Origin of the sequence: Parapedobacter sp. ISTM3 (genome assembly GCF_016533505.1) — a bacterium.
Lineage (GTDB): Bacteria > Bacteroidota > Bacteroidia > Sphingobacteriales > Sphingobacteriaceae > Parapedobacter > Parapedobacter luteus.
Genome location: NZ_JAENGN010000004.1, coordinates 115,344 through 173,014, shown reverse-complemented (window position 1 = coordinate 173,014; position 57,671 = coordinate 115,344). Strand labels below are relative to the sequence as shown.

The 57,671-nt window shown below is 47.0% G+C and carries 54 protein-coding genes (1 of these 54 only partly in view); 37 read left to right on the top strand and 17 right to left on the bottom strand.

Annotated elements, in window-relative coordinates; genetic code table 11:
- Window positions 1-263: 263 nt before the first annotated feature.
- The 23 genes from JHJ32_RS07745 (at window position 264) to JHJ32_RS07640 (ending at window position 23,944) form a co-directional block, all read left to right on the top strand.
- Entirely contained in the window at window positions 264-794 is a 531-nt protein-coding gene (locus JHJ32_RS07745) for a restriction endonuclease (protein ID WP_200120566.1), read from the top strand.
- A gap of 1 nt (window position 795) precedes the next feature.
- Complete coding sequence (locus tag JHJ32_RS07740) at window positions 796-2,178, top strand: MBL fold metallo-hydrolase RNA specificity domain-containing protein (protein ID WP_200120565.1); 1,383 nt, start codon at window positions 796-798, stop codon at window positions 2,176-2,178.
- A gap of 8 nt (window positions 2,179-2,186) precedes the next feature.
- Window positions 2,187-3,698: a thymidine phosphorylase family protein gene (locus JHJ32_RS07735; RefSeq protein ID WP_200120564.1), complete on the top strand. Its 1,512-nt coding sequence runs from the start codon at window positions 2,187-2,189 to the stop codon at window positions 3,696-3,698.
- Entirely contained in the window at window positions 3,695-4,582 is an 888-nt protein-coding gene (locus JHJ32_RS07730) for a ribose-phosphate pyrophosphokinase (RefSeq protein ID WP_200120563.1), read from the top strand. Before JHJ32_RS07735 ends, JHJ32_RS07730 begins: the two co-directional genes overlap by 4 nt.
- 364 nt (window positions 4,583-4,946) lie before the next feature.
- Complete coding sequence (locus JHJ32_RS07725) at window positions 4,947-5,714, top strand: DNA cytosine methyltransferase (RefSeq protein WP_200120562.1); 768 nt, start codon at window positions 4,947-4,949, stop codon at window positions 5,712-5,714.
- 123 nt (window positions 5,715-5,837) lie between these two features.
- Entirely contained in the window at window positions 5,838-5,987 is a 150-nt protein-coding gene (locus JHJ32_RS07720) for a hypothetical protein (protein WP_200120561.1), read from the top strand.
- A gap of 66 nt (window positions 5,988-6,053) precedes the next feature.
- Window positions 6,054-6,680, top strand: coding sequence for a hypothetical protein (locus JHJ32_RS07715; protein ID WP_200120560.1), 627 nt, complete (start codon window positions 6,054-6,056; stop codon window positions 6,678-6,680).
- Window positions 6,681-6,758: 78 nt separating this feature from the next.
- Window positions 6,759-7,781 carry a DNA cytosine methyltransferase gene (locus JHJ32_RS07710; RefSeq protein WP_200120559.1) on the top strand — a complete coding sequence of 341 codons (1,023 nt, stop codon included), beginning with the start codon at window positions 6,759-6,761 and terminating at the stop codon, window positions 7,779-7,781.
- 1 nt (window position 7,782) lies between these two features.
- Window positions 7,783-8,409 (top strand): hypothetical protein, encoded by a 627-nt coding sequence (locus JHJ32_RS07705; RefSeq protein ID WP_200120558.1) that lies wholly within the window; start codon window positions 7,783-7,785, stop codon window positions 8,407-8,409.
- Between the two features lie 42 nt (window positions 8,410-8,451).
- A complete protein-coding gene (locus tag JHJ32_RS07700) occupies window positions 8,452-9,072 on the top strand; it encodes a hypothetical protein (protein ID WP_200120557.1) in 621 nt (206 codons plus the stop codon).
- An 86-nt stretch (window positions 9,073-9,158) separates the two neighbouring features.
- Window positions 9,159-9,599 (top strand): hypothetical protein, encoded by a 441-nt coding sequence (locus JHJ32_RS07695; RefSeq protein ID WP_200120556.1) that lies wholly within the window; start codon window positions 9,159-9,161, stop codon window positions 9,597-9,599.
- A gap of 14 nt (window positions 9,600-9,613) precedes the next feature.
- On the top strand, window positions 9,614-11,206 hold the full coding sequence (locus JHJ32_RS07690; protein WP_200120555.1) for a hypothetical protein: 1,593 nt from the start codon (window positions 9,614-9,616) through the stop codon (window positions 11,204-11,206).
- A gap of 34 nt (window positions 11,207-11,240) precedes the next feature.
- Window positions 11,241-12,833 carry a hypothetical protein gene (locus JHJ32_RS07685; RefSeq protein WP_200120554.1) on the top strand — a complete coding sequence of 531 codons (1,593 nt, stop codon included), beginning with the start codon at window positions 11,241-11,243 and terminating at the stop codon, window positions 12,831-12,833.
- 18 nt (window positions 12,834-12,851) lie between these two features.
- On the top strand, window positions 12,852-14,420 hold the full coding sequence (locus JHJ32_RS07680) for a hypothetical protein (protein ID WP_200120553.1): 1,569 nt from the start codon (window positions 12,852-12,854) through the stop codon (window positions 14,418-14,420).
- A gap of 19 nt (window positions 14,421-14,439) precedes the next feature.
- The gene (locus JHJ32_RS07675; RefSeq protein WP_200120552.1) at window positions 14,440-16,029 is read left to right on the top strand and encodes a hypothetical protein; all 1,590 of its coding nucleotides are present in this window, start codon (window positions 14,440-14,442) and stop codon (window positions 16,027-16,029) included.
- 20 nt (window positions 16,030-16,049) lie between these two features.
- Window positions 16,050-17,630: a hypothetical protein gene (locus JHJ32_RS07670; protein WP_200120551.1), complete on the top strand. Its 1,581-nt coding sequence runs from the start codon at window positions 16,050-16,052 to the stop codon at window positions 17,628-17,630.
- A gap of 66 nt (window positions 17,631-17,696) precedes the next feature.
- Window positions 17,697-18,746, top strand: coding sequence for a hypothetical protein (locus JHJ32_RS07665; protein WP_200120550.1), 1,050 nt, complete (start codon window positions 17,697-17,699; stop codon window positions 18,744-18,746).
- Between the two features lie 88 nt (window positions 18,747-18,834).
- Window positions 18,835-19,158, top strand: coding sequence for a hypothetical protein (locus JHJ32_RS07660; protein WP_200120549.1), 324 nt, complete (start codon window positions 18,835-18,837; stop codon window positions 19,156-19,158).
- 93 nt (window positions 19,159-19,251) lie between these two features.
- Entirely contained in the window at window positions 19,252-19,749 is a 498-nt protein-coding gene (mobC, locus tag JHJ32_RS07655; RefSeq protein WP_200120548.1) for a plasmid mobilization relaxosome protein MobC, read from the top strand.
- Window positions 19,731-20,987: a relaxase/mobilization nuclease domain-containing protein gene (locus JHJ32_RS07650; RefSeq protein ID WP_200120547.1), complete on the top strand. Its 1,257-nt coding sequence runs from the start codon at window positions 19,731-19,733 to the stop codon at window positions 20,985-20,987. Before mobC ends, JHJ32_RS07650 begins: the two co-directional genes overlap by 19 nt.
- A gap of 19 nt (window positions 20,988-21,006) precedes the next feature.
- Window positions 21,007-21,642, top strand: coding sequence for a YWFCY domain-containing protein (locus tag JHJ32_RS23145; protein ID WP_370584486.1), 636 nt, complete (start codon window positions 21,007-21,009; stop codon window positions 21,640-21,642).
- A complete protein-coding gene (locus JHJ32_RS07645) occupies window positions 21,639-23,027 on the top strand; it encodes a type IV secretory system conjugative DNA transfer family protein (RefSeq protein WP_370584485.1) in 1,389 nt (462 codons plus the stop codon). Before JHJ32_RS23145 ends, JHJ32_RS07645 begins: the two co-directional genes overlap by 4 nt.
- 278 nt (window positions 23,028-23,305) lie before the next feature.
- Window positions 23,306-23,944 (top strand): sulfite exporter TauE/SafE family protein, encoded by a 639-nt coding sequence (locus JHJ32_RS07640; RefSeq protein ID WP_200120701.1) that lies wholly within the window; start codon window positions 23,306-23,308, stop codon window positions 23,942-23,944.
- A 160-nt stretch (window positions 23,945-24,104) separates the two neighbouring features.
- Here JHJ32_RS07640 and JHJ32_RS07635 read toward each other — a convergent pair whose 3' ends face one another.
- From JHJ32_RS07635 to JHJ32_RS07620, 4 genes are read right to left on the bottom strand one after another with little or no spacing between them, the layout of a single operon-like run.
- Window positions 24,105-25,244 (bottom strand): serine hydrolase, encoded by a 1,140-nt coding sequence (locus JHJ32_RS07635; protein ID WP_200120546.1) that lies wholly within the window; start codon window positions 25,242-25,244, stop codon window positions 24,105-24,107.
- A 10-nt stretch (window positions 25,245-25,254) separates the two neighbouring features.
- The gene (locus JHJ32_RS07630; protein ID WP_200120545.1) at window positions 25,255-26,220 is read right to left on the bottom strand and encodes a hypothetical protein; all 966 of its coding nucleotides are present in this window, start codon (window positions 26,218-26,220) and stop codon (window positions 25,255-25,257) included.
- Window positions 26,221-26,247: 27 nt separating this feature from the next.
- A complete protein-coding gene (locus JHJ32_RS07625) occupies window positions 26,248-26,922 on the bottom strand; it encodes a hypothetical protein (RefSeq protein WP_200120544.1) in 675 nt (224 codons plus the stop codon).
- 4 nt (window positions 26,923-26,926) lie between these two features.
- A complete protein-coding gene (locus JHJ32_RS07620) occupies window positions 26,927-27,535 on the bottom strand; it encodes a TetR/AcrR family transcriptional regulator (RefSeq protein ID WP_200120543.1) in 609 nt (202 codons plus the stop codon).
- Window positions 27,536-27,715: 180 nt separating this feature from the next.
- Here JHJ32_RS07620 and JHJ32_RS07615 point away from each other — a divergent pair, with 180 nt between their 5' ends.
- The gene (locus JHJ32_RS07615) at window positions 27,716-28,228 is read left to right on the top strand and encodes a hypothetical protein (protein WP_200120542.1); all 513 of its coding nucleotides are present in this window, start codon (window positions 27,716-27,718) and stop codon (window positions 28,226-28,228) included.
- A 315-nt stretch (window positions 28,229-28,543) separates the two neighbouring features.
- Here the strand turns inward: JHJ32_RS07615 and JHJ32_RS07610 are convergent, their stop codons facing one another.
- The gene (locus JHJ32_RS07610) at window positions 28,544-28,987 is read right to left on the bottom strand and encodes a helix-turn-helix domain-containing protein (protein ID WP_200120541.1); all 444 of its coding nucleotides are present in this window, start codon (window positions 28,985-28,987) and stop codon (window positions 28,544-28,546) included.
- 156 nt (window positions 28,988-29,143) lie between these two features.
- On the opposite strand from JHJ32_RS07610, the gene JHJ32_RS07605 reads away from it, so the two are divergent.
- From JHJ32_RS07605 to JHJ32_RS07595, 3 genes are all read left to right on the top strand, one after another.
- Complete coding sequence (locus JHJ32_RS07605; RefSeq protein WP_200120540.1) at window positions 29,144-29,962, top strand: sigma factor-like helix-turn-helix DNA-binding protein; 819 nt, start codon at window positions 29,144-29,146, stop codon at window positions 29,960-29,962.
- Window positions 29,963-29,964: 2 nt separating this feature from the next.
- On the top strand, window positions 29,965-31,059 hold the full coding sequence (locus JHJ32_RS07600; RefSeq protein WP_200120539.1) for a hypothetical protein: 1,095 nt from the start codon (window positions 29,965-29,967) through the stop codon (window positions 31,057-31,059).
- 2,545 nt (window positions 31,060-33,604) lie between these two features.
- Window positions 33,605-34,258, top strand: a complete 654-nt coding sequence (locus tag JHJ32_RS07595) for a CPBP family intramembrane glutamic endopeptidase (RefSeq protein ID WP_200120538.1) — start codon at window positions 33,605-33,607, stop codon at window positions 34,256-34,258.
- 96 nt (window positions 34,259-34,354) lie between these two features.
- Here the strand turns inward: JHJ32_RS07595 and JHJ32_RS07590 are convergent, their stop codons facing one another.
- From JHJ32_RS07590 to JHJ32_RS07575, 4 genes are all read right to left on the bottom strand, one after another.
- Window positions 34,355-34,696, bottom strand: coding sequence for a hypothetical protein (locus tag JHJ32_RS07590; protein WP_200120537.1), 342 nt, complete (start codon window positions 34,694-34,696; stop codon window positions 34,355-34,357).
- 177 nt (window positions 34,697-34,873) lie between these two features.
- Window positions 34,874-35,251: a response regulator gene (locus tag JHJ32_RS07585; protein WP_200120536.1), complete on the bottom strand. Its 378-nt coding sequence runs from the start codon at window positions 35,249-35,251 to the stop codon at window positions 34,874-34,876.
- Between the two features lie 114 nt (window positions 35,252-35,365).
- Window positions 35,366-36,091 carry a class I SAM-dependent methyltransferase gene (locus tag JHJ32_RS07580; protein WP_200120535.1) on the bottom strand — a complete coding sequence of 242 codons (726 nt, stop codon included), beginning with the start codon at window positions 36,089-36,091 and terminating at the stop codon, window positions 35,366-35,368.
- Between the two features lie 26 nt (window positions 36,092-36,117).
- Window positions 36,118-37,122 carry a glycosyltransferase family 2 protein gene (locus JHJ32_RS07575; RefSeq protein WP_233632540.1) on the bottom strand — a complete coding sequence of 335 codons (1,005 nt, stop codon included), beginning with the start codon at window positions 37,120-37,122 and terminating at the stop codon, window positions 36,118-36,120.
- Between the two features lie 173 nt (window positions 37,123-37,295).
- Between JHJ32_RS07575 and JHJ32_RS07570 the strand changes: the two genes are divergently transcribed.
- The 5 genes from JHJ32_RS07570 (at window position 37,296) to JHJ32_RS07550 (ending at window position 42,037) form a co-directional block, all read left to right on the top strand.
- On the top strand, window positions 37,296-37,916 hold the full coding sequence (locus JHJ32_RS07570) for an RNA polymerase sigma factor (protein ID WP_200120534.1): 621 nt from the start codon (window positions 37,296-37,298) through the stop codon (window positions 37,914-37,916).
- Window positions 37,906-39,147 (top strand): hypothetical protein, encoded by a 1,242-nt coding sequence (locus JHJ32_RS07565; RefSeq protein WP_200120533.1) that lies wholly within the window; start codon window positions 37,906-37,908, stop codon window positions 39,145-39,147. The genes JHJ32_RS07570 and JHJ32_RS07565 overlap by 11 nt, the downstream gene beginning before the upstream one ends.
- A 258-nt stretch (window positions 39,148-39,405) precedes the next feature.
- On the top strand, window positions 39,406-39,771 hold the full coding sequence (locus JHJ32_RS07560; RefSeq protein WP_200120532.1) for a hypothetical protein: 366 nt from the start codon (window positions 39,406-39,408) through the stop codon (window positions 39,769-39,771).
- Window positions 39,772-39,991: 220 nt separating this feature from the next.
- On the top strand, window positions 39,992-41,263 hold the full coding sequence (locus JHJ32_RS07555) for an aminotransferase class I/II-fold pyridoxal phosphate-dependent enzyme (protein ID WP_200120531.1): 1,272 nt from the start codon (window positions 39,992-39,994) through the stop codon (window positions 41,261-41,263).
- A 12-nt stretch (window positions 41,264-41,275) separates the two neighbouring features.
- Window positions 41,276-42,037 (top strand): TetR/AcrR family transcriptional regulator, encoded by a 762-nt coding sequence (locus JHJ32_RS07550; protein WP_200120530.1) that lies wholly within the window; start codon window positions 41,276-41,278, stop codon window positions 42,035-42,037.
- Between the two features lie 282 nt (window positions 42,038-42,319).
- Here the strand turns inward: JHJ32_RS07550 and JHJ32_RS07545 are convergent, their stop codons facing one another.
- The gene (locus JHJ32_RS07545; protein WP_200120529.1) at window positions 42,320-43,216 is read right to left on the bottom strand and encodes a cation diffusion facilitator family transporter; all 897 of its coding nucleotides are present in this window, start codon (window positions 43,214-43,216) and stop codon (window positions 42,320-42,322) included.
- A 571-nt stretch (window positions 43,217-43,787) separates the two neighbouring features.
- Window positions 43,788-44,342: a hypothetical protein gene (locus tag JHJ32_RS07540; protein ID WP_200120528.1), complete on the bottom strand. Its 555-nt coding sequence runs from the start codon at window positions 44,340-44,342 to the stop codon at window positions 43,788-43,790.
- Between the two features lie 243 nt (window positions 44,343-44,585).
- Here JHJ32_RS07540 and JHJ32_RS07535 point away from each other — a divergent pair, with 243 nt between their 5' ends.
- A complete protein-coding gene (locus tag JHJ32_RS07535) occupies window positions 44,586-44,978 on the top strand; it encodes a hypothetical protein (protein WP_200120527.1) in 393 nt (130 codons plus the stop codon).
- A 101-nt stretch (window positions 44,979-45,079) separates the two neighbouring features.
- On the top strand, window positions 45,080-45,775 hold the full coding sequence (locus tag JHJ32_RS07530; protein ID WP_200120526.1) for a porin family protein: 696 nt from the start codon (window positions 45,080-45,082) through the stop codon (window positions 45,773-45,775).
- Between the two features lie 69 nt (window positions 45,776-45,844).
- Here the strand turns inward: JHJ32_RS07530 and JHJ32_RS07525 are convergent, their stop codons facing one another.
- The 4 genes from JHJ32_RS07525 to JHJ32_RS07510 form a co-directional block, all read right to left on the bottom strand.
- Entirely contained in the window at window positions 45,845-46,351 is a 507-nt protein-coding gene (locus tag JHJ32_RS07525; RefSeq protein ID WP_200120525.1) for a hypothetical protein, read from the bottom strand.
- Between the two features lie 409 nt (window positions 46,352-46,760).
- Entirely contained in the window at window positions 46,761-47,519 is a 759-nt protein-coding gene (locus JHJ32_RS07520) for an HNH endonuclease (protein ID WP_200120524.1), read from the bottom strand.
- 5 nt (window positions 47,520-47,524) lie between these two features.
- Entirely contained in the window at window positions 47,525-48,781 is a 1,257-nt protein-coding gene (locus JHJ32_RS07515) for an AAA family ATPase (RefSeq protein ID WP_200120523.1), read from the bottom strand.
- 20 nt (window positions 48,782-48,801) lie between these two features.
- A complete protein-coding gene (locus JHJ32_RS07510) occupies window positions 48,802-49,221 on the bottom strand; it encodes a hypothetical protein (protein WP_200120522.1) in 420 nt (139 codons plus the stop codon).
- A 1,042-nt stretch (window positions 49,222-50,263) separates the two neighbouring features.
- Here JHJ32_RS07510 and JHJ32_RS07505 point away from each other — a divergent pair.
- From JHJ32_RS07505 to JHJ32_RS07495, 3 genes are all read left to right on the top strand, one after another.
- Window positions 50,264-53,374 (top strand): SusC/RagA family TonB-linked outer membrane protein, encoded by a 3,111-nt coding sequence (locus JHJ32_RS07505; RefSeq protein WP_200120521.1) that lies wholly within the window; start codon window positions 50,264-50,266, stop codon window positions 53,372-53,374.
- On the top strand, window positions 53,374-54,780 hold the full coding sequence (locus tag JHJ32_RS07500) for a RagB/SusD family nutrient uptake outer membrane protein (RefSeq protein ID WP_200120520.1): 1,407 nt from the start codon (window positions 53,374-53,376) through the stop codon (window positions 54,778-54,780). The genes JHJ32_RS07505 and JHJ32_RS07500 overlap by 1 nt, the downstream gene beginning before the upstream one ends.
- 123 nt (window positions 54,781-54,903) lie before the next feature.
- Window positions 54,904-56,265, top strand: a complete 1,362-nt coding sequence (locus JHJ32_RS07495; protein WP_233632557.1) for a TlpA disulfide reductase family protein — start codon at window positions 54,904-54,906, stop codon at window positions 56,263-56,265.
- 58 nt (window positions 56,266-56,323) lie between these two features.
- Here the strand turns inward: JHJ32_RS07495 and JHJ32_RS07490 are convergent, their stop codons facing one another.
- On the bottom strand, window positions 56,324-56,605 hold the full coding sequence (locus tag JHJ32_RS07490; RefSeq protein WP_200120518.1) for a hypothetical protein: 282 nt from the start codon (window positions 56,603-56,605) through the stop codon (window positions 56,324-56,326).
- Window positions 56,606-56,677: 72 nt separating this feature from the next.
- Window positions 56,678-57,671, bottom strand: partial view of a MauE/DoxX family redox-associated membrane protein gene (locus JHJ32_RS07485; protein WP_200120517.1) — the 3' portion only. The gene runs 887 nt beyond the window's last position; 994 of the gene's 1,881 nt are visible here — the last part of the coding sequence; its start codon lies beyond the right edge, outside the window; it ends in the stop codon at window positions 56,678-56,680.

The window sequence follows — 57,671 nt, the reverse complement described above, 5'->3', positions numbered from 1 at the left end:
CTTTATCCGGTACTGCGTATTCCGGATTTGATTCTTTTCCTTCCACGTCAGTGCTACCGTTACGCGAATCGCGCCGGTTTTAGCCGATAATCGGCTTATGGCTGGCGTAAAGCTAAAGCATGATCAGGTAGCCAGGGGTACCCTCGCGGCTTCTGAAACAAGCCAAACTTCATTTTTGAGGATCTTAAAGGTAAATAGTCAACTGAGTAAAAAGAGCGATTTTTGTCGAAGTCCTGTTTTTGGGGATTCATACAGTTACTGCTATGAAGATAAAGTGCGAAGAAAGGTATGTCACCAAAGCTTCCGGTCTGAAGGTGCGGTTTGACGGAGAGAAGTTCAGGCGCTCCCTGCTTCGGGCGGGAGCAGACCCTGTTCAGGCAGCGGAAATCCTGTTTGAAATCTCCAGTATGCTAACTGACGAAATGTCCACGAAGAAAATCTACAGGATGGCCTTCCGCCTTCTGCGGGGCTTTTCCAGGCCCACAGCCGCCCGTTACAAATTAAAGAGAGGGATTCTCCACCTAGGGTCGTCTGGGTTTGCCTTTGAACGTTTTTCTGCGGAAATACTGGAGCAAAGCGGATACAGGATACAGGTGGGCGTCATTGTATCCGGACGCTGTGTAAGCCATGAACTGGATATCATTGCCGAGAAAGGCGACCAACATTTCATGGTCGAATGCAAATTCCACAACACGCAGGGACGTGTGAGGGTAGGCCCGTCCCGCCTAAAGGAGGTGATGGCTGAATCTTTCGAGCTATGCAAGCCATCCAGTGCATCGAATAATCAAAAATAATATGAACAGACCCACCACTTCGATACAAATCCGATTTTTGGGCGCTGCTGGCACGGTTACTGGCTCCAAGCACCTCATTTCCGCTTTCGGTAGGAACATTCTGGTGGATTGTGGCTTGTTTCAAGGGCTGAAGGAGCTGCGCCTACTCAATTGGCAACCCCTGTCCTTTCCCCCTGGAAAGATAGACGCAGTATTGCTGACCCATGGGCATTTGGACCACACGGGATATCTTCCCCGTCTGGTGAAAGAGGGATTCTCGGGAGACATCATCGGGACTTCGCCCACCCTGCAGGTCGCTGAGATCATTTTAAGAGACAGCGCAAAGATTCAGGAGGAGGATGCCCAAAGGGCCAATAAATACAATTATTCCAAGCATAGTCCGGCCCTTCCGCTGTACCGGTTACAGGATGCCGAGCGGACAATCCCACTGTTCCGGACTGCTCCACTGGACGAATGGATCCACCTTTATGAGCATATCCGTTACCGGTTCCGCTACAACGGCCATATCATAGGAGCAACGTTCATCGAGCTGGAAATAGGTGGAAAAATCCTGGTGTTCTCCGGTGATGTGGGAAGGCCTCACGATGCTTTGCTTTACCCGCCGGGAAAACCGGAAAAAGCGGATGTGCTTTTCATCGAAGCCACCTACGGCGACCGGCTCCATCCGAAGCAGCTGGCACTGGACCTGCTTGCAGATGCCGTCAACGAAGCAGCGGCCGACAATGGTACAATCCTTATACCGAGTTTTGCCGTGGAGCGCACCCAATTGCTGATGTACCTGCTTTGGAAGCTGAAGCAAGGCCGGAGGATACCCAATATCCCAGTTTATATGGACAGCCCGATGGGAAGACACGTACTGGATGTGTTCCAGCGGAACACGGGGTGGCACAAACTTCCGATGGATGAATGCGAACGGATGTGCCGGGCCATCGAATTGGTCAAAACGTTGGAAGAGACCTACGCAGTTGCGAAGAAGAGGCATCCAAAAATCATCATTGCAGGGAGTGGCATGGCTGGTGGCGGCAGGATGCTGGTGTACTTCGCCGAATACCTAGGCAAAAGCGATGCAACCATTCTGCTCGCTGGGTACCAAGCTGAGGGTACACGCGGCAGGGCACTCCTCGACGGCGCAACGCAGCTGAAGCTTTATGGTAAATATTTCCGGGTGAGGGCACAGGTAAGGAGTATCGGGGGCTTATCCGGCCATGCCGACCAACGCGAACTGATTGGCTGGCTGGATGACCTGAAACAGCCTCCTGGAAAGATCTTCATCGTCCATGCCGAGACGCGGGCGGCGGCGGCGCTCCAGGCCGAAATTAAAAACACCTATGGATGGAAATCCAAAATTCCAAGACTGAATGAACACGTCAGCATAAATTTATGAATAAGGAAATGGAAAATCTTCACGCACACAATACATTGAGATCAAAATACCTGGGCATAGACACTTATCGGGAAAATATTGTTTACCTGCGGGCCGATAGCCCAGTGTGCCGGTGCGAAGGCTTCACAGCGCTTACACGCATTGTAGTCCACCATGGCGAAAGTAGCATTGTCGCGACGCTCAATGTGGTCCATTCGGAGCTGCTGGATACCGACGAAGCCGGGTTGTCCATGGAAGCGATGAAAAGGCTGTCAGTGGGGGATAGTGATCCCGTTACGGTTTCCCATCTTGAACCGATCGGTTCCCTGAGCCATATACGGGCAAAAATGCACCGTTACACACTCACTGAACAGCAACTCTGTGAAATCATAGAGGATATTGTAGCTGGTAAATACTCGAATGTTGAACTGGCTGCTTTCCTTTCTGTTTCTTCGGGCAACAACCTGACCACCGACGAAATAGTCGGACTGACTAAAGCCATGGTGGCCACCGGACAGGAGATCCGATGGAGGGCACCCATGGTAATGGATAAGCATTGCATCGGTGGCCTGCCGGGAAACCGGACGACCCCCATCGTGATCAGTATCATTGCTGCAGCCGGCCTGACCATCCCCAAGACATCATCCCGCTCCATCACATCCCCGGCGGGGACAGCGGACACAATGGAGGTAATGACCAACGTGGAGCTGGATATCGAGCGAATGAAGGAGGTGGTCAGCCGGGAGAATGCCTGTCTGGTGTGGGGCGGAGCGGTGAGCCTAAGTCCGGCGGACGATGTCCTCATTACAGTATCCAAAGCACTGGACATTGACAGCGAGGGCCAAATGATCGCCTCCGTACTCTCGAAAAAGAAAGCGGCGGGCGCTACCCATGTAGTCATTGACATCCCGGTGGGAAGGACAGCAAAGGTACGGGACAGGGAACACGCTCGCAGCCTGATCTCAAAATTTGAAAAAGTAGGACATGAAATAGATATCATTGTGAAATGCCTGATCACCGATGGTTCCCAGCCGGTGGGCAGGGGAATAGGCCCCGCACTGGAAGCGATGGACGTTCTGGGTGTGCTGAGGAATGAAGGCGGCGCGCCGACCGATCTGAAAAACAGGGCGTTGCTGATCGCTGGGGTTTTGCTGGAACTGTCGGGAAAGGTGGAGAAAGGAAGTGGTGCGAATACTGCTGCCGGGCTGCTGGAAGATGGCAGCGCCTATTCCAAATTCATGGCCATATGTGAGGCCCAAGGCCGATTCATGGAACCGGGTTTTGCCGCGTTTCGCCGGGACGTCATTGCACTGAAAAGCGGGACGGTGATCAGCATAGACTGCCGGAGGCTGGCCAAGCTTGCCAAATTGGCCGGGGCACCTACGTCTCCGAATGCCGGGATCCTGTTTGTCTCCCCGCTGGGCCGTAAGATTACCGGAGGCGACGTATTGTTCACCGTCTATGCAGAATCACAGGGTGAACTGGAATACGCCCTTCATTATTACTATAAGAATCAAAGCAACCTGATCCAGATCTTATGAAAAAGCAAGAGATAATAATTTTTGCATTGCCTGGAAATGAACCTCTGGCCGATGCAATGGCTTTACGCTATCACGCCAGAAGGGGTGAACTCTTAATCCGGAATTTTCCGGATGGGGAAACTTACATCCGTATCCTTTCGGATGTCAGGGACAAAAAGGTGGTCCTGGTCTGTTCCCTCGACCGTCCGGATGCAAAGCTGCTGCCACTTTATTTCCTGTCGCGAACCGCCCGGGAACTCGGAGCCAGCAGTACCAGCCTTGTGGCACCCTATCTGGCTTACATGCGGCAAGACAAGCGATTCCGTGAGGGAGAGGGCATTACGTCGGAGTATTTTGCCTCACTTATCTCTGGCTTCGCCGAGACGATCACGACGGTGGATCCGCACCTGCACCGGTATGGTTCCTTGTCGGAGATCTATACGATTTCTGCCAACGTAGTCAGTGCAGCCGGTCATATCTCCACCTGGATCAAAAGCCATGTCGACAACCCGATTCTGGTGGGTCCCGACAGCGAGAGCGAACAATGGGTTTCCGAAGTGGCAAACAATGCGGAGGCACCTTTCACGATTTTGGAGAAGACACGGCACGGGGACAGAGACGTGGAGGTTTCTTTACCCCGGATGGAACCATTCACGGACCGGACGCCGGTTCTCGTGGATGATATTATCTCCACGGCAAGGACAATGATCGAAACGGTCGGCCATCTGAAAAATGCGGGGCTACGCGCGCCCGTCTGCATCGGCGTCCACGCCATCTTCGCAGGCAACGCTTATAGTGACCTGCTGGATGCCGGAGCGGGACGAGTCATCACATGCAATACCATTCCCCATGTGAGCAATACCATAGACATCAGCGGGCTGTTCCGAAAGGTTTTCAAAGAATAACCTATCTTTATATAAGCAGCGCCATATTTCTAACCTTGGTCCAAAATTATTGGGGAAACAGGGTTTGCTCAATGATTTCTCAACCTCAGTCGTTAGTAACTTTCCGGAAAGCATTGATGATGGGCGATCTTCAGGACGTCGAAGGTCTGCCAAACCTTTCACTGGTATGGAAACCAAGCCGGGCGAGTTCCTTTTATCGAAGGTGCAGAGTAAGTCGAACCATGAGGAATTCATCGCTTTTCCATTTACATATCCCATAATTTTTTAACACCTACTGGCAAAGTATGACTTCCATGACCCGCTAGCACCGAGCTTTGTATAACTGGATGGCAGCATGTTGCCCAGTCGGTGAATGGAGGGGGAAATGAGGAAAGTGCGACACGGGAGTCTGTTCAGCGGTATCGGCGGATTCGATCTTGCGGCCGAGTGGTGTGGTTGGGAGAATGTTTTTCATTGTGAAAACGACGGATTCTGTAACAGCATCCTGAATTATTACTGGCCAGAGACGGTCTGTATTGAAAACATTATCGGTTATGACTGGGAGAAATGGAGGACAAAAGTCGATGTGCTATCGGGGGGATGGCCCTGCCAGCGGTACTCGGTGGCAGGAAAGAGAACGGGAAACGAACCACTCAAGGATCAGTTGCTTGAGGCAATACGCAACATCCGTCCGGCATGGTGCGTGCTTGAGAACGTTTACGGCTTCATTAGTAAGCCGTTTGCCCATGAACACCGCCTACTCTGTGAGCAACTGGAGGGCATGGGATACGAAGTCCAGACGTTTGATATTGACGCTGCGAGTTGCGGTTTACCAACGGTGGAACGGCACGTCTGGATTGTTGCCACGTCCTGTGGCAAGCGACTCACATGGAACGGCGAGGAAGCGGTTCCGGACCTCTCAGGAACATCGGAGCCATTTCAGAGAGGTTATCAGGGAGCATTTGACCGATGGGAATTACCCGAATCCCGGGTTTGCGAACTGGGTGAAGGGGTTCCCGATGAATTGGACATTACTTCCATTCCGAAAAAACGCTGGCATAGCCAGAGCCTCCATGCCTACGGTAATGCAATTCCGCCGCAGGTTGCCTATTTCATCTTCCGGGAAATCCAATCTGTGATGCGGTCGCCATAGTCCATCTTCATCATTCAAAAAAAATTAGTACCTACCAGCAAAGTATCAATTTGGTAATTGCTTCATTTTGATTTTTGCCCCTGACCATCCCATGGAAGAGTGGGCTGGCGAAATCCGGAAAGTATGAAGACAGAACCCGAAACAATTAGTAGTATCCCGCATTTGCGCGTGTCCGGATTCGGCCGCCGCACAGGTAAGGTGCGGGCATCCGATAACCGGAGAGATGGCGGCCAATATCCGCTATCTGTATACGACGGTAAGACGCCGCTGTAAAGATACAAGACCGATCACGCGAGTAGGAACGGACCTATAGGAGTAAACACAAAAAAACAAACGACGATGGAAATTGAACTGAGAAGAATCAGCCACCATCCAAGGGTGAGCATGGAGGCGTTCGCCGCAAATCTGTTCATCAACGGTACCAAGGCAGCAACCGTTTCCAATAATGGCCTTGGAACCCAATATTATCCGGTTGATAAAAACGGTGAAAAATTGGTGACGGAGGCGGAACAATACGTGAAAAAATTGCCCGGTGAGCAGAAATTGGTAGATGGCAGGCAACAAGTTGTTGAAAACACGCTTGGCGGCCACATTGACAAATTGTTTGCAGCGTATTTGGCCGGGATCGAAAGGAAGAAATTTGACAAAAAGGTCGATGTGCTCGCCAAGCGCAATATAGTCATCGGCGAGCCGGGCAAATACATGCGCACGATCCAGACAGGTACGCCCATCGAAATGCTATTGACAGGCGCAGGTAGGGAAGTGCTTACGAAACTGCTTTCCGAGCGGGCAATCCCAAGCCTGTCGGAAAACGAAGCGATATTGAACAAAAATATACCTGCGGATATTCTAAAGAATGCCGGGCTTACCGATGGTCAAATGGAGCAGTCGGAATATAAGAAAAATGAAATCGGTGCGAAAAAGGAGGAAACCCAAAAAACCAAGGGTAAAAATGCCAGGATGTAGTCCACATCACAAATAATATAAAGGACAGGCTTTCAACGCATAATAAATGCCATGATCCCTTAACCAAAAGGGATAATCATGGCAAATTTAAGGCATGGCAGCCTGTTCAGTGGAATCGGTGGATTCGATCTGGCTGCCTCATGGTGCGGATGGGACAACGTGTTCCACTGCGAAACGAATGTGTTCTGCCGTAAGGTTCTGAACCATCATTTTCCAAACTCAAGGGCTTATGAAAACATCAAGGACGCGGATTTCGGGAGATATCGAGGAGGGATTGACGTCCTGTCCGGCGGATTCCCCTGCCAACCATTCTCCGTTGCCGGAAAGCGGCTCGGTACAGCGGATGACCGCCACCTGTGGCCCTTCATGCTTGGAGCAATTCGACAGATCAGGCCCCGTTGGATCGTGGGCGAAAACGTTCGCGGGCTTATTAGTTGGAATGGAGGGATGGTCTTCGAGGAGGTGTGCACTGAGCTGGAAGCTGCGGGTTACGAAGTACTGCCGCTCGTACTTCCTGCTGCAGGCGTCGACGCCCCGCACAGGCGCGAAAGGGTCTGGGTCGTCGCGCATGCGGGTGAGGCCGGACAGTGGTCAGTCAACCGTGGGAGGACTGCTTCCGACCCCGACCACCGGAAGCAACAGGAACAGCAGGAACGCGGTGCAGAAAATAGGGAATGCCCATCAGCGACATGGCGTAGCGATCGGCCTCGCCCAGCTGGCGGAGATAGCGGACGGCATCCTGCCGAAAGAGTTCGACAACTGGACGCAGGTGCCGGTATATTACAAAACATTGCTTCCGACTCCCCACGCGGGCCTGCACAAGACCAGCGGCATGAAAGAAGCATCGTGGCACAAACGGATTGCAGCGGGGAGACAAGAAGACCTGAACATGCGCCTTTTCAGGATTACTGGAAAAACTGGCCGGCTCAACCCGCACTTTGTGCTGGAGATGATGGGCTTCCCAATGGAATGGCTGACGTCACCGTTCCGGTCTGGTACAGGGAAAGTATCCATGCCTGTGGGAATGCGATAGTTCCGCAGGTTGCCCACCGGATTTTCAGGTCCATCCAGGCATACGAAACGATTATAAAGAAGCAATAGCATGAAAATCGAATTGAGGAGAGTCGAGTACAGCGAACGGATGAGCCAGAAAACCAGTGCGTTTACCGCAGACCTGTATGTCGACGGTAGAAAAGCCGGCACCGTGTCCAACACAGGCCGCGGTTTCATTACCTCATTCGAGCCCCAGGATCCGCGGGGATGGGAACTTATACAGAAGGCGAACGCGTGGTGCAAAGAGTTGCCGCCTGGTGTATACAGGGATGGAAGCGAGGAACGAACCTATGTTATGACCCTTGAGGACTATGTGGACGATCTGCTCGACGAATATCTGAAGCAACGGTTCCGTAGGGAGTTGGAGCGTTCCTTCCGGCAGCACATCGTCTTTGGCGCTGATCCCGACGAATCGTATGGTTCCGTGAAACTGGTCAACCCCGTAGAAGCCCTGTGCTCCGACGAGAACGGCAGAATGCTCCTGACCAGTTGCCTGGCCGAGATAAACTCCCGGTTCATGCAGGAGGGGGAGCGGATACTGAACAGCAACATCCCGGGGGCGATACTCAAAGCTGCAGGCTTGCAGGAACGGCAGTACGTAAAACCGGCCATCGCCGAAGCGAAGCCACGGACCCCGAAACGGCGGTCGGGCAAATGGAAATCGAAACGGATCTGACTGACAGTCCTTCCAGTCGGATCCGAATAAAATCAGTTAGTTATGAAAATCGAATTAAAAAAAATCGAACACAGCGAACGGTTGAGCGAGGAAACCGAAGCGTTTTCAGCAGATTTATATATCGACGGCAAGAAAGTCGGCACGGCCTCCAACCGGGGCCACGGCGGACCGACGGACTATGGGGCCGACAGTAAGGAATACCAGGAACTCATACGGAAAGCGGAAGCGTACTGCGAGACGCTTCCTCCGCAAAAGTTCACATCCGGCGGGGAGCAGTATACCATTGAGATGAACCTGGAGCGGTACATCGACGACCTGCTGTACGACCACCTGAAGGAAAAAGATGTCCAGAAATTCCGTAAAAAGGCGGAAAGGGCAATGGTCAAAGGTTTCGTCATAGGCGTGCCGGACAAGGAATTCGTCCAGATATACTTCAAGGTTCCACTCATGGAAATCTATAGGCAAAAAGGTGGGGATTACCTGATAGGTATGGTTGAAAAGCACGTCCTCCCCGAACTGAAGGACGGGCGGATCCTGCTGAATACCAACATACCTGAGACCGTGCTCAAGCAGGCAGGGCTCCGGGAGGGTCAGTATGCGAGGCCCCAACTGCAGGAAACGCAGCGGAAAGCGCCGGCGAAAGGCCAGCGGAGAAAGATCTGAGACAACAGAGGGCCATAAAACGGTCATATCCTGAAGAAACATTGGAAAGCTCCGCGAACGAAGCGGAAAAAAAGATCACGTTGGTTATGATCTGCCGAAACGAGGAAGATGTACATGCCGCACTTGTGCGATTGGGTTACGCCGAAGGCGGTAAATCCGGGTCCCTGCGCGGGGAAGGCAATTACGGACCGGACGGAACCCTGACGTTCCAATTGATGTGGTCACACATGCCTGCAAGCCAAAACAGGGAATACCTGACGCACGAGATACGCTTCCGCGACCCGTCCGGGGATGGTATATACCGCCTGGAATCCCACTCGGTACGCATAGCAAAAGAGATTCCCGGTGTGGGGCAGGGGCCGTTTACCGCTGACCTGACCTTTACCGCCTATGGGGAACATGTTCCCGATATCAAAGGGGCATACCTGCGCGTGCGGAAGTCACTACAGGAAGTGATCAAGGTGTTTCTTCTGGAAAATGCAGCGCCACGAAAAAAGCACCGGGAAGCAAAACCGAGGAAAATATAACATACAGGCAGAAAATGGGAATTGAAGATAGCAGGAATAAAACCGGGGAGTTGATCGAATACCTGCGATCCCTCGGGTTCAGTGGAGAACGGCTGGAAAAGGATATCATCCGCAACGCAGCCATTGGACTGCCGAAGTTCCGCGTTCGCCACCGGACGACATTCGGTGGTGATACCGTACTTTACGATTTTCTTTTTTCCACCGACGGGACGGACGGGTACCGGCCGGGGAGTCTCCGGGCGACATGCAGGTCCAGGATGGACATCGGGCACCTGACCTATCGGGGGATCGATACCGGGGCTCTTGAGGAGCGGATGAAGGACATTGATTGGTTTTCGTACTTCGGCTCCCCATCCGCCCTGGAAGACGGGGAAGCGGCACGGGCCATAGTGGAGCAGATGAACATGCTCTATGATTCCAATGATATCGCAGCCATCGAAGTCCACCAGCAACTGGCATTCATATACTGGCCGCTGGAAGTCCATGGAACCCTGAAGCATCCGCAGGTAAGGCACGGGGAAACGGAGTATATACCAACCACGGAGTTCCAAGAGAGCGAATTGCGGTCCGGGGTCAATGCCAGCCTGGCCTATCACATCGCCTCGGGGAATCTGGGCAGCCTTTACCACGGATTGCTGGAACCGGTCGGCCTGGAAGACTTCGCCGGCCTGCCGCTTGACCATGTCCTTAGACGTGAACTCTCGGAAAACCCGGATACATTCGAGATAAAATGTTCCCGGAACAGTCCGGATGGGCTTATCAAATTCAGCATACCCATCCAAAGGATACGGGGCGGCTATGATGCCGACACTATCCACGCCACTTTCATAAAGCATCCCGAAATCGGTCATGGGGTCTACAACGGGATCGATTCGTTGCTGCTTGAAGAGATTATGCGGGAAATCGACTGGCGCGATGAAAGGAGCCTGTTCCGATACGAGGAAGGTGATGCGGAGCCGGATTTCAATCCAAAGGTGGTTGAAATCCGCGAGCAGCTATACCATCTGGGCAGGGACATGGCGGGTTGCGCGGTCGCGGACCAGCTGCAACTGAAATACTGGATCGGTGTCCCATTTTTCGAGGGCGAAATAGACCAGACTGCGTGGGACGAACTGGAGGAAAGACCTAGGATCAGTTTGGAACTCCCCATTGCAAACAATGCGCCCCGCATCTTCAACGTGATGCGGGGCAGGCCCGTCATGGACAGGAATATGGAGGAATTCGTACAGGGATCCGGGCTTTGGCTGAAACTGGATGCAACGGGCGCGCATCATGGCGACACACAAGTCCTAAGGGAGATAAGGGGCTTCACGATCGATAAACTCGAATCGCTTCTCAAAATGCTGCCCATAGCCGATCGGGCGTTTTACGGCATACGGGATGCACTGATGGATGGCGAAATCGTTGATTTCCCGGTTGAGGGCGGGAAGACCGTATTGCTCGGCGCCGATCCGGAAAGTAAAACCCTGAACCTTTACACACCCGATATGGAGCGGATTCCATTCAATTTCGGGTTTGATCCCAACTGGAAGCCGGCAGCGGCACAGAAGCCGACCATGGCAAAACAGCTTGGTAGAAGGACGGGAGGCAGGAGCAACGGTATCTGAGGGAACGGGTGAAATGACGCAAAAAAAAGACAGGATGGATATCGAAAAAGTGCATCGTGAACTCACTGTATATCTGAACCGGATTGGATTCACCGGTGAAAAATTGACACGCGAATTGCTGGACAGGATCAAACACAATTATGATGGCTTTGCCGTCCTGCACGAATCCGGATACGGGGAAGAGAGAATGCGTTATGAGCTTGTATTCACAAAAGACGCAGCGCACGGCTATGCGCTCATGAACATCAAGGCCACCCACACCGATCCGATCGTGATTACGCATCGGATTGTGGACGGCATCTATACGGCATCGCTTGAAAAACGGATAGCCCAGGTGGACTGGCGGAATTGGTTCGCGGAACACCCGGACGAGCGGTCATGGAAATCGGATAGAGCCGCGCATCGGGTGCTTATGGATTTCCTAAAGCTGTCGGCCGGCGGCAGTTTCGAGGGAATGGAGATACAGGAGCAACTGCAGTTCAAATATTTTGCCGACACCGGTTACAACCCGTTCAACCTGGAAAGGATCCGGCAGCGGTATGAAAGCGGTGGGGAATACCGGCCGGATGACCCGTTTCCGTGGACGGCCAATCTGATATTCTGCCACATTTCGGGGAGGCTGGACTACCTGGCCGAACAGTTCATTGATATGGGCATAAATCCCTACGAACAATTGATAAAGGATTTATCGCGGAGCCTGGAAGAATTTACCTTCACGTTCCGGGAGCCGCGTGATGAAGGAATCATGGAGCTTCGGGTTGATATCGGTCTTGACGGGAGCGGTTTTCCCCATACGGCCAATGAATACACCATCACGCGGTTCAGATATCCCCAGTACATCCATGGTGTCTATGCCGGAATAGACACCGCGGAGCTGGAACGGGAAATCATTCAGGCACGTCCCCCGCTTCTGTGGGACCGGGCGTTACCGTACGGATTTTTCCCGCCGCAGGGATTGACCGAGACGGAGACCGGATTGCTCCGCAAGATCGAGGCACTCGCAGCACAGGAGGACAGCAACGCCAAAAAAGCGGCCCTGAAGATGATGCAGCGGTATTTTCCCGAGGAACCATTGCATCCAGGCCTCGCCGCCCTGCACCTGCCAAAGGATGGCTATAGTCAGGTTTTTTCAACGGAGGACATGGACGTGGACAAGGCTTGGAACCAGCTCTGTGGCCGGGCCATCTGGCTTGGCGACCGTGAAAACCGCGGGGAACGGCGGTGGACAAGGGCTGATTACAGCGGTGACACCGTAAAGGGTACGGACATCGAGGGGATGACCCACGATGAAACCTTACGCATGCTCCGGGGGTTACCCCTTGATATGCCCGATGGAAACCTGCGTGATCTGTGCGCATATATCTGCGAAGGAGGCAGGGCACGCATCCAGTTATCGAACGGACGTGATATGTATATCGAAGCCAATCCTGAAAAATGGCGGCTCAACTATTACGATACTGACCTCCGCCCGCTGTACGGAATCCTTCCGGGTATTGGGTCAAGTAAATCTGAAATCGTGCATGATCCCGCCCAGGCCAATTGTGTCCAATCCGGAGCACGGAAAAATCCGCAAACGGAAAAGAAGCACGCAAACACCCTCCGGAAACCAAAAGGCAGGGGAATCTGAAATCCAAAAAATGAAATCATGGTTGAAGAGAGCAATGTGGATGAACTGATTGCCTACCTGAAATCCCTCGGATTTGAAGGGGAAACGCTGGAAAAAGAAATTGTCCGCAACGCGGATATTGGATTGCCCAGGTTCACGGTGGACCATCGGGTGCTTTTCGACAAAGGGTCGATACAATTCGAGTTGCTTATTACGACAGGTGTAAACGGAGTATACGAACTCGAGCGCTACAAGGCCAACTACCGTTCATCGGTGCAAATAAAGCATATCAACTATCGCGGCATCGATACGTCTGTCCTGGAAGACAGCATGGCGCGGATTAATTGGCCCCTCTTTTTCACGACAGGAGGAGAACAGCACGAAGCGGAGGGCAATGGGCTGAATTCCATCAAGGACGTAATGAAACAGCTAAATACCCTTTACCATGCCACCGATATAGCCGCCAATAAGATCCACCAGCAATTGCTCTATAAATATTGGCCGAAGGAAATCTACGAATTGTATAAGCATCCGCAAATCAATTATATGGCCATAGGCCATGAGAGAAGTGCCGAGTATTCTTCGGGAGATTGGATTCCAAATGCCAGGCTCGCCTACAATATCCTGTCAGGCAAACGGGAAGAACTTTATGAAAAAATAAGCCTTTCGCAATTGGAGGAATTCGCAAAGATAGACCTGTATACAATACTGAACAGAGAACTGTCCAAGAAACCCGGGGCTTTCCATATCACCGGCTACAAAAATTCCGAAAACGGGTTAACGGAGTTCGAAGTGCCAGTCCGCTGGGAGAATGGAAATTACGAAGTGGATATATATCGGGCTACCTATAGCCCGCATCCTGAAATAGAACATGGGGTCTACAATGGTATTGATTCGGCCGAGCTTGAAGCGATGATGAGGGAAATCGATTGGTGGGACGACAGCAACGTATTCCGATTTCCTGAAGACGGGGATCCCGAGTTCCGATCGAAAGTCTATGATGTGCAGGAACAGATCTATCGGTTGAGCCAAGACATGGTTGGTGCGGAGGTTGCCGATAAACTGAAGCTGAAATACTGGGTTGGCCTCGATTTTTTTGGGGACAATATCGAAGAAACCGCCTGGGAGGAACTGGAAGGAAGGGATAAAATCCAGGTGGAATTTCCACTGGAGTTTCCCGCCCGCACCCTGTTCAGCCTTATGCAGGGAAGACCAATCTTTGACCGCACAGCCAGCAAAATAGAAGGAACGGCAATCTGGTGGCGGATTAACGATGAACACCGGCCAGAGCAGGTGGAGGCAGTTTCTCCAAAAGAAATTGACGGACAGCTCAGCATGCTTCCTATCGGTGCCACCGGACGCTATGAAGCCAGGAATAGATTACTTGAGGGCAATATCCTGGAATTAAATCCGAGCGGCGAAAAGAGCGTTTCAGTGACTGTGGACCCAAAGGCATTTGGCCTTCAGATGCACACATCCGACGGCCGTCCGATTGCCTTTAATTTCAGTTTAGACCCGGACTGGAAACCGTCTGAAGCCTTAAACCTTTTGAAGATGGAGCTTGGAAAGCCAAAAATGAAACAAAAAGGCAAAGGAAAAGGCTTTTAACACCCCAATAAACAAAGGTATGAAAGAGAATGACAAAGCAGAAGAACTAATCACCCCCCTCAAATCCCTTGGATTTGAAGGGGATCAACTGAAAGCCGATATTGTGAAAGGAATGGAAGTCGGACTTCCTTTTTTTACCGTCAACCACCGCGTGCATTTCGGGGAAGAGCTGATGGACTTCGAGCTGCGCTTCAAAATGCCGCTGGAGGGCGATAAACCCATTCTGGAGCGATACAATGCAACTTTCCGCTCAGCGGTTGAGATCGAACATCTCCGCTATAGCAGCATTGACACCGCCGACCTCGAAGAGCAGATGAAACGCATCGACTGGTTTAAGTATTTCAAAGACGGAAAAGGGCACACTGCAGCGGATGCAGAAAGGGAGAATGCCAGAAAAGTGATGCGGCAACTGGACCTTCTTGACCGTTCAAAAGACATCGCCGCCAATGCCATACGGGAAGAGCTAATTTACAAGTACTGGCCGAAAGCTATTGCTGAATTACACCGTCATTCTGCGGTAAAGCCTGAGTACGATTTCGAGCGTTCGTTCGACAGCGGAATCCTCGCGATTCCGAATATCTATCTTGCGTACCATAAAGCTTCGGGACGGCTCGATGTGCTTCTCGAAAGCCTTGATACACTGGGGTTCGAGGAGTATACCGGCGCCGATCTTTACCGTAAGCTGGAGGTAATTCTGTCGAAGGATCTGGTACAATTCGGGATCGATTGTTTCAGAAATGGACCCGAGGGTCTTGCCGAATACCGGATCACCGTCCGTAAGAAAGGGTATGAATTCGAACCTGAATACTGCGAGGTATCTTTTATCCCACACCCCGGCATAGCGCACGGATTCTACAACGGCATTGATTCCGAGGGATTGGAGAGGTTGATGACGGGTATTGATTGGAAGAATGACCATGAACTCTTCCGTGTTACCGGGGATTGGGAAGAACCCAGGTTTTTCCCCAAGGTAAATGATGTACAGGAACAGCTGCATCGATTGGACCAGGATACGGCCGGAGCGGAAATAGCAGACCTCCTGCGGCTGAAGTACTGGATCGGTGTCACCTTCTTCGAAGATATGATTAGCACTTCAGCATGGAATGATATAAACCATAGGAAGAAGGAGACCGTGCAGTTCCCTCTCGAATACACCGCTGAACAAATGTACAATCTGTGGTGCGGCAGGCCGGTGATGCAAGCCGTCACCGTCGATGATGTCCGGGAAAGCACTTGGGTATGGCTCGACAGGAAGACAAAGGACGAACAGGGCAATCCACTCCTTAAAACAACAACGGGTTTAACGAAGAATGAACTGGAGACGCAATTGCGTATGATCCCGTTCCGGAACTTCGATCATTACCCCATCCGTGACGCCCTGATCTCCGGCAACCCTGTACTGGCAAAGGTACATAACGGACCTGATGTGCACATCGCGGTCAATCCGGGGCTGGCAGTGCTCGAGCTGTACACAGATAAGATGAAACCTATTCCATTCAACTTCAGGTTTGACCCGGATTGGACGCCTGAACCTACCGCATCTTCCGGCAAGAGGCAGGAACCGGTCAAACGGAAAAAGCCAAATGTCAATAAAAATAAAGGTCTATAACCCAGGAAAACGTGCTCGATATGGCAGGTAAAGATAATATAGAGGAATTGATCGACTATCTCAAATCGCTCGGGTTCGAAGGGGAAAAATTCGAAGCGGAAATCAGGAAAAAGCACCGGGAGTCCGATGCGTCATTCACCGTCCGCCACGAGACAGCGTTCGGGGAAGAAACGATGCGGTACGAGCTCCGGTTCGTCCACGACAGGCAATTCATGGCTTACCGGCTTGAGAGCTACAAAGCCACGCATCGTCTGCCGTTTACCATTGACCATACAACCATCAATGGTATCGACACCGCCGAGCTTGAAAAAAGGATGGCAGGTATCAATTGGTACCGGCAACCTGAACGTGCGATTTCAGGTATAGGGTCGGATGAATATAAAAAAGTGATAAGCGATCTATGGCAACTCACCGCCGAACCAGATTTCGACGGGGAGCAAATCCAGAGCCAACTTATATTCAAATACTGGCCCGAGGACAATTGGGATGATTTGGCAAAGGAGCTCCAGCATGCCTACGAAAATAGCCGGACTTTCCGGGCAGACGAACGCGGGATCTGCGATGCCATTCTCGCATTTAGCATTGTTTCGGGGCGATTGGATGATCTCTATGAATCTATCCGGCGGACGGGGCTGGAATATTATCCGGGCATTAACCTGGGCGGCTTAATCGCCTCCTCACTGACGTCTAATCCGGACAGTTTTGAAATCAGCTGCTCCACCGAAGAGGAAGATGGGATAGTCGCTTTTCGCATACCGGTTGAAAAAACAGACGGGGGCTACCATGCGGATATCAACCATGCCACGTTCACCCCCTTTCCCGAAATACAGCACGGGGTGTTCGATGGCATAGATTCCCGGGACCTGGAGGAACGGATGAAGCATATCGACTGGAAAGCGGATGACGGACTGTATGAATTCAACGAGCAAGAGGATGTGGTTTTGCTGCCGCATATCCGGGCCATAAAGGATAGCATCCAGCGGTTGAATGGCGTTGAGGAGTCAAAGGAAATTGCTGACTACCTACAGGTTAAATACTGGTCCGATTCGTTCATGGAAATTTATGTACAGGAAGATGTCTGGCAAATGAAGGACTGGAACCGGGTGGAACAACGTTTCGGATTGTCGGAAGACACCAGGGTAATATCCAACTTATTGAGGGGAAGGCCGGTCCATGCCAGGCAGTTCAATTCCCATGAACACGATTTGCAGGGTTGGTTTATCATCGACCCGACCGCTGTTTCATCGGATGGGTTGAATCCGATGGAACTTGTCAGGGGACTTACAAGGGCACAGGTCGAAACAATGGTGAACATGCTTCCATTGGATGGAACCGTATTCGTCGGTGATCTTGTCCGATCCATACTCCGGGGGGAAGAGGTGCCGCTGAACCTTGCCGGTGTTGACGGCGAGCAGCAGGTTTTTGTCTCCGCACCGGAAAATCCGGCAGAAAAAAAACTGGGACTGCGTACGGCGGGTGGCAAACCGATACCATTCAACTTCATGCTCGATCCCGGCTGGGTGCCCAAAAAAGCGAAACAGAATGTCCGTCAGCAAGAGACCGCTTTTTTCAGGGGAAAGCGAAATCGCAAGGGTATATGAGCTATTCACTGAAACGCCATGGCCCGGAACAGCCGTAGCCGTGTTCACACCATAAAAAATATGTAAATGGATAAAGACCGGAAAAAAAGGAATTACATTCTTGAGACGAATTATGGTCAACAGTCACTGCATCCGAATGGGGAGCATCGGTATTTCGGGAGTCTTTTGGCAGCGATCTCGGGGATGACAGGGATTAATGAATACGGTTTTCTAGGCACGATCGATAGGGGACGGTACAACGGTAAGATGCTGATCAATGCAGCCATTATTGATGCGAATACCGGTGACAGGGAGATGGAGCTGAAAGTTGTCCACCCCGGGCAGGGAATGGGCTGCGATGGCGAAGATACGCCCGGTCTTTACTACGATTTTCCCGGTACGGTTGGTGGCTTTGAGAAAAAGACCGGGCTTAGTTTCAGCGCTTTCAAAGACTACCATAAAGACAGGACCTCGATCCTGGCGAGGTATCTGGTGAGTGAGAACGGGCTGCTCTTCAAAGACACCCTGGCGTATGAGGCGCTATATAGTCAGCTAAAACAGGAGGCCAAAAAACGGATTCCTTATTCGGTTTCCACTACCAGCCGTTATTTCGGTTCAGGCGAGCAACGGGATCGCGGTTTAAGCGGCATTCCGTTTTACGAAGAGTATTTCTACGACAAAGCCGGGGATGCCGTCCGGGACATGCTTGCCATCGACTACAGGTCACTGGATGAATCCGTGGCCTGGGAGAGCGGGATGGGAAGGTTTCATTCCGCTGTGAGACTCCTTGAAAACGGCATTGGGATCGGCTCACTTATTTCGCTCAGGCTGAATCCACTGCGTACAGACGAGTTCTGGGTTATCGAGCCGGGTATTTACTTTGAGACAAGAAGACCCAGCGACCTGGAGGGCTTCGGTTTCCCGTTGGACCTGGCAGTCAAATACGGCAAATCATATCCGCAGGTGTTTCAGGTCGGGCGGTACGACCAGGCGCGGGCCAATATCCATATACCGAAAGAGGTGACCGAATTCCTAAAAAGAGAGGCTAAATCGGCCGGTGTGAAAATCCGGGGCCAAGGGCCCAGGATAGCTGCTCCAACCGATAAGCGCTCCGCCGGCAGGGGACGGAAAATATAGATGCCGCTTCCGGATAACGGATCGGGGAAAATTTGGATCACGGGCATGCCCCGCTAAAAAAAGCAAGAATTGGATCGGAGGGATTATAATGGATACCAATCAAATATACGAGGAGATTTACTTCATGTTCAGGGAGATAGATCCCGAAAAAAGATTTTCAGAATTCAGCTACTATGATGTGGACAAACCAGAGGATTTACCGCTTTACCTGGAGGACGGACTGATAATCAAATACGAGAATGCTTATTTCCAATGTAAGCGGAAGAAGAGGCTGGTCAATGGCGAACCCCCGCGTGATACCAGAATTGAATTCAAATATCTCCGCGCTTCCAAACGGAAGGATGCCGCCGAACAGCAACAGGAAAAAGCCGATAAACGGAAGCAAAGAAAGTCAACAGGGCAACATTTGTGATTGCGCTGAAAAGCCGCCCGAAAAAGTGATTAACGGCAAGGGGAAACCTTATCGGGCAATCAGCAAGATGTAGGTTTGTCGACAAACCGGCCTATGTCCGGGTGGCGCAAACCGACCTCGGGAGGGAAAATATCGGGAACAGGGCTTATTGCCCGGCCCGATTCAGGCATAACGAAGCAAGGGAAGAGGGGATATATGGGGAAGACGGAGAAGCTTACATGCCGGATACACACCCGCGTTACCGCAAAAAAGTACAGGGAACTTTCGACACTGCTCCAGCGCAGCCGGGGTATCAGATCGCACAGTGCACTGCTCAGGAATCTCCTTGACGACCGGAAAATAACCGTGGAGACCCATGACGATTCCCTCGACGCGGTCATGGAAAGGTTGTCGGAAATCCGTAAGGAACTGCAGCGCATCGGTACCAACATCAACCAGATCACGCGCCGGTTCCACCTGGAAGAACTGCCCGAAGCAAGGCTCGTCCACGCGCTGGAAGTCCAGCAGCTTTACGGCGAGACCGACAGGAAAGTCGAAGAGTTATTAATCATTGTTGACAAACTTTCAAGGAAATGGTTGCCAGAATCGTGAGTGGGAAGAGCATCAGGGGCATCCTGAATTACAACGAAACCAAGGTGCGGAATGCAGAGGCCCAAATCCTCATGGCAGCGGGATTCCCGCGTGATGCGGACGGGCTCTCTTTCAGGAACAAGCTGGACAGGTTCGAGATGCTGACACGCCAGAATGAGCAGACCAGGACGAACGCCCTGCACATTACGCTCAACTTTTCGCGGAAGGATGCGGTGGATGACGACCTGCTCCGAAGCATCGCGTCGGAATACATGGATGCCATTGGATTCGGCGCACAGCCGTTCCTTGTTTACCGCCACTACGACGCTTCCCATCCACATATCCACATCGCCACGGTCAACATCGCTGACGGCGGCGCTCGGATCGAGACACATAATATCGGGAAATACCAATCCGAAAAGGCAAGGAAAGCAATCGAAAACAGTTACAATCTCATCCGGGCGGAGGATCAGAAAGCGGAGATGGCCTACATGCTCAGGCCGGTACGTCTTGAAAAAGCGCGCTATGGGAAAACGGAAACCAAGGCGGCCATTTCCGGGATCGTCAGGGAGGTGGTATCCAGTTACCGGTTTACCTCGCTATCCGAACTGAATACGGTCCTGCGGCAGTTCAATGTGCTGGCGAACCGCGGTGACCCCGGCAGCCGGATGCATGAAAAGGGCGGGATTACCTATCATTTGCTGGACACCAGGGGGGAAAAAGTAGGCGTTCCGATCAAGGCAAGCTCGATATACGGCAGTCCGACACTGCGTAACCTTGAACGGAAATTCGGTCCGAACAGGGAAGCGAGGAAGCCCTATGGGCTGCGTATCCGTCACCAACTGGACAAGGCTGTTTCCGAGGCAACTGATATCGTCAGCTTACAGGCCAGGCTCCAGGCACAGGGTATCCGAATCCTGCTCCGGGAAAATGCGGCGGGCAGCGTCCATGGCATTACTTTCATCGATAACGGCACCCGCACGGTATTCGATGGCAGAAGTCTCGGCAAGCAATACATCAACAGGGCATTTCTGGAAAAGATAGGAAGCTACCGTAGAACCATTGACGAAACCGAAGGTATGGATGCCACTACCGGAGCTGAACGTAAGGACACGCCGGTGCAGAGCGGTTACCCTGCCAACGAGCTTCCGGTCATCCAACGACTCAGGGAGATCGCTCTGGGAGATGGATACGAAGTGGCAGTTCGCGATGTACCTAGGGAGAAGAAAAGGAAAAATCTGCGCACAGAGCAGCAATAACCATTAAAGCGGAGGGGGAATGAATACAGGGGAGAACGCGGAGGCTTTAAGGAAAATCATCGACTTCATCAGAAAAGTGAGCATCGTTTTGCTATGCCTTCACTTTTACGTGTACTGCTATGCCGCATTCGGCAGGTGGGGACTTACCCACCGCATCATTGAGCAACTGCTCGGACATATCGGCAACATGGGACTGTTCAATCATTTCCATGTTTCCAAGGTTGCGGCGCTCGCGCTGCTGCTCGTCTCGCTCGTCGGAGCCAGGGGACGCAAGGACGAAAAGCTGAAGTTGCCCACTGCACTGCGGCATTTCATCGGTGGCTTTATCATCTACCGTGTCAGCTTCCTGCTGCTGCAACTGGAAGCATCGGTCGGGGTGCTTGCGGGATTGTACATGACCGTAACGTCCATCGGCTACCTGCTTATCCTTTACGGTGGAAGCCTGCTGTCCAGGATCATCCGCAACCGGCTGGCGAGCGATATCTTCAACCGGCTGCAGGAAACGTTCCCCCAGGAGGAACGGTTGCTGGAGAGCGAATATTCGGTCAACCTACCGGCAAGGTATAACCTCAAGGGGAAAATCAGGAACTCATGGATTAACATCATAAATCCTTTCCGGGCGCTGCTCATCGCGGGCACGCCCGGATCCAGGTGAGGCGGAGAAGAAGAACCGGAAAAAGCTATTTTATCGTCAGGCACGTCATCACGCAGCACATCAGCAAGGGATTCAGCATGTTCCTTTATGATTTCAAGTACGATGACTTATCCATCATCGCTTACAATTCATTCCTGAAATACAAAAACCGTTACAAAAAGGAACCGAAATTCTACGTCATCGATTTCGATCATATCTACCACCGATGCAATCCCCTGTATCCGGAAAGCATGAACGACATTACCGATGCGACCGAAAGCTCACGTACGATCATGCTCGGCTTGAATCGCGAGTGGATTAAGAAGGCCGGGGATTTTTTCGTCGAGTCCCCGATAAATTTTGTGACGGGCATCATCTGGTACCTCCGCAAATACAAGGATGGAAAGTACTGTACGCTCCCGCATGTCATCGAGCTCATGCAGATGCCCTATGATAACCTGTTCCCGGTGCTCCGTACCGAGCCGGAGATAGAGGTGCTCATCAATCCCTTTGTGACGGCCTACGTCAATGGGGCCATGGAGCAATTGGAAGGTCAGATTGCTTCGGCAAAGATCACGATGGCGAGACTGGCCTCGCCTATGCTTTACTATGTACTGACCGGAAACGATTTCACGCTGGATATCAATAACCCCGAAGACCCCAAATTGGTGTGCATGGGCAATAACCCGCAGAAGACGCAGGTCTACGGAGCGGTCATTTCGCTCTATGTCTCCCGCATGCTGAAGCTGGTCAACCAGAAGGGGAAGCTGAAGAGCTCCCTAATCTTCGATGAGTTCCCCACTATTTATATTGGTGGCGGCGGTGCTGGATCGGGTATCCAGGGTACGATCGCCACTGCAAGAGGGAATAAGGTGGCCACCGTCCTTGCCGTACAGGATATATCGCAGTTGCGGAACGATTACGGCAAGGAAGTGGCCGATGTCATTTTTAATATCGTTGGAAACATCATCTCTGGTCAGGTGGTGGGAGATACCGCGAAAACGCTTTCAGAACGCTTCGGCAGAATTATGCAGGAGCGGGAAAGCCTTTCCATAAACGCCAGCGACACCTCGCTGAGCAAATCCACGCAACTGGAATCGGCAGTACCGGCTTCCACCATATCCAATTTGAGTTCCGGCGAATTCGTGGGAGCCGTTGCGGACAATCCCGACCAGAAGATCCCGCAGAAAATATTCCACAATGAAATCATCAATGACCATGAGGCGCTTGCCGCAGAGGAGAAAGCGTATATACCCATCCCGAAACCAAGGATGGTCACCGCGACCGAAATAGAAGATAATTATCGTCGAATCAAAGACGAGGTAATGGCCATCGTAGACGAGGAAATGGAACGGATTTATAATGATCCGGAACTGGCCCATTTGCTGGTGACCCGGGAGGAATAAGTACCGTTCGAAGCCGATACTTTGATATTTCCATCAAATCCCCTACCTTCGGAGGACTTTTTACCGGTTGTGCAACATCATACATTCATCACAGCGTGTTAAGTGTTTTTAGTTTATTTACAGTTGGGTTGGTTGTTGGGGCATTGGGTACCTTGATAGGTGCCGGCGGCGGATTCCTCTTGGTTCCTTTTCTTTTAATTGAGTATCCCGGATTCGGCCCCGACATCGTGACGGCGGTCTCCATGGCTGTGGTTGCCATTAACGCTATTTAGGGAACAATCGCTTACATACTTAAAAAGCGTGTTGATTATAAGGCGGGCTTGCTTTTTGCTGTTTTTACCATTCCCGGCTCCATACTTGGGGTTTATACCACCTCAGTTATTCCGATCTCGGCTTTCAGTGTAGGATTTGGTATCACCGTTTTGGCCATTGCTGCGTTCCTGTTTATCCGTGGTGGGGAAGAGACAGGCACCGTTGGCCGACCTCCCCGGAAAGGTTGGGTAAGCCGATGCCTTACCGACGCACATGGGACGCGTTTTCAATATGCTTATGACAGGCGAAGCGGCATTATTGTGAGTTTGTTCGTCGGATATTTTTCTCCCCTGCTGGGAATCGGCGGGGGAATTATCCATGTCCCTTTCATGACCGGCGTATTGCATTTCCCGGCACACGTCGCGACGGCGACTTCTCACTTTATACTTTCCATTATGGCCACGATTAGCGTAGTCGTACATTTTGCGAACGGTGCCTACCGTTCCCCTGAGGTAATTAAAGTCGTTGCCAGTTTAGGAGCAGGGGCAATGGTGGGTGCACAGGTCGGTGCGGTTCTCTCCCAAAAGATACACGGGCGTTTCATCATCAAGGCGTTGGCTATTGCTTTGTTCCTGGTAGGGGTGAGGCTGCTGATTTCAGCATAAGCAGACAACCGTTTCCTTTTTTGATAAGCAAAGCAAACGGTGGGCTACTGGCGAAACCATTGTATCCGTTGCATTGCACACCAGTTTATCGTTTTGAACTCACATAAATGGGTCACCATTGTACCCCGAAACCAACTCGATACGGCTGTATCCATTCACATCATTTTTCGGATAAAAGGCGTTCCATCAATTGATGACAGATCGAATCCAGTATAGCGTTCTTTCCGCCGATGTTTGTCAGTAGAATGACCGCGTTGCCAAGAGTTGGGTCAAGGGCCATTGACGCTGAATATCCTCCTGTTCCGCCATTGTGCCAAACATATTCATTGCCGTCTGTATAATGCACGATGAACCAGCCCAGTGCTACGTTTTCTTTGCCATCGGTAAGGGTGGGTTTCCGTTGCAGGTCGAGTACACTGTCCGGTTTGAAATTGGCGAGCGCAAATTTAGCGAGGTCATCCGTAGAAGATAGTACGGCACCCGCTGCTTCCATAGCGCATAGATCCCAGTTTTTTACCTTTTTCCCGGCGCTATTCCTGCCCTGTACCAGACGGTCGGCTACAGACTCTCGGCAGGTGGTAGAGGACTCCATACCGAGAGGATTAAAAATCTGTTTCTTCAATAGCGTTTCATAGTCGGTATGCTGTTTTGCCACCAAAAGATACCCCAGTAATGCAGCGCCCAAATTTGAATAATTAAATGTTGTTCCGGGAACGGTTTTCAGCTTAACACTCTTATGGAGATACTTATCGAATTTTTTCTTCGTATACCCATAGTAGGGATTCCCGTGTTTTTTGAGGTAAGGCCATAAATAAGCCGCTATCAGTTCCGTTGTTATCATGGACCGCATGAGTTTGCTGGGCAGCCTCGGTAATCCAGAGGTATGGTTGGCTAACGAAACCAAGGTAATGGGCTGTCCGTCTTTTTCTGCTCCGTTTATGGGGAAGGGTGAAATCGATGCAATAGGCGCATCTAAATCTACAACTCCATCGAAAACGGCGTGGGCGAGTAAGGTAGAGGTAAATACTTTGGTGATCGAGCCGATTTCGAAGACGGAGCGGCGATTGTCCACAGCGAGCCACTTTTTCTTTTCTTTCTTAAATCCCAGATAAGTGACTGCCCCGTTGCTGATAATAGCCGCGGAAACCTCAGCGTTATTAGGTAGCGAGTTTTTCAGTGTTTCAAAAAGCGAATCTATTTTTGATGACTTTGCAAGGGAGTCGGCACAACGTGTATAGCCCAAACTACTATTAAAAAAGAACAGGAGTATGGTAAGGTTACTGCATAAAATATGGGGCATATTCGAAATGCTAATTCAAAATCCCATCCGCAATTTTCAAATATCGGGATCGCTCGTATATACGCATGCTCTGGAACAGGTCAACACGTTCGACTGTAGGATATGACTCTTTAAAAAATGACGTAAAGTCCTTTATCAAGAATAGTTGTGGATTGTTATCTACAGGCGAGGTGTTTTGGCGAACTTCTGCTCTTTCTGAACCAAGGGACAACCTCAATGCACTGGATTGTGCTTTTTCCGTGTTATTTTCTGCTCCGCTGTTTTGAGACCACCGTAACAGCGTTGAAATGGCGGTCTGGTCAGGCGTATAGAGGTCGTACTCGACTGCTTCTTCCGAACCATCGTACTTCAGCTGTAATCTGTTTGGGCCACCATACGAGAACCTTATCGTGAATTCTCCAGACTTATGGATGTTGCCACGTACTGCATCTTCCTCATTTTTGAAGAGCCAAAATTGATTATCGGCGTTTTGCTGCAATACCAGCACTTCCCGGGTTTCAAAATCAAAGAAACTTTGTGGTTCCGTCCTTATTTTATCCCGGATGGCCTGACCGGTTTCATATTCTTCATCCTTTATAATCGGAACGATGTCACTAACCTCCATCGCTAAAAAGGGATCGACTACATGAATGGTCAATTTGGCCGCTTGTCCGCTTATGTCGTCTTTGACCATAATATCTGTTGTCCCCTTTTTTAGCGCATTGATGTAGATGGCACCGGCAGGAAAATCGGTAACCGAGACCATTGGCACAATAAGTTCCTCATCGAAGCCGCTCAGTGAATATTCTTTGTTGCCATTAGCAATTAACACATTAACATAATCCCCCTCCGATATATAATAGGTCTCCTGTATAAATTCCAGGTCTTCGGTTTCCACAGGCTTTTCCTTTTTACAGGACAGGATGGATAATGCTAAAAATACCCATAATAGCGCTATGCGCAGGTAATTGCCCAATGAGTTGATTCGTAGTTTCATAAAATGATATTTATAGGTTCTGCCCTTTTACTGTTTCATAGAATACTTTAAACGGTATTCCTTGATTGCGAGCGTGTCGCGTTCCGTCAATGTTTTGATGAACGATTCATTGAATTCATTGGATATGGTACCAAAGGAAAGTTGTTTGCGGTTTCCGTTTTCATCGTATCGAACCAATTTATAATAGAGCCGAGAAACCTCAAGGGCATGCTCTTGGTTGCGTACAATGAACTGGATATTATAAGTGCCATTTGAATTGATGTCAATGTCGTATTTAAAAAGATCAGACTTCACAATGGGATCATCGGTTACCTTATTTGTAGCGGACGACTTCAGTACCGTCGTCTCGCCCACCTGGTTTATATTACTGATTTCACTCAAAGCGGAGAATTGTATGATGTCCTTACCATCAAACGTAAAATAGGAATCAGCAAACCAATCTGGATCTTGTTCCGTAAACTTGGACTGGTAATACCGATAACCTGTATTTGTCTTTTCAGAATAAAGGCGGTCCAGGAACCCCTGGAGGGTTTCCTCGTGATACTTAGGGTCAAGCTCCGTTTCTCCGATAAAGAAACGCATTTCCGAGACCGGTTCTATAGCATCAAAAGTCAGTTGGTAAGGATATTTCACGACCTCTGTTTCTTTGCTGCAGCTGTATAAAATGCCCAATGCGCTCAACAGGGTAAAAATCTTCTTCATTTGTTTAGTGTTTATCTGTTATTAAATCGGCTTTTTCGAATACATCATGTATCAGTATATCCAACGCTTTTTTTATCCGTTCTTTGCCCTGGGTTTGTGTAATGTCAATTCCACAGAACGTACTACCGTTTGACGCTGCGTGGAGAGCAAGGTAATATAACCCTCCGACCTGTAAAGCCAGCATTGCTCTCAGATCGACATGCTTTTTGTTGAAATACGGGTCAAGATGCCGAAGCAAACGTTCACCTGTTTCTTCCCTGCTATCTGCCAATCTGCGCAGGATTTCATTTTTTTCACCGATTTCCCAATGAATGAACTTTTGCAGGGACTTATCCTCGATAACGGCTTCAAATTGTCCCTGCAACAGTGAACTCATCTCATCAGCATCAATACACTGTGGATCTTCGGACAATCTTTCAATGACTTCTTTTGCCTTTGTATTCCAGTAATCTTTCTGTCTGATATAAGTTTCTATGAGATTGTCCAGACTGCCGAAGTAGGTATACACCAGTTTCCTGTCCACTCCCGCTTTTTTACTGATATTGGAGATGTTAAGTCCGGAATAGCCCTGTTTTTGGATCACTTCACCCACGGCCGTAATCAGCTTGTGCATTGTTCGGGACTTTTCCCTGAGCGGGCCGGAAGATACTTTTCGGTTTTTTTTTACACGTGCTATGCTTCCAACTGATTTTTCCATGCTGATTATCTTTATCTTACAAATCTAAAAATTTTATCTCACATGTGAGATAAAATTTCATTTGACAAATGAAACACGTAATTTTACGGGATGAAAATGAATTTTTCAGTCTTCATCCTCCTAATGTCCCTACTTTCCTGCCAGGAGCGGAAAGCAACGGATAGCTTGGAGCCTGTTGCAAAAGGGGACTATTTTGAGCCGGGTAAAGAATATGTCCATATGATACCCGACAGTCTCCGAACGGCGGAACAGCAGGCGGTTTACGATAAACTGCAAAAGATGATTCCCCGCATCTACGTCGAACATGTGGTGGTCGAGGACAGCCTCCTAGTATTTAAGATGACCCGGGATGAATTCGCGGAGACGGGCCTTCCAGAACAGTATTATGATCTCCTGTTGAAAGACCTTAAAAACGTCAATGCATTTTTCTATTCCGGGTATGACGGAGGGCAAAGCATGGAAGCATTCTTGGAAGACGGCAAAAAACGTTATAAAGAATTAATGGAGCAGAATGCAGAGGAGAACAACGGCATACTTGAAAATAACAACACTGGTAACGGCGAAGAAGATATAAGTGCGAACACGCTTCCGAGCAAAGAAAACTGGTGATTTTCTAACCGGCATCTGGTTTTGTTGCAGAAACCCCGCAACTGGGTGGTGGTTAATCGATACACGGAACAAGTGCAGGCCTGTTTAAGTGCGGGCTTATCTGTTTGTATACTAGGTATACCGGTACCCTCTTTGCCGACAGTACAAAGCCGGTGCCTGAGCAGGTCAGCTTCTACGATGGCATTCCTCGCACAAACTGATCAGATATGAAATAGGTTTTACTGAGGATCAACTTGAAAAACTCCGGCGGTTGTCGGCCATCCCCGAAGGAGTAGCTAATTTAATATGTAATAAAAAATGAAAGCAGGCGTAGGTTTATTTACCTTTCAGCCTTTTCACCTCTTCGGCCAGATCCAGTACCGCCTTACTTAGATTGGCAATGGATTCAGTTTTGGCCCGGTCTTCTTCCAAGAACTTTTCAAACAATTCAAGCAGTTTTTTAGGTACTTCGTTGTTTATGGTTGAACGGTAATGTTGAGTAGAAGAGTCATGGAGACTATTGTTGCTTTGAATATTGTAAACAACTTTTTCTTCCTTGAAATTTTTGATAAATTCGGGCGTGACGCCCAAGCCCGCGGCCAATATGGCAACATTGGCGTCATCGATAAACTCCGATTGTTCCAACTTCGATATCTGCTGCTGGCTCCATCCGTTGCAGCGTTGGCCCAATTCATATTGCTTGATACCTGATATTTCACGGATACGTTGAACATTATGCCCTAAATGCACTTCATTGTGCTCAAAAATCTCATTATTCATATTCAAATATAAATCAAACGTATTGTGGTAAAAAACAATTTGTTATGGTTTTTTACCATCGTTTACGGTGTTTGTAAACTTTACCTTTGTAAAGGTATTCAAATAACTGAAAACGGTCAACTAATGCACCGCATTGATACTGTAAACTAACCGCATATGATAAAACGTTTACTCAAATCAACGAAAAACGCAGAAAAGTATCTTGCCAAATTAAAAGCCGGTCAGGAGGAAGGGCTTAATTATTTCTATCATGCCTATTACCGGCACTATGCCTACCGAGCGTACCGGTTTGTAAAGGAAGATGTGGTGGCTAATGCCATGGCTCAGGAAGCATTTCTCCGGTTGTGGATTTTGCGTGGTATCATCCGGGACGTGTCTCACCTCCATGAATTTCTCGGCAATCAACTTAGGGAGGCTGGGAAAGCCTATTATGGTAAGACCATCAATCGGTTTTACCGGAGTATGCTCCGTTTGGATGGTATTGAAGATTTCCAGGAGTTTATGCTGGGCTACGAACTGGAGGAAGAACAGGAAGAGGATACCGTTTGCCTTGAACAACTCGAAAAAGAAAAGCAGCAACATTTGGAAAAACTCAATGGCTTGCTACCAAATCTCGATGAGCAACAGCAATTGTTTATCAAATTATGTCTTAAATACGATTTCAGTTATGAACGCGTAGCCCATCATCTCGGCGGCATTTCTGATTACGAGGTGGCCCAACGTATGGAACAGTGCATTGCCAACCTCAAAGCTGCCCTTTCGGATACGACCAAGCTGGACAGCGCTACGCGTACCAAGCCCATCGTCACAGAGGGAATGCTCACCGACGAGCAGGCGCAGGTATTAGCAATGCGCTATGATCTGCAATATTCATTCGAGGAAATCGCCGAGGCATTGCAATTGGATGATGTCAAGGTCAAATCCCTATTCGTACAGGCATATGCCGTTATCCGGAAATCCAAGAAATCTGCGTAGCCATGGAAAAGAAAACCATCATTCTGACCCGGAAAATACAGATATACGTGGACTGCGAAGATAAGGAGCAGAAAGATGCCTATTACAAGCAATTATATGAGTGGCAGTTCTTATCGTTCCAGGCAGCCAATCTGATTTTCACTCACCTGTATGTGCAGGACCGCGTGAAGGATTTGATTTATTTCACCGAGGACATAAAGGTGAAGCTGGCCGACTATAAAAAAGATGAAGACGGCATCCTGAATTCCTCCCGGATGAACACGACCTATCGGATTCTTTCAAGCAATTTTTTGGGTAAGATGCCGTCCAATATTTTCTCCAACCTGAACAACACTCTGCATAGCATATACAATACGGAGCGGAGTGCCTATTGGAAGGGAGAAAAGTCGCTGCGGAACTACAAACGCAGTATCCCCATGCCGTTCGGGGCTGATAAACTGAAACTGCACAATGACGAAAAAGGAAGGGATTTTAAGTTCAAGCTATTCAAAATACCGTTCAAAACCTATTTGGGCAAGGATCGGTCGGATAAGAAGGTCTTATTGCAGCGGACATTGGCTGGAACGTTGAAATTACGTACCAGTTCGCTGAAGATTGACAAAGGCAAGCTGTACTTGTTAGCGGCATTTGAAATGGAGCGTGACGAACACCAACTTAAAGATACGGTGATTGCTGAAGCCTCCCTTTCCATCGAACATCCTATTGTAGTGAAGGTAGGCAAAGAGAATTTCCAGATCGGCAACAAGGAAGAATTCCTGCACCGGAGGCTCGCTATACAGGCCGCAAGGCATCGCCTTCAACGGGGTTCCACGTTCAATCGTTCGGGCAAAGGCCGACGGCGCAAGCTGAAAAGTCTGGAGGATTGGGATGCCAAAGAATTGCGATACGTGGACAACCGGTTGCACTTATACAGCCGCAGACTGATTGATATGTGCATTAAAACGCAGGCGGGTACATTGCTGTTGGTAAACCAGCAGCAAAAAGAGGAAGTGGCCAAAGAAGAAGAATTTCTGCTCCGCAATTGGAGCTATTACGGGCTTAAAGAGAAAATTGCTTATAAAGCCAAGAAAGCGGGAATCAATGTGATTGAGGAATAGCGAACACCCTGCATCAGCGTTCTTTGAAATCTTTGAGGCTGCTTGTACAGCCGTAGGGTGAGGTTAAAAAACACTCACTGAATACTTTTTTTGCAAAGGTGGTTCTCGCGTTTGCTTTGCTCTTAAAACGGGCTGCTGTTCTCCCGAAGGTATAGACAATAGTCTCGTTCACAAACGGATTGTATACAACCGTAGTTTCTCACGCCCATTGGAAACACTTGGCGATAATACGTATATACATCGCTCTTGACGGTGCCTTTTTGAATTCCAAAGACATTTGAATATATACAATCTTGCTCTTGTTCTCGCGCTGGGCTGCTATTTCCAAGTGTTTGCAATTCGCTCGTCTGATGAAAGTACCAAAGGTAAAGTATACTTGCGTACATTTTCGTGGATTATGGAGATAATTGGTTGATATATACAATAGTCTCGGAACTTGATGAAAACATCAAAAGTGAAAACCCTGTAGAGGGGCATATACAACCCCTGCTTGTTTTGTGTTCTTGCGAATAAGTTCCTTATGGTGAAGATACCATACTTATACAGCTAAGTGAACACCCAGCCCGTTAACGAATTTTTTCTGGAGGCTGCTTGTACAGCCGTAGGGTGAGATCAGGGTTGATACTCACTGAATTTCTTTCAACGGAGGGTCTCTTGTCGGCGAACATATACAACGGTTGGCGCTTGCTTATATCAAGGAGTAAAATTCTTCGATATACAACGGCAGAGAACCACACCTTGTTCGTGTGAAGCCTACAACTGCACTCTCTTGTCAGAGCAAATTTATGCAACAGTCTCGACTGCGAATGTGGTAGAAAGCGGGTATGGCCTCCTACACGTATTCTGGGCAGATGTGCTTATTACTTGGAATTACACAACGGCCTTGCCGTGAAGCCGCTGAAGAATGAGGCTGCTACGCACACCAATTTAAAAGGAACATACAACTGCTAGTGCCTGGGCGCATGCCCAGAGACGGGTGTTGGCCACTACAAGAAGAATATGGCTAGGGAACTGTTGAGGAACAAACACATAAAACGTTCTTTAAAATTTTTGAGGCTGCTTGTACAGCCGTGGGGTGAGGTTAGATCAACACTCACTGAATACTTTTTGCAATGTTCGCCCTATTGGTTTGCTTGTTGGCGAATTATGCTTTGATGGATTGTGAATACAATAGGCTCCTGGCGGTCCCTTAATATCCCTTTTGATTAGTAATAATACGACGGGTCTGCTGTTCACTCGAAGACACAGATAGTATAGAAATTGGGATCGAAAACAGTTGTAATCATATTTACAATTTCCTGGCGGTACTTTACAGCGGCTGACTTTCTTTATTTTACAGCTTACAACGCTCCCTGTTGGAAACGTGATTAATATGCAACGCTCTTAGTCGTGCCTTTCATACATTGAATAGATAACGCTTTACTCTTTGTTTTCCAGAGGTGATGCAGCGGTTAAATGTTTACGAGTATACAACAGTCTCCAACTTCTCTTCAATATAGCGGTATATGTTATTCTGTCATTGGGAAAACATGAAAGAAATATTATGGTTGAGGTGCTTGTACAGCCGTAGTGTGAGGTCGGATGGACATGACTTTTTATTGCAGCAGGGGATGATAGGTTAATGCATAATACATACGTATACAATTCTCTCTCGTTCGAAAAATACCATATTCTTAAATATGCAAGATAAAGGTATATGCAACTCTCTCGTTTGGGAAAAACAGAAAGAAATGTCACTATTGAGGCTGCTTGTACAGCCGCAGGGTGAGGTCAGCTAGACACTCACTGAATATTTTTTGCAATGGTGAGCCGTCTGTAAGATTACCTTTCTTTCAGCAATGGTTTGCTGTTGATTCTTGAATTACAATTTTCTGGCGGAACCGCTTTATGAAAGGTCTTAAGTCCACCGTTGATAATTCGGTATGCAACGGGCTGCTGTAATCCGTCCACGTTACAATAGCCTTTTTATAAACAAACGTATACAATAGGCGTAGGTGAGTACCAATGCATTTTTTTTCACAGTTTTTTAGCACTACGCTTAAACGAGAAAGGATATTTTTATTGAGGTTGCTTGTACAACCGCAGGGTGAAGTCAAATGACACTCACTAAAAATTTCATACAACGGCGGCCTTTGCGTTTTTGTCATTTCATGGTACGGCTGTTGATGAATGATTTACAATGTTCTTGGCGGTACCTCCAAATGTTTGGGTTCAAAATTCTCATACATTATAATCCTGGAGGCTGCTTGTACAGCCATAGGGTGAGGTCGGGTTGACACTAACTGAATATCTTTTTGCAACGTGGTCTCGCGTTTGCTTCCTTTTGCTTATACAACGGCCTGCTGTAAATCCCGTGATATCGTTGAAACAGGCAATCAATTACTTTTCAGTTTCTGGAAAGTTTCATGATCATAGCTTGGAGGAAATCTGGGACGACGGAAAATATTATAAAGAATTAATCGAACAGAACGCAGGGGAGAACAAGTAGTGAGGCACTAAATGATAAACCGGCAAAAAAACCTTATTTTGGGCATAAACGCTTGCAATGATCTCATCAATCAAAGAAACATATAGAGAGGTTTACAGCTTTCTAAAACATCCGACTGACAAACCTGCGGAAATTCAAACTGTAAGCCAAAAAATCAAAAGGCTTTTTTCGGTTTTGGCTATAGAAATCCCGATTATAGCAACGCTCGGTTTTATTATTTATGGAATTGAAAAACTTGGACTAATCCATACAGGTGTACATAAATTGGATACTTTGTTCCATCAGTTGCCTTTATGGAAATTTGTCCTTTGGGGTGTGATAATAAATCCTTTCTTTGAAGAGTTAATCTTTCGACTTTTATTGAGGTTTGAGTCCAAGGGTTTGGCGAACTATTCTTTGCTGTCGATTTCAAATATCGGCAAGCGAATCATGAGGAAAATTGAATTAAGTTTGATTTATCTCTGGAAGAACAAATTTCATTTGGTTTTCTTTCTATCGACATTGCTGTTTGCTATTTCTCATTTATCGAACTATGAGTTCTCAATGACAGTTTTGCTGTTATCGCCGCTACTTATTGCACCTCAGTTTATCACCGGTCTCTTATTAGGATATTTGCGAGTCAGGTATAATTTGATGTTAGGATATTTTATGCATGTTATTCACAATGCCTTTTTTATATCAGTGTCATTAATTCTCATTAATTTTCTGTAGGGCAGTTAGTTTGTTGAAGATGGGGATTCTTTAAAGACTGGCGGTGAAAAATCTAACTATTGAAATATAGCCCCTGTTTAGATGGGTATTTGTAGATTACATAGCGTTCGGATCAATATGGACCAGCCACGTGCCGTCTATTTTCACCAACTCTACTGTTTCCTCTTTTTTTCCATCCATGAAAGTCACCCATGCCCGATTACCGGCAACAGAGTCCCGAATTTTTTCAAATTTAAAGTCGGGTTGAACGGACAGGCCGCCTAACCCGCTTGCGAAATCAAGCATATTTCCAGTGGCCTCGGTAGCGTGCTTTTTTGCTTCGTTGATTTTGCCTTTAGCCATGCTTTCGGTAAACTCCTTTGCTACGTTAGTAGGGGATGAGGAACATGAATATAGAAAGTATCCCGCCAGAAAGCAAATAAAAAAATATCTTTTCATAACGTCCTATTTAATAGGTAAATAATACAAATTTAGCCATAACCTTAGATAAATACAAGACTATTTTCCCAGCTTGAATCCCTGGTTGAGAGGTGCCGGGAAAGGCCGAAAAGGGCTATTTCAAGCTGCTTGAAGTAGAGATATCTGGAAGTCGTCCAACCCTGCCAATCATGGATATCATCTCGATACCGTAACCCGCGAAGCAACGTACTGCTGTGTCATTTCTTTCAGATCCGTCAGATTGAACGGTTTGCCGATAAAACTTTCGGCTCCTGACCGTCTCAATGATTCAGATGGAACGGCATCGCCTGACATTAGCAAAACCGGGGTTTCACGAAATGTCTCATTCTTTTTCAGCCTTCTGCATGCTTCCACGCCGTTCCCATCTGGCAGGTTAACATCCAGTAGTACCAGAGATGGTCTGATTTTCCTGACACACTGTTCGAACGCCGTGATATTTGAGAATCCAAAAACATGAAAATCCTCCTCAAGTATCTGCGAAACCAGTTCCCTTATCGTATTATCATCTTCGACTACAAAAACCAGCTGTCTCATTAGACCTCCTTTTTTCTTTAAACCGAAAAAGCGGAAAAATTGTTTCCTGTATTGCAATGTTTTTGTTACTGTAGTGGTGGCAAAAACAGTTGATCAGCCCGCTTGAAATACATACTAAAAGTAATTCGTTTTCCTGAACAGATAATTGGGATTTTTGATAATGAGTTCATATCTGTCCATTTTCTTGATTTCCCTGACCAACCGATTGACGCCAAACCGGGTATAATAATCGGCCGAATCATCGAAAAGGATGAAACCGCCTGTTTCGAGGTGCCTATCCACGTTCAGGAAATCGTCCCTTGCAAATTGGTACGTATGGTTTCCGTCTATGTAGGCAAAGCTGATCGGTCCGCCCAACCGGATATTCCTGCCCATGACATCGGTAGCAGCTGCGCAGTTATCCCACAGGTCGAAGAAGTCATTGGAGAAACATTCCATGGTGTGAGGTAATTTGCCGCTGAAAAAGCCCACGTTCCGGATATAGGTTTCTTTGACGAACCGCCTATATTGCTCGTGCGTGATATCAGATGAACCAAGGAATGAGCCCTGGTTTTCCGTGCCCTCAAAATGCCATTTGTCGCATGTTATAAGCCGATTTGCTCTGTTTGCTTTCCGGAGATAATGGCTGATGGCGTTGGTCGAAAGCCCGCAGAAACTGCCTATTTCGATGATGGGATTATCTGATGGTAGGTTTTCGGTTGCGTATTCAATGCAGTAGATGTTTCCTTCGTTAAGCATCCCTGGATTGGCGAACCGCAGCCAGTTGATGAAAGAGTCGGGGCTGGCTTTCCTCTGTTTATATAAGTGCCATAGATAACGTAAACCATTGATTGCTTTCATTAATACTGATATCTCTTGAATTGGTTTTATTTGTAAAAAGTTTGCTGGAACGCCGAAAATTCTCCCCTGCGAAAAAGAATCCGCGAAACGAGTGCATGCAGAAATCCCAATCCGTACCCGATCAATTGGATGTAACTTGCGCCAACTGCCAGCAGGCCGATAGGGACACTCCTGTTCCTGACCGTGGCATCCACTCCGATAACGACTGCATGGAAGGCCAGGAATAACAGGAAATAAGGAGAGAAAAACATGGACAATACCAAAATCAAGACCACCCCGGCGGTGAAGATCGCGGGAGCGCAATGCACCGCTTTCAACGAATGGGGATGCCGCTTATACAGGTTGATCCGTGCAATACCCGAATTGTATACCTGCTTGAAAAACCGCTGGAGGTTGGTTCGTCTCCTATGGTAAACATAGGCTTCCCTTATGAGCTTTGTCCTGAAGCCCAAGCCGATAATCCGTATGCTCATATCGATATCTTCCCCAAAGCGCATTGCGGAAAATCCCCCGGTTTTCCCGTACACCTCCCGGGAATAGCCCATGTTGAAACTGCGGGGATGGAATTTTTCCATCTTCTCGTTTCCGCCACGGATACCCCCCGTTGTAAAAAAAGAAGTCATCGAATAGTTGATGGCCCGCTGGACCGCCGTGAAATCCTCCTTTGCACTGTCCGGCCCCCCGAATGCATCCGCATAATCCTGCGAAAGCGACCGTTTCACGGTTTCGATATAATGCGGTGGCAGCACACAATCCGAATCAAGGAAAATGAGGTAGTCACCCGTGGCAAGCTCGATCCCCAGATTGCGGGCCTGCCCGGGGCCGGAGTTTTCCTTATAGATGTATTTGATATCCAGTTTCCCATCATATGTTTCCACCACCCACTCGCATCGGTCCGTGGAGCCGTCCTCGACAACAAGCACCTCAAAACCGGAGTCGGTTTGGCCGGCAAGGCTTTCGAGTAAATCCCTTACCTCCGAGGGACGGTCAAAGACGGGAACGATGATGGATAGCTGCATGGACAGAGACATTGAATCGCTTTTAAAAAGAGGGGAAGACGTATTCCCGTTGCCCCTCTATAGGATAGAGACGTCAGCTTTACCGGAAACGCTAAGCGATTCCCGCCGTTTAAGCGGGAAAATGGAAAAACAGGAAAAAATCAATATTTTTATTAGCGTTCCACAAAACATTTCCGTCTATATACATGGGAGCGTATGAATTTGGATTTAAACAGACAGGACAGCTACTTTACGTGGACGGAAAGGAAAACGAACTTTTAGCCGATATCTTAAGCGTACACGGCAGCCTTACCGCCCAGCAGGAAGAACAGCTTTATCGCCTGTATTGGGGCAAGCTGATGGGTTTGGCCAGAAGATATGTGGTAAACCGGGAGACGGCCAGGGAAGTCGTGAACGATAGCTTTGTCAAGGCTTTCGACAGGTTTGCGGATTTCAGGGGAGATGGGCCGGACAAGCCGACCGCATTCAATGCCTGGCTGGTACGCATCACCATCAATACGGCCATCGACCGTCTGCGCGTACAGCGGGCAATGCCCGAAACGACATCGCTTGACCGACTGGAAAACCATCCGGCGGTGGAAATGGATGACAGGTTACAGGTGGATGATATCCTGCGTCTCCTTGAAAGACTGCCTGTTATGCACCGAATCGTTTTCAACCTATATGAATTGGAGGGATACAGGCATGATGAAATAGCGGAACTGCTGCAAATTCCAGCCAGTTCAAGCCGGGTTTACCTCGCTAAGGCGAAACAGGAATTACGGGCACTGTACATCAAATATTTCGGGGGGAGGTATGATGGGTAAGCGGAGCAAGAAAGAATTGATAACCGGCGTCAGGGATTTCCTGCGGGATTTCGAGGAACCCTATGACCACCGGGAATGGGAGCGCTTCCAACGCCACAGGAAAAAGAAGCAGCGGAAACCCCTGCCGCTCTTCGTCAAGCTGGCGGGTATCGCGGCCTCGCTGTTCCTGATGGTCTATGCCTCGGTAAAATATCTCCCGTTGCTGGATGGGACCGACAGGAAAGAAACCCCGGTGCCAAGGCAAACACCCAAGCTCCCAGCGGATATAAACGGACAAAGGGAGGATTCGATAACCATTGACTCAATATCGCAGGGGGTTGACCGTTCCGGGCAAACCAATGAAGAGGATGGGATACAACCAGGAGAAATCCGCCGCATGGTTGATTCTCCGGGAGATATACAATCCCAACAGGTATCGTCCGAACTGCCGGGAGGTCGGGAAACCCTGATGTCCGATGCAAAAATGATCATGCCGCCAACCGGAAGTGAAATGGAAACGGTACCATTGCCGAAGCATCTGGGAAGTGCGGGAAAGTTACCAAAACGAACGCCGCACAGAGGTAAGGGCATAAGCCTGCCGAGCCTACATCGATCAGATGAAAGCGGGGTAGATCTTGGAAATATTGGATTCGGTGTCAACCTCAATCCTGCGTTTACCGACAAAGGATTTACGTTCGGCGGTGGGGTATCCGCTCGGATTCCACTCACCGACCGGATATCCACCGAAATCGGGATCAACTATTCACGCATGACAGCCGGAAAAAATTGGAGGGCAGACATGACCGACACCATCAATTCCCAGACCGTGGGGACCCGGAACACCGTGGGAATGGTATCCATACCTTTCTCCCTGAATTACGCGTTCTCGGAAAATTTCTCCGCTTCGTTGGGGCTTATGCCTTTCAGGGCAGTAAGCGACAGGCGAACCGATATCCTCCAGACCAATCGATGGGTGCGCGGCGACCTTTCGTCGGGCGACACGACGAGGCGTCTCGTCAGCGAACGGAGCAAAATGAGACAACCGGATTCGCTTTACCTGGGGAACAACTATTGGGGATTCGTCCAGCTATCCGGCCGTATAAGCCCGACTTTCTTAAAACGGTATAATATAGTGATCGCACCATATGTCGGGATTCCCATCGGTCGATTGCGGAATGAACAATACCAATGGTTGCACGGCGGGGTATCGTTAAGGTTTTACCTTCCGCAAACAAATGGGCATGGGAAATAATGTAAGCTGCTTCGGAATAATGTGGAATAGTTGAATTATGAATGCTTAGGAGACTGCGGCGGTACCCATATATTGAGCGTAATTTCCCGTAATACAGCTGTCTGAAAATAATAAGATTATAGTTTATTCCTAAATTTGACTGGAAATACATGGTAGTTAGCGAAATCGTGATTGTTATCTGATTCGGTTTTAATCTTCGCGAAAACTCAGAGCTTTCATCGGTTTTCATTAATTGTACAATCCTAAAAGTAACCAGCTATGAAAATGATTTTAATGTTAGCATTTATGACGCTAGTAAGCCTAACAGCTTTTGCTCAAGATGTTCAAAGAACTGGAATAGTGGATGCGCAGGACCAATCCTATTCGTATGCTTATATCTCGGTTGAGGGCAAACTATTTTCCAAAAAGCTAAAAGTAGGTGTGGATTTCGGAGATACGCCGGAACAGCTGAAAGCAGGCGAAGAATATTCCAAAAAACTGACTAATAAAAAGTCTTATGCGGCTATACTGAACTATATGGTCGAGAATCAATTTGAACTTGTTGAAACACTCGATTTTACCAGTGCTTATAACGGCACGGGAGGAACTTCGGGGATCGTTTTTATTATGAGGAAAAAGAAATAGTCGTCCCTGATCACGTATATCCTTGCGTGAATGGACAAACAATACCTTCTCTTCACCTTATAAAATCTGGTAAAATCCAAAAAGTCCTTGAAATCAGGTTGAAAATCGGTATATTTACCTAACAGTTTATAGCGAGATCCCATTCGCATAAGTAGCTGCCATGCAATTCCGGAGTACTGCCAATATGCTGCTTATTCTCACTACCAATATACGCAGAATTATGAGCATAGATTTTACTACAGCCACATTCAAGGACTTTGAGGATATCGATGAGCTGGATGCTTTCCAGCGGGCAAAGGAATTTACGAGGTTCACGGACTACATGGCAGCGAACGGCCATATGAATTATAGGCTTAACACTACCACCGGCTGCGGACCGGAAATGGATGTCGTTACGCCTTATGACATCAAACCAAAACGGTGTGTATGCTTTGTTTCAAACGACTACCTTAATTTCAGTCAGCATCCCATGGTAAAACAAGCCGCGATGACTGCGATCGGAAAATATGGTACGGGTAGTGGCGCGTCACCCCTGATCGGAGGGTATTTCGAGTACCACAAACTGCTGGAGGAAAAGATTGCTGCATTCTACCATCGAACGGCTAATGAATCCGTCATTTTCACCACTGGCTACACCGCCAATAGTGCTACGCTGCTCTCGATGCTGAAAAAAAGCGATATCGCCATTGTAGATATGGGTGTACATGCAAGTGTCGCCGAGGGGTTAAGAGGGACAAACGCAAAAACATTTCCCCATAACAACCTCTCTGCATTGGAGCACATACTCAAGACAGTTCAAAGCACGTTCCGCACGAAACTCGTCGTTGTGGACGGGGTTTATTCCCAAGACGGAGATGTGGCGCCGCTCGATGAGATGTTCGCACTCGTCAAACGATACGGTGCCTATCTTATGGTGGATGATGCCCACGGCATTGGTGTATTGGGACGGACGGGACGCGGTGTGCTGGAAGATACGCAATTGTTAGATAAGGTTGACATCGTATCGGGCACATTCAGCAAAGCGCTGGGCCATATTGGCGGTTACACCATTGCCAATCCTTATGTGACCAACTTCGTCCGGTTCCAATCCCGCCAGCAGATATTTTCGTCTACGGCTCCGCCCACCGTCATGGGTATCATAAAAGCTATTGAGCTCATCGACGAAGAACCGCATTGGCGGGATAAGCTATGGCAGAATATAAATCACTTCAAAAAGGGGCTAAACGACCTTGGCCTGGATACCGGAACTACATGCAGTGCCATTATCCCGGTGAAGATAGGTGACCCACACGTTACCGGAGATGCAGGAAGATTGTTGCTTAAGGCGGGAATATTTACAAATCCAATCCTTTATCCCGCTGTTCCGAGACATGACGCACGTATTCGTATGAGTATAATGGCAACGCATACGAAAGAGCATCTCGATCGTGCGCTTGAAGCATTTGAGTATGTGGATAACCAATTGAACATTGCAAAAAGAGATATAAATTAAAGAAAAAGCACAATGGAAACGCGCAGGAAATATTACGGGCCGGTAAACAACAGTGCGAAGACCATGCAGAAACTACTTGATTCTGTGCGCGAGGTCATCATCAACAGCGGGTACAATGGGTTGAACGTAAAAAATGTTATCGGAGTTTCCGGTATTAACAAATACCAGCTTTACTACCATTTCGGAGATATGAATAATCTGGTCGAGACATATATCCGGGATAAGGACTATTGGGTGGGCTTTAAGCAGCAGGTCAATGAACTGATCAAACAGCACGGTGAGAATCACGGTCGTGCGCTTGCAGAGTCCATATTGCTAAATCTTCTCGACTATTTTTACGATAACAAAGAAATGCAGCAGATAATCCTTTGGCAGCTGGCAGAGCGGAATCCCATCTTATTCAGGATAGGCGAAGAACGGGAGCGGTTGGGGGAGCAGCTATTCCGGATGACCGACCCGTATTTTACCGGTACCGACGTAGATATACGCGCGATCACGGCACTGCTTATCGCGGGGATATACCACCTTGTCCTTCATGGCCAGCACAATGATAGCCTTTTCTGTGGAGTGGACATCCATACCAATCAGGGGATGGAGCGGATAAAAAAAGCGATCCGGCAAATCGTTTCATGCGCGTATGGTACCGCGCGATCACAAATGGCCTCCCCGGAAAAAAAACCGGATTGGGAAAGCCACGCAGGGTCGGCGGAACCCGTTCCCTTTTGTTCACCGACACCATTCAAGCCACTGTCTCCGGTTGACAGGGCGGGATAATTCCGGTTGGCCCCGATACCAAACGATACCGGGGCCAGTGTATTCTCAGAACTAACCGGAATTATTTTGCGTTTTTGGCAACCGCGAAACAATAATAGGTATTTTCTGTTAAAGTATGGTCATTGCGAAGTACGATGTGTAACATCTGTGTGGGTGCCCTGTCCCTTTCGGGGTAAAAGCCGATCCGTATTTTCCAGACCCAATCTTTCTGATAAGGTTTTTCCCGATCGGCATCAGTGGCTAATGTCCTTCCATAGAGATCGGGTTATTTTTGAAGAAAATCTATAAGTGAATTTCACCTTCTGCATACCCCTCATCTTCGATCTGGAAAGTGGTATGAAAAATTTTAAAGTTTGTAGTGGCGTTATCATTCAGGGTTTTCAGCAATGTGTTCAGGTCGTTCCGGTTTTCTACGACCACGTGGGCACTCATCGCATTTACACCCGATGTAAGCGACCATACGTGCAGGTCGTGCAGCTCTTTTACGCCCGGAATTGCCTCCAAAGACTTACGCAGTTCCATGATGTCGATACCTTTTGGTACTCCTTCCAAGAGCACATTTATGGCTTCCATCAGTAAACGCCACGTTCTCGGAATGATCAACAACCCGATAAGTGCAGAAACAAGCGGGTCCGCATAATACCAATCCGTCGTAAGCATTATTATGCCAGCTATCATAACTCCTACGGAGGTTAGCAGATCCGAAAGTACTTCAAAGTACGCTCCTTTCATATTGAGGCTTTCGTCAGAATTCTTTCTCAGTATCATCATTCCAATAAAATTGACGACTAATCCTATACCTGCGATGATGAGCATTGATTGACTTTTGACTTCCGGAGGATTTTGAAAGCGTTGCCAGGCTTCGTACAGTACATACACCGAAATTCCCAATAACACAACCGCATTGAGTACGGCCGCCAGTATCTCCGTTCGATAATATCCAAAGGTTTTTTGTTGGTTGGCTTTTCGTTCTCCGATCCTAATCGCAATATAAGCGAGGAGCAGTCCCACCACGTCGGTCAGCATGTGGGCTGCATCGGCAAGCAGTGCCAGGCTTTGAGTAATTATTCCCCCTATGATTTCAGCAACCATATAGGTTCCGCTTAATGTCAAAACTACCAACAGATTTTTCTTATGTTTACCGGCAGCTGATACGGCTTGTGTGTTTACATTACCCATAATTTCATAGTGGTTCGAGAATAGACAAAATACAGCACTTGTTGCAAATTTAATCAATTTTTTATGGAAGCTTAGTTGGTTCTGGATAGGCCTTATACGTTTGGCAAAAAAGCGAAAAGCCCGGCGTTTTAGGGTAGCCGGACTCTTCTATCAACCTAAACCTACTTGATACAACATCGGTATGCCCGAATTGTTTTCGGTTGATGAATTTTTTTTCGCGATAAAGATAAGAAACTAAACATCCTGACCGCAGGCAACGAAAAAGTCCACCCCGACCAAGAGGAACCAATCGTCAAACTTCGTCGCATGAAGCCCTGAAAAACGTGCGGGTAGCATTAAAGAGGCTGTTTACCGGAATATTGACACCATCGCCTGAAAGAGCAATACCAAAAAAGGTACGAGGGGGTAAAATAATGTCAATTGTTTCCTGCGATGCTCATAGGCTTGGATCATCAGAAGAATTCATTGAAAAAGGGAAAATCGAATTAAGGACGATACCCCCTTTTCTGTGCCCGGTGTATGATACCGATCGGATAAGCAGTGGGGTGCAGGATTATACCAAAGGACGGCTCTAAAAGGAATAGCCGAAGGAAATGTACGGAAGGTAGGGTATAAAATCTCCATCATAAAGGATGGGGGATAAACCCGCCCGGAAATTAAATCCGCCGTCAACCGGCTGTTTACGGTATCCAAAAGCTAAAGAACCTAAAATCTGGTTGTCCACTTCCCGGCCCCTGTAATATTCCGTGGCCCAGCCCTGCTCGTCATATTGGTAATCGTACCGGTCATAGGAGTTGCGTATATAGGAAGCACCCACGCCCATTTCGAAATAGTGGCCGTTTTTTCCAAGCAGGTAGTTAATCTGTACTGGTAAGGTCAAATAGTCTTCATCGTCTATGGAAATATACCCCAGTCCGGCTTTAGCGCCCCAGGCATTCCGGGTATTCTGAAAGCGGAAATCGTAATTTGCAGAGATAAAGCCAGGGCCTCCCAATTCCACAAAGAATGATTGCGCCCTTTGTCCGGTTTCATATACATCAAGCTTCCGGTCCTGAGCCATTCCTTCAAAAGCCAAAGATACAAGCAGCAAAATTATCAGGGCACTATTGGATAGGTATATCATCATATTACGGAAAGAATTTGAAGGCTCAAATAAACGTAAAATTCCTTCAAAAAGCAAATTCCCGGTGGCGAACCTCGTAGCCATAGGGGGTACCAATGATCGTCGTAATGTACAAAGTAGTAAAGGGAATGTAGCATTTCTCCAAAAGGCTTCGTTAATATAATAACAGCAACTGATTAATACTTCCAACTAATTCCTCGACAATTTTGAGAAACCTATGATTATCCGTTAAACACCATAACTATTATGATTGCCAAGATAAGTACATATCCGATCATTGTGATCCTATTCGGATTGCTTTCCTGTAAAAAGGAAGTCGATGATTCCGATATCATATTCCCGCAATCTTGTGATTTCTCGGGCTCCAAAGTTGAAAATATCACCAGGTTAAGGGGTTCACTCAGTTATACAGACAACATCATGGATCTTCCTCCATCCGAAGTTTACCCTTCAGAACACGAGTTTCTTATTCGATCAACCGGCCGTCTGCAGATGGTTGTGTGCAATATGCCCTCCAGCTTTGAAATGCCGGAAGGCGAATCAAGAAGTGTTACATTCAGTGGCCAGGTTGTAGTGCTTCCCGACGAAGTCGATGCAGCAAATACCCAGGTTGAATTGAGCTATTTGAAATTCGAATAGTGTTAATTGCTGATAACGCCCTGCTACCGCGATAATTTTGCGCAGCGCGGGCTGAATCATCAAGATATTTATAAGCTTGTCTTCTCAATTGATAGACCATCATGAATAATAAAGAGCTATTTTTTCTGCTTGCCCTTATGGGTATAACAACAGCTTGTTTCGCGCAACTAAGATGGGAAATGAAGGCTGGCCTTAGCTATTCCAAGGTGACCGGCAAAGATCCAGATGGAAACAAAGCCAACACATATTCTGTGCCGGGAATTTATCTCGGATTAGGCGCAGCCCTCTATTTATCAGACCAATTCGCCATTCGGCCCATATTCCAATATGCAAGAAGGGGATTCAAACAGCCAGAAGTATCTTATCTTGGATGGGGTAGTGATTTTGAAGCGAGAGTTTCGTATATCGAACTGCCAGTGGACCTGCTATATAGTCCAAGGATCGGCCCCGGTAAGCTGTTGGTGGCGGCAGGGCCATACGTCGGTTATGGTACCGAGGGCACATGGACGACAAGCGGCCCCGTATTACTGGGCGATATCATGATCGATGGAAAGGGTGATATCGCCTTCCAAAACGACAATTCCTATGCCGCCGACATGAACACTCATGTTTATGCTAAACCGTGGGATTACGGGGCGCATTTACAACTGGGCTATGCATTTTTCAGTCAATACGCTCTGACGTTCGACATGCAACTCGGCATTGCGGACCTACAGCCAAAATGGGCGGATTTTAACCCCGAAAGCACTGTAAAGAACAGATCTTTTGCTGTATCATTGGTCTACCGGTTTTTGTAGCCGCATGGTCAAAAATGGATAGAATTTCTCTATTTTGAAACGCCTGCGGCAACACCACCTGTGTGAACGTCATGGGCGATCGTCCCGGCGATAGATGGTATCACCCTGCTGATTGGTGTAGAATGTAGGTAGGGTCCGATCCAACAATCGGTATGTACCATCGGCAGATACGCCGTTGCCTAAACCGCATTCGTCAGCACCCTCAAGCGTTTTTATGGTCAACGAATCACCGTGGAAAGTTACTTCCCATTTGCAGCCCCTGCCCCCATAGTTGTTTTTTCCCTTGTAAAAAGCCGTCCTGCTGGAGCCATCCATCCTTAACGTATCGAAAAGTGAACCCGAGTTATAGGATGGGGGTCCTACCGACAATTCCATGCCGAACAGGAAAGAATTGTCATTATTCGGAAAAATGACAATGGCTCCTGTTCTCCCTTTTTCGGCGCCCAATCCAAAACTGTATATCCCAGTAATCTGCGTGTCATCAATGCCTGTCTCGGCAACTTCCTTTTTCTCTTTGGAACCCAAAGAGCACGCCGCAATCAACAAAGTGGCCAGCGATATAAAAATTAGTTTCATGATGTTTGGCCCTTAGATAATTCAAACAAAGGTACGCGATAAAATTTAATCAAGAATATCGGATTTTTTGTAAAATGTTGTTGACAATCGGGTAGATACAGCCGGATTCTCGCAGTTTTGGGCAATTAGTTTGACGAATGCCGCCGATATGAATTTCAGCACAAACTTAAATGTGTATCTTAGGGAACTTTGGGTGAATACGATTCGATCTTAGTAGGAATCGGAGCGACAGTTCACAATGTAGTGGCCGGGAGTGCTGGCGGGCATTCCCGGTTTATTTTGATCCCGATGATATCCGATGGACGATTGTTTTAAAATTTCGTATGTTAACGAATTTAAGAGAATTGTTCATAGCCAAGAATCGGGATTATTGGTTCAATACACCCAAATGTAGGCTAAAAATCTGGAACTATATCTGGTCTTCCTTGTTCTTCGGATTCCGAGGTTTCAGTTCATATGTGTCAGGATGGAAACATTCCGTAGCCGTACCGGGTATAATATCAGTATCAAGCAGTCTTTCCATTACCAGCGGTTCCAGTCCAAAGATTTTAAACCAGACACCAAAAAAGCCTGACTCGGCTGCGGTCCGAGCAATGTACTCGGCTGCTTTTGGTAGATTGTTGGGTGCAGTTTCCTTTAATTGGCTATATAGAGAATAAGCCGTTTCAGCGAGCAATATTGCTGCTTTCCTTTTTTTCCACCTGATGTCCACTACCCGTGCGCGGTTATCTATCTGGTCAAGTCCGAGTAGATTTATCGTATTCTCTGCTCGTTGGCGCTGGAGGTAATTTAGCCCATTCTTGGGAACCGTTCTCGCAGCATTGGGGTTGTCCGGGTGAACTTCAACATCGAATGCCAACAGCGTATTGTTATATTCAGGCAGGTAAAGGTTATCTGTGTCAACAGGTTTATTGCCTTTTGCACTGTTACACGGACCACAGGATAAAAGCATGTTTTCCCAAGCGAGGTATTCACCGGCGGCCTGTCCCATTTGAGGCACCTTGGGCACCACATGCTCAACATTAAGGCTATGGCTCAGTGGTATATTGCAATAAACGCAATAGTAACCTATACGAGAAATTAAATGCGCACGCCATTCCGCGTATTCATTTACTTTAACCTCGTTGTTATCGTTTGTAGGAGTCTTTCCTTTATCCAGGGGTCTCATCGGCGTTATTTTCCTTTAGACAACCGGTTCAGTTCAAGGAACGCCCGCAAGCCGGGGTCTGACACCTCTTCGATAGCTTTGGAAATCGTGCTCGCCTGTGCTCCGGAATCTATCAATTCAAGTAGATGTTTGGCTTTCTGGTATCGCTGCTCGTTGTCTACTGCAAACGGGCTGTCTACACCCATCACATCTGTGGCCACCTCATCGATTTTCAATTCATTAGGTGGGATATCCATAACGAAGTCAAGGTTAACCAATTCATCGCTCTCAACGGACTGTACAATGAATGGCGAGTGGGTGGTCACAACGAATTGTAGATTTGGGAACGCTTTCTTTAAATCTCTCACAACCACACGTTGCCAATTGGGGTGCAGATGCATATCCAGTTCATCGATCATCACAACCCCGCTAGTACCCTTTACGGCATCCTTGCCTAAAAAGCCGTTGAGTACGGCACATCGGTATGCAATGTCCGTTACGATGCCCAGCATCCGTTTCACGCCGTCGCTCATCAACGAATGAGGAAGTCTTTTTGTCGCTTGTCCCTCGATCTCACAATCGGCCACCAATTCCAGACGGAAATTATCGAATGAAACGTTTTTAAGGTACGGTATTGCTGTTTCGATGGCTTCGATTACCGCTTCAAATGTTCCTTCAAACTCCAACCCCTCTTTCAGCTCTTCCTGATAGTAATAGAACCATTGAGTAAAGGGGTTTTCGTCTGACTTGGCACCAAATGCGTTGTAGTAGCCGTCCCTTATAATTACACGGTTTTTCTTGATCCTCTTTTTTCTCACAACATTGCCGCCTAATTGTCTGACCCCGTAAAAAGAAATCAGTGGTAACAAAGGACGGTCAACATTGTTAAGTGATTTTGAATATCGCTCGGCGATCTCCCGTATTTGACCCACATCCTCTGCTTTCAGTGATGTTGTTCGACCATACTCCGGTATTACCCGTCGCCAGATAAATTCTCCGCTACCGTTAATTTGCCCGGTAGCCTCTACAATCGTAGGTGTGAAATGTTCAGACTGTTTCGATACCAGGTTGATGGCAAACCGGATTTCATTTTCCTGAATATTCCGTTTGGTTACGCGGGGTAAACCGAGAAAAAAGGCGCCGGTCGCCACTTGCATAGCATGCAAAAGGGTGGATTTTCCGGTGCCGTTATCACCAATCGCTACCGTGAAATGGGGGTTTAGATTAAAGCTGTTGTCCTCAAATCCTCTGAAGTTTTTTACATACAGTTTCCTTACTTGCATGATGTTTCTTCTATTCCCTTTCAATTAGTTTGTTGTCGCAGTTCGGAAATTTCTTCCTTCAATCTTATATTCTCCTCCCTTAAAGCAATGTTTGCCTCTAGCAACGTATTATGCTTGTCTAGGAAATGAGAATATTTTTCTCGTAACTCCTGAACTTCATTCTGGAGTTGTTCGTATGATTTTCGATTGTTTCCCTTATCCACAAGGATCAGCGATGGGAGATTTGCCATTTCTGGAAATTCAACGGAGAAATCCTTGCCCATTGCGTTTCCATATTTCGCAATAATCTCATAAGAAAGGTTTGGGTCATTTTTATGTTTATAAAACGTGCCATATTTGTAACCTGCCGCCTCTACGATCTCCTTGATTTTACTTAGGTGGTTTTTAAGTGATTCGTGCAAAATTTTGCCGCGATGTATATTTTTATTCTCTTTTTCCAATTCGATTGATATGTACTTGCAATTTAATTGGAATTGTATTAGAAAATAAATTATAAAAAAATTGTATTTTATTATAAAAATATTGTATATTTGTGTATGCCGCTGATGTTGGCGGCTTATATTGTGTTTTGAGTATATATAGAAGAGAGTTTTAACTAACATACAACGAGCCTTGTTATCGAAAACTACCGCGTTTTGATGAAACCCAAGGCAGTAGGGAAGCCTCCCCGGACTTTTTGTATCTTTGCAAAAATACGGGGTGGGCTCCTATTGAAAACTGGGTTTTGGGTTCTAGCGGTAGTGCCTCGATAACAGTTGGAAATAGGGGCCCACTCCGTCCATTTTAGGCTTGTTGTCATTTTTGAAATGATGATGAGCTGTGTAATAAACTTATTTAATCACGTACAAATCTTGCCAAATGGGGAGCGACAATCGTTATGCTGCTCATTACGAAAAGTTATCATCCGACACCTGATTTGCGGGCTCTCTTCAAGAGGGAAGACATATGTTTATTTCGATCTCCTAAACCGCCTATCGCTCCAACGCTATAAAAACGTGATCAAATCTCCGATTTAACGTTTCGACCAGTCCGATACTGGAATTCACCACCCTAAAGTGTTTTAAACCGAATCCACACTAACTAATGAAATTAAATAATGAAAACTATACATTTGTATAGAGGTCGATTTATAAACGATAATCATATTGACCTAACCAAAAAATTTACATCTGTTGGCTCCATCGCGACATATGAGGTCAATGGAAACGACAGATACTCAAGGCAGTCTTATGTGTGCTATGGCGATGCAGGGTTCCACGCCCGTGGTACCATTTCGCACGGCTATCGCGGAAAATCCAAGCTATCGTATATTTTCCGCTTTCTTTTCGAATCAAGGCCCGTCCGGGGCCTTGTTCGTTTTATGAAGATCATGTGTTTGGACGCTGATCGGCAGGGCTACGCTTCGGCGGGTCCTGCTGCATCAGCAGTTTTTTTTATTGGGAAAGGAGGGAGGGGTTGATGAGGTGTCTTTTGGTTCTTTTAATGATCACTGCCTTAGTTGAGGTTCATGGTCAACAGCAGATGATAACTTTAGAGGGCACGGTTAAATCCGCAAGCGATGGGACGCCGCTTGTGGGTGCCACCGTTCAAATAGTGAATAGTTCCACATCCATCAAAGCGGATAAAGATGGAAATTTTGTTATACGTACCAGCCTCCGAAAGGGGCAATTGCGAATATCTTACGTTGGTTACATTGCGACTGATATAGAATTTATTTCGTCCCGAACCTCGCCGTTCCAAATCAACCTGCAACCCGAGGAACAGATGATTCAAGAAGTGGAAGTTTCAACAGGATACCAAAAGCTTTCTCCTGAAAGAACTACCGGAAGCTTTGTTCAGTTGGATGAAGAAGTGCTCAACCGAGGCTATTCAACCAATATTTTGGATAGGTTGGAAGGCATTGCCAGTGGAGTACTGTTTAACAATGGAACGAGCAACTTAGGTTTCAGTGTAAGAGGAAGAAGCACCATAGAAGCCGACGCGAATCCGTTGATCGTGGTGGATAATTTTCCATATGATGGTGATTTGTCCACTATTAACCCCAATGACGTAGCTTCAATCACCATACTGAAAGATGCTGCCTCATCCTCTATTTGGGGAGTACGCGCGGGGAATGGAGTTGTTGTTATAACGACCAAAAAAGGCCAATTGAACCAATCTGCCACAGTCACTGTATCATCCAATGTGACGATCCAGCAAGAAGCGGATTTAATGGCAAGGCCCGAGATGTCAACGACAGATATGATCGAGGTGGAGCAGTACCTGTTTAATTTGGGCGCCTTTGACTGGTATCCGGATGTACCATACCAATCAATGACGCCTTTACAAAATATTTTGTTCACACTTCGCAATGGAGAAATCTCCGAGGAAAACGCAAATGCAGCGATTAGCGAGTTATCTCAATTCGACTATCGGCGCGACTTGCAAAAGTATTATTATCAAGATGCAATAAATCAGCAGAACGCGCTAAGCATTAGCGGCGGCGGATCAAAGAATCGGTACTGGTTTTCTGCGGGATATGATGGTAACCGTGGCCAACTAACGAAGGAACGGGACAGCCGGATTACCTTGAATGCGGCAAATACCTATTATATGCTTGATAACAGGTTAGAAGCTAATGTAGGGATCAATTTCGCAATGAATAGAAACAATTTTGCACCTTCTTCTGGTGATCCTGATATGCGGCCAACCAGTATTTATATTCCGTTAGTGGATAAAAATGGCCAACCTAACATGGATTACACATACCGGAAATCTTTTCTTGATACGGTTGCTGGAGGCGAATTGTTAGACTGGACTCGAAGACCTTTGGAAGAATATGTTTTATATAATGACAGGAGGTATACAACCACGACCATTGTGAATGCCGGATTGAGATATAAATTTAGTAAGCTGTTTTCTGCCAATGTCCTTTATCAATATTCAAGTGGAAATACTGTTCAGGACCGTCTTCGGAGCAAAAAATCTTTTTTCGTAAGAGATCTTGTTAACCAATTCACTCAAGTCGATGGGTCAACAGGTACTTTGAATAAAATTGTACCCGAAGGCGATATTCTGGATCGCAACCAATCAAGTTTTTATTCTCACAATTTACGGGGACAAATTGATTTTAATTATAAGGTTGGAAATCATGAAGTGACTGCTATTGCCGGGGCAGAGGTCAAGAAGCAGAATGGGAATTTTGACAGCTATCGTTACTATGGCTATGAAAAGGATATTGGTGCAATCAGCGCTATGGATTATGTAAATAGATATCCCACAATTGTTACAGGTAGAGCCAGTAGCATACCGTTCCGTTCGGCTACAGGAGGAACGGCTGACCGCTCCTACTCATACTACGGAAATACAGCTTACACGTATAACGGTAAATACACCTTTACAATTAGTGGAAGAAAGGACGCTAACAACCTGTTTGGTGTTAAGTCAAACCAGAAAGCAATTCCCTTATGGTCTATCGGAGGAAGCTGGAAAGTAAGTGATGAAACGTTTTACCGGCTGGCCTGGCTACCATATTTACGTATTCGGGTTACGCATGGGTATAGCGGTAATGTCGATAAATCGGTATCAGCATTTACCACAGCCCGATATTTCTATAGTAACTATTTTGCAACCAATGTTTCTGAAATAATCAATCCTCCGAATCCCTCGCTACGCTGGGAACAAATTAATCTACGAAACTATGGTATTGATTTTGGCCTGAGAAATAATCAAATATCAGGAAGTGTCGAGTTTTATACACGCAATTCAACTGACCTAATAAGCTACAGCCCGTTGACCCCTTCAACAGGATTCGATGAATTCCGGGGTAATGTTGCAGATATGAACGGTAAGGGATTGGATCTCACCTTGAATTCAAATATTATCCAAACTGATCGGTTTGTTTGGCAGACAAATCTTTTGATAAGCTATACATCTGATAAGATTACAAATTACCAAGCAGCTACAACGGCCCTTGGATTGCATGAAGGAAAGCCTTTCAGTGCGTTGTACAGTTATCGTTGGGCAGGACTTGATCCTGAAACGGGAGACCCTTTGGGGTATTTAGATGGTGAAGTGAGTAATGCCTGGAGTACGTTGGTGGGCAATGATACCGAAGAAAATGTAAAATATAACGGGACCTCGGTTCCCCAATGGTTTGGAGGTATTAGGAACACGTTGCAATATCGGAATTTTACATTGTCTTTCAATATGCTTTATAAAGGAGGATATTATTTCCGGCGTCCTACCATTAATTATAATGGATTATTTACGTTGGTTTATCCAGGGAATAGCGATTTTTCAAATCGTTGGCAGCAACCGCGAGACGAAATGAAAACGACCGTTCCGTCAATGGTTTATCCTGGAAATTCAAGCCGGGATCGGTTTTATGAAAATTCAGAAATTTTGATTGAACGCGGCGATCAGATCCGATTACAAGATATTCAACTGTCATATGACCTAGGAGGAAAAGCGTGGTTACCCTTTTCTTCTTTTGGATTAAATCTTTACCTATCTGAGTTGGGAACGATATGGAAAAAATCGGACTTAGATCCGGATTACACAGATCTACCCCAACAAAAACGTATTGCATTCGGAATCAAAGCAAGTTTTTAATGAAAGAATCTACTGTCATGAAATTGATCACCATCCTATTGGCATCTTTATTAATTGCATTTTTTTGTAGTTGTCAAAAATATTTGGACGTAAAGCCGACGACGGATCTCGTTGTACCACAGACGTTAGATGACTATTTCCGGTTAATGGATAACTACCAGATTATGAATTCAAGTCCGATTTTGGGCGAAGTCTCCTCTGATAATTATTACATACCGGATCAAAAAACACTGGCAGTTATCCCCCAAATTTTCCATCGCAACGCATATCTTTTTATGGAAAGCTTTGGTGAAGGGACATCTGTAATCCACGATTGGAATTATTCATACAAGCAAATTTTTGTAGCAAACCTGGTCCTGACAGGGTTAAATGAAATTCCTCGAAACGATGGTAATGCCGATCAATGGGACTACGCAAAAGGTTGGGCCTCTTTCAGCCGGGCATATGCTTATTTTAACCTAACCCAGCTGTACTCTTCACCCTATGACTCGAGGACGGCCGCAACTGAGTTAGGAGTGCCGCTTAGAATATTGCCGGGGGTTGATGAGGAATATCAGCGGGCATCGTTGGCTGATACATATAATCTTATACGTGAAGATATGGGTGCAGCCGCACAGATATTACCGGAGGGGCTTATGGTCGATAATAGAAATCGTCCTACCAAGGAAGCTGCATTGGGTGCATTAGCTCGGATTTATCTTTCAATGCGCGAATATGAACTGGCATTGGAAACCGTAAATTCCTGTCTGGATCTATATGATCAGCTTTTGGATTTTAACCAGCTTAAAGATCTGCCATCGCCCTATTCACTACCTCTCAATCATACCGAATGTTTGTGGGCAAGCATGTTAGGTGCCAACTATCGAATATTTAGCCGGGGGCTAATGCCTGGACTGTTTATCGATACTTTACTTTATAGTTCTTATCAAAATGGTGATTTAAGAAAAACAATGTTTTTTATGCCATCAAATTCCTATGCGGGTAAAGCTAATATAAATTGGAGCTTTGGCCATCAGACCGCACCCTTTGGCGGTTTGGCCGTGGACGAAATGTATCTAATCAAATCTGAATGTCTGGTTCGAACAGGATCGGTCGAAGAGGGGATTAGCGTTTTAAATCAACTTTTGAGTACCCGTTTTGAGGAAGGAGAATTTAATCCATACTCTGAATCTCGTCAAGCAGAAGCATTAGAAATCGTGCTTAGCGAACGAAGAAAAGAATTAGTCTTCCGTGGTCTGCGTTGGCAGGATATCAGAAGACTCAACTTGGAAGGTAAAGGAATAGCTATCGAACGAAATTTTGAGGGACAGAATTATCGGCTTGATCCAAACAGCAACCGATTCGCATTGCCAATACCATCCGAAGAAATTCGCTTAAATAATCTGACACAGAATCTTCGAAACTAATCCAAAGATAAATATTGACTTATGTGTTTTCTCCGTATAACTTGCCTGGTTTTAATTACCGGTTTTCTTTCTCCCATTGCAGCCCAAACGAACCATCGATTTAAAATTAGGGCCAAATTGAATATGGTGTCTGATTCTTCTTTAACGCTGCTTATCTATAACAATGATTATCTTCCCCGCCAAGAAGCCGTGTCCCCTATACAAAGAATGAAACCTATTGTCGATCAGGGGTATTATATTTTTGATTTTGAATTACCCGATTCTATTGTTGTAGTTACCCTTATAAATGGGAAAAGTCATCCACTCTTAATCGACCGCTTTGTTGCTGAATCCGGAGATAATATTTTAATAGAGAAAACGGAATCCGGTTTAGTATTTAGAGGCTATGGAGCGGAAAAATATAACTTTAGCAACCGTTTGTCAGTCCTTGAAAATGCAGTTTCTGATTCCCTTTCAGTCTTAAAGTCAGAAGAGATTAACAGATTAAAGCGAGAAGGCCAATATGGTTACAGAAAGTTACAGGATATTTATTTCAAGAACAGTGCTATCGTTTTAGATGACATGCTTAATGAAATTGGAAGATACCAATCCCGGTATTCTAAGTCTTTTATTGATATGTTAAAAGCTGAAGTTATAGGAAGGGTAATGAAGCAGCCTATTTCAGCTATTAATTTTTACTATGGAAACGGGAACTTGGTCGAGTCAGTAGAGAATTGGGAATATTCGCTTGAAGTGCTTGATAAATATAATTTTCTTTCCATAAGGGACAAGATCTTTGCTTTTTCGCCAACCTTTGTGGAGACCGTGTATGATTGGATGCGCCTAGAAAGCTATCTGAAAAATAAATTCAGTGATTTTCAATCAATAGCGGAAAAGAACACAGATGGCTTTTTGAGGGAAAAGGTACTTACCCTCCAACTCCTTACCGCATTTAGTTCAATGGGAGAGCAAGAGCTGAGAGCAAAAATTGATGAAGGATTTCCAAGTATACAATATGTAGCCTTTAAGAGCCTTCTTGAAAATGTGTCAATTCACTTCTCTAAAGGTAATATCTTTCCTGAATTCACATTGCCTGACGATGAAGGCAATTTGGTGTCCTTAGGCGATTTCAAAGGCAAAGTCGTTTACTTGCATTTCTGGTTTAAAGGATGTGCCGCATGTGCCATGCTGTATAGAAATACATTGTCGGATATTGAAAAATACTACAAAATGAATCGGAATGTCGTTTTCGTTTCTGTTTCTGTGGACAAAAATAAGCAAACATGGTTGAGGGCCATTGAAGAAAACAAATACACGGCTCCTGGAGGCATTAATCTTTATACACAGGGAGAAGGGTTCCAACATGAAATTTGTAAAGTCCTTAATGTCAGTGCCGCTCCCACTGCATATTTAATAGACAAAAATGGGCGTCTTATCTCTTCGAATATGAAGCAACTTGGCGGAGGGAAAGATACATTGATTAGTTTGATTGATAGTCAGCTTTAAAGTAGAAATGGGAACATGTAAACCCTGACATGTTCCCAATAAAGTGCGGATGAAACATTTACTGATTCCTTACAAAGTCACCTGAAGATACCGCTTCTGCATTTGCATCACTGATTGGAGCTGCGGTAGTCTTTTCATAAAGACATGTTTCCAATTCGTTTGCAGCACATTGCCATTGTCCAGATCCCGTACCCTGCTCTTCCGGGTCCAGTTCCTCATAATTGTTTGCAGAAATTCGATGATACAAAGTCCCAGTTTGATTCACCCCTGCCGATGCTGCCGCACCGACGTAACCCATGATGCCTAAGGCGGCGACAAATACTAATTTAAAGCGTTTCATAGCGATAAAATTTAATGGTTAATAAATAAAAATTATATATGTGTGTTTGGGAATCCTATTAATTCCCGATTATTAATATTTAGTGATTTCATGGATGAATTTTACTCTCCTTTTTTGCAGATTGCTTCTTTTACGGATGCTGAGTTTATTGGCCATCCAATCAAAAACTCTGGAAGCAACGAGGTACACTGTCCAAAGCCAGAAAATAAGATTCAGCGCGAAAGTTTGCTCATAACCCAGCTTTTTGTATACCCAGGTACAGGAACAGGGCTGGAATGCGAAGAAGTCCATTCGGATGGCCATTATGTATAACAGGTACCCCGAAATCACCGCTAGAATCCCAAGCAACCCGTAGAATCTTGTTTTTCCGCCCAAAATTAAACCTGCTAATAACAAGTGGCCGTATGGAATGACCTGTGTAAGGATTGGCTTAAGCCAATCTGCAATTGGCTGCGAATTCATGTCATAACCGAATTGCTGGAGATTGAACAATTTCGATCCGCCGCTGATCGCGAGAAATAAGAATAAAAGTCCTGTTACCAGCTCGATTGCCGCCTTGTGTGGCAAGGTGATGGCCTTCCGGGCAATAGGGCTGTCTTTCAGTGCATTTAATTCCCTATCCAATACTTCTTGGATTGCAGCGATAGAGGGCCGCTCGAAAGGATTATTCCGGAGCATTTTTTGCACTATAGCTACCAAGGCCGGTGAGCTGCAGGATATGGGCAGTTTGGTCAGCGCTTCCGGTTTACCAATCAGCAATGAATCTTTTGGTTGCTGGTAGGTAAGGCCAAAGTATATCATCGCGCCGAGCGAGTAAATGTCTTCCTTTACAGAGGGGGTTGAATAGCTTGCCTGTTCAGGGGCGACGTAACCGAATGTCCCATGCACAAATGGCGGAAAGGGTTCGCATTTTTTCAGATCAAAAGCTAACTCAAAATCAATGAGATGGAGCTGGTCTCTTTTATCCTTGATAAGATTTGCTGCTGTAATATCCCGGTGTACGATACCTGCATCATGTAGCCGGGCAAGTATATCCGTAAGCTGGCTAAATAGCATCAGGATTGCA

Bases quoted from the DNA above. Each gene is read 5' to 3' on its own strand.
- JHJ32_RS07580 (WP_200120535.1), bottom strand. From the start codon at position 36,091: ATGAAAGCAATCAATGGTTTACGTTATCTATGGCACTTATATAAACAG.
- JHJ32_RS07610 (WP_200120541.1), bottom strand. From the start codon at position 28,987: ATGAATAATGAGATTTTTGAGCACAATGAAGTGCATTTAGGGCATAAT.
- JHJ32_RS07625 (WP_200120544.1), bottom strand. From the start codon at position 26,922: ATGAAGAAGATTTTTACCCTGTTGAGCGCATTGGGCATTTTATACAGC.
- JHJ32_RS07660 (WP_200120549.1), top strand. From the start codon at position 18,835: ATGGATACCAATCAAATATACGAGGAGATTTACTTCATGTTCAGGGAG.
- JHJ32_RS07495 (WP_233632557.1), top strand. From the start codon at position 54,904: ATGGTGTCTGATTCTTCTTTAACGCTGCTTATCTATAACAATGATTAT.
- JHJ32_RS07715 (WP_200120560.1), top strand. From the start codon at position 6,054: ATGGAAATTGAACTGAGAAGAATCAGCCACCATCCAAGGGTGAGCATG.
- JHJ32_RS07585 (WP_200120536.1), bottom strand. From the start codon at position 35,251: ATGAGACAGCTGGTTTTTGTAGTCGAAGATGATAATACGATAAGGGAA.
- JHJ32_RS07545 (WP_200120529.1), bottom strand. From the start codon at position 43,216: ATGGGTAATGTAAACACACAAGCCGTATCAGCTGCCGGTAAACATAAG.
- JHJ32_RS07505 (WP_200120521.1), top strand. From the start codon at position 50,264: ATGATCACTGCCTTAGTTGAGGTTCATGGTCAACAGCAGATGATAACT.
- JHJ32_RS07670 (WP_200120551.1), top strand. From the start codon at position 16,050: ATGGCAGGTAAAGATAATATAGAGGAATTGATCGACTATCTCAAATCG.
- JHJ32_RS07540 (WP_200120528.1), bottom strand. From the start codon at position 44,342: ATGATGATATACCTATCCAATAGTGCCCTGATAATTTTGCTGCTTGTA.
- JHJ32_RS07665 (WP_200120550.1), top strand. From the start codon at position 17,697: ATGGATAAAGACCGGAAAAAAAGGAATTACATTCTTGAGACGAATTAT.
- mobC (WP_200120548.1), top strand. From the start codon at position 19,252: ATGTCCGGGTGGCGCAAACCGACCTCGGGAGGGAAAATATCGGGAACA.
- JHJ32_RS07490 (WP_200120518.1), bottom strand. From the start codon at position 56,605: ATGAAACGCTTTAAATTAGTATTTGTCGCCGCCTTAGGCATCATGGGT.
- JHJ32_RS07575 (WP_233632540.1), bottom strand. From the start codon at position 37,122: ATGTCTCTGTCCATGCAGCTATCCATCATCGTTCCCGTCTTTGACCGT.
- JHJ32_RS07630 (WP_200120545.1), bottom strand. From the start codon at position 26,220: ATGAAACTACGAATCAACTCATTGGGCAATTACCTGCGCATAGCGCTA.
- JHJ32_RS07565 (WP_200120533.1), top strand. From the start codon at position 37,906: ATGATGGGTAAGCGGAGCAAGAAAGAATTGATAACCGGCGTCAGGGAT.
- JHJ32_RS07685 (WP_200120554.1), top strand. From the start codon at position 11,241: ATGGATATCGAAAAAGTGCATCGTGAACTCACTGTATATCTGAACCGG.
- JHJ32_RS07525 (WP_200120525.1), bottom strand. From the start codon at position 46,351: ATGAAACTAATTTTTATATCGCTGGCCACTTTGTTGATTGCGGCGTGC.
- JHJ32_RS07555 (WP_200120531.1), top strand. From the start codon at position 39,992: ATGAGCATAGATTTTACTACAGCCACATTCAAGGACTTTGAGGATATC.
- JHJ32_RS07635 (WP_200120546.1), bottom strand. From the start codon at position 25,244: ATGCCCCATATTTTATGCAGTAACCTTACCATACTCCTGTTCTTTTTT.
- JHJ32_RS07500 (WP_200120520.1), top strand. From the start codon at position 53,374: ATGAAAGAATCTACTGTCATGAAATTGATCACCATCCTATTGGCATCT.
- JHJ32_RS07515 (WP_200120523.1), bottom strand. From the start codon at position 48,781: ATGCAAGTAAGGAAACTGTATGTAAAAAACTTCAGAGGATTTGAGGAC.
- JHJ32_RS07570 (WP_200120534.1), top strand. From the start codon at position 37,296: ATGGGAGCGTATGAATTTGGATTTAAACAGACAGGACAGCTACTTTAC.
- JHJ32_RS07680 (WP_200120553.1), top strand. From the start codon at position 12,852: ATGGTTGAAGAGAGCAATGTGGATGAACTGATTGCCTACCTGAAATCC.
- JHJ32_RS07560 (WP_200120532.1), top strand. From the start codon at position 39,406: ATGAAAATGATTTTAATGTTAGCATTTATGACGCTAGTAAGCCTAACA.
- JHJ32_RS07650 (WP_200120547.1), top strand. From the start codon at position 19,731: ATGGTTGCCAGAATCGTGAGTGGGAAGAGCATCAGGGGCATCCTGAAT.
- JHJ32_RS07550 (WP_200120530.1), top strand. From the start codon at position 41,276: ATGGAAACGCGCAGGAAATATTACGGGCCGGTAAACAACAGTGCGAAG.
- JHJ32_RS07705 (WP_200120558.1), top strand. From the start codon at position 7,783: ATGAAAATCGAATTGAGGAGAGTCGAGTACAGCGAACGGATGAGCCAG.
- JHJ32_RS07735 (WP_200120564.1), top strand. From the start codon at position 2,187: ATGGAAAATCTTCACGCACACAATACATTGAGATCAAAATACCTGGGC.
- JHJ32_RS07695 (WP_200120556.1), top strand. From the start codon at position 9,159: ATGATCTGCCGAAACGAGGAAGATGTACATGCCGCACTTGTGCGATTG.
- JHJ32_RS07605 (WP_200120540.1), top strand. From the start codon at position 29,144: ATGATAAAACGTTTACTCAAATCAACGAAAAACGCAGAAAAGTATCTT.
- JHJ32_RS07740 (WP_200120565.1), top strand. From the start codon at position 796: ATGAACAGACCCACCACTTCGATACAAATCCGATTTTTGGGCGCTGCT.
- JHJ32_RS07730 (WP_200120563.1), top strand. From the start codon at position 3,695: ATGAAAAAGCAAGAGATAATAATTTTTGCATTGCCTGGAAATGAACCT.
- JHJ32_RS07620 (WP_200120543.1), bottom strand. From the start codon at position 27,535: ATGCACAAGCTGATTACGGCCGTGGGTGAAGTGATCCAAAAACAGGGC.
- JHJ32_RS07690 (WP_200120555.1), top strand. From the start codon at position 9,614: ATGGGAATTGAAGATAGCAGGAATAAAACCGGGGAGTTGATCGAATAC.
- JHJ32_RS07535 (WP_200120527.1), top strand. From the start codon at position 44,586: ATGATTGCCAAGATAAGTACATATCCGATCATTGTGATCCTATTCGGA.
- JHJ32_RS23145 (WP_370584486.1), top strand. From the start codon at position 21,007: ATGAATACAGGGGAGAACGCGGAGGCTTTAAGGAAAATCATCGACTTC.
- JHJ32_RS07530 (WP_200120526.1), top strand. From the start codon at position 45,080: ATGAATAATAAAGAGCTATTTTTTCTGCTTGCCCTTATGGGTATAACA.
- JHJ32_RS07595 (WP_200120538.1), top strand. From the start codon at position 33,605: ATGATCTCATCAATCAAAGAAACATATAGAGAGGTTTACAGCTTTCTA.
- JHJ32_RS07700 (WP_200120557.1), top strand. From the start codon at position 8,452: ATGAAAATCGAATTAAAAAAAATCGAACACAGCGAACGGTTGAGCGAG.
- JHJ32_RS07675 (WP_200120552.1), top strand. From the start codon at position 14,440: ATGAAAGAGAATGACAAAGCAGAAGAACTAATCACCCCCCTCAAATCC.
- JHJ32_RS07725 (WP_200120562.1), top strand. From the start codon at position 4,947: ATGAGGAAAGTGCGACACGGGAGTCTGTTCAGCGGTATCGGCGGATTC.
- JHJ32_RS07600 (WP_200120539.1), top strand. From the start codon at position 29,965: ATGGAAAAGAAAACCATCATTCTGACCCGGAAAATACAGATATACGTG.
- JHJ32_RS07520 (WP_200120524.1), bottom strand. From the start codon at position 47,519: ATGAGACCCCTGGATAAAGGAAAGACTCCTACAAACGATAACAACGAG.
- JHJ32_RS07710 (WP_200120559.1), top strand. From the start codon at position 6,759: ATGGCAAATTTAAGGCATGGCAGCCTGTTCAGTGGAATCGGTGGATTC.
- JHJ32_RS07615 (WP_200120542.1), top strand. From the start codon at position 27,716: ATGAATTTTTCAGTCTTCATCCTCCTAATGTCCCTACTTTCCTGCCAG.
- JHJ32_RS07745 (WP_200120566.1), top strand. From the start codon at position 264: ATGAAGATAAAGTGCGAAGAAAGGTATGTCACCAAAGCTTCCGGTCTG.
- JHJ32_RS07720 (WP_200120561.1), top strand. From the start codon at position 5,838: ATGAAGACAGAACCCGAAACAATTAGTAGTATCCCGCATTTGCGCGTG.
- JHJ32_RS07590 (WP_200120537.1), bottom strand. From the start codon at position 34,696: ATGAAAAGATATTTTTTTATTTGCTTTCTGGCGGGATACTTTCTATAT.